Annotated in this window: 67 protein-coding genes and 1 pseudogene (1 of these 68 cut by a window edge); 19 read left to right on the top strand and 49 right to left on the bottom strand. The window is 45.6% G+C overall.

What is annotated here, in order from left to right; all coding sequences use genetic code 11:
* Positions 1–156 precede the first annotated feature (156 nt).
* Positions 157–315, bottom strand: a complete 159-nt coding sequence (locus IX91_RS26565; RefSeq protein WP_154662705.1) for a hypothetical protein — start codon at positions 313–315, stop codon at positions 157–159.
* Positions 312–572 (bottom strand): annotated as a pseudogene (locus tag IX91_RS26785) (hypothetical protein); the annotation flags it as partial. The pseudogene IX91_RS26785 and the gene IX91_RS26565, both read right to left, overlap by 4 nt.
* A 268-nt stretch (positions 573–840) precedes the next feature.
* Here IX91_RS26785 and IX91_RS26980 point away from each other — a divergent pair.
* Positions 841–993: a S24 family peptidase gene (locus IX91_RS26980; protein WP_330216909.1), complete on the top strand. Its 153-nt coding sequence runs from the start codon at positions 841–843 to the stop codon at positions 991–993.
* A gap of 221 nt (positions 994–1214) precedes the next feature.
* Positions 1215–1724, top strand: a complete 510-nt coding sequence (locus IX91_RS01370) for a hypothetical protein (protein WP_236642835.1) — start codon at positions 1215–1217, stop codon at positions 1722–1724.
* 274 nt (positions 1725–1998) lie between these two features.
* Here the strand turns inward: IX91_RS01370 and IX91_RS01365 are convergent, their stop codons facing one another.
* Together IX91_RS01365 and IX91_RS01360 are read right to left on the bottom strand one after the other, a co-directional pair.
* Positions 1999–2457: a hypothetical protein gene (locus tag IX91_RS01365; protein WP_236642834.1), complete on the bottom strand. Its 459-nt coding sequence runs from the start codon at positions 2455–2457 to the stop codon at positions 1999–2001.
* The gene (locus tag IX91_RS01360; RefSeq protein ID WP_236642832.1) at positions 2435–2845 is read right to left on the bottom strand and encodes a hypothetical protein; all 411 of its coding nucleotides are present in this window, start codon (positions 2843–2845) and stop codon (positions 2435–2437) included. The genes IX91_RS01365 and IX91_RS01360 overlap by 23 nt, the downstream gene beginning before the upstream one ends.
* A gap of 500 nt (positions 2846–3345) precedes the next feature.
* On the opposite strand from IX91_RS01360, the gene IX91_RS01355 reads away from it, so the two are divergent.
* The 4 genes from IX91_RS01355 to IX91_RS01340 all read left to right on the top strand — a co-directional run bounded on the left by IX91_RS01355 (position 3346) and on the right by IX91_RS01340 (position 9123).
* Positions 3346–4383 carry a response regulator gene (locus tag IX91_RS01355; protein WP_004748291.1) on the top strand — a complete coding sequence of 346 codons (1038 nt, stop codon included), beginning with the start codon at positions 3346–3348 and terminating at the stop codon, positions 4381–4383.
* An 18-nt stretch (positions 4384–4401) separates the two neighbouring features.
* Entirely contained in the window at positions 4402–8001 is a 3600-nt protein-coding gene (locus IX91_RS01350; RefSeq protein ID WP_004748293.1) for a response regulator, read from the top strand.
* Positions 8002–8179: 178 nt separating this feature from the next.
* The gene (zur, locus tag IX91_RS01345; RefSeq protein ID WP_038197529.1) at positions 8180–8644 is read left to right on the top strand and encodes a zinc uptake transcriptional repressor Zur; all 465 of its coding nucleotides are present in this window, start codon (positions 8180–8182) and stop codon (positions 8642–8644) included.
* A gap of 17 nt (positions 8645–8661) precedes the next feature.
* A complete protein-coding gene (locus tag IX91_RS01340; RefSeq protein WP_004748296.1) occupies positions 8662–9123 on the top strand; it encodes a chemotaxis protein CheX in 462 nt (153 codons plus the stop codon).
* A gap of 55 nt (positions 9124–9178) precedes the next feature.
* Here the strand turns inward: IX91_RS01340 and cysC are convergent, their stop codons facing one another.
* Genes cysC through cobA form a run of 5 tightly spaced genes read right to left on the bottom strand, consistent with a single transcriptional unit; the run spans position 9179 to position 14841 of the window.
* Positions 9179–9796 carry an adenylyl-sulfate kinase gene (gene cysC / locus IX91_RS01335; protein WP_004748298.1) on the bottom strand — a complete coding sequence of 206 codons (618 nt, stop codon included), beginning with the start codon at positions 9794–9796 and terminating at the stop codon, positions 9179–9181.
* 12 nt (positions 9797–9808) lie between these two features.
* Positions 9809–11533: an SLC13 family permease gene (locus tag IX91_RS01330; protein WP_004748300.1), complete on the bottom strand. Its 1725-nt coding sequence runs from the start codon at positions 11531–11533 to the stop codon at positions 9809–9811.
* Between the two features lie 25 nt (positions 11534–11558).
* The gene (gene cysN / locus IX91_RS01325; protein WP_004748301.1) at positions 11559–12986 is read right to left on the bottom strand and encodes a sulfate adenylyltransferase subunit CysN; all 1428 of its coding nucleotides are present in this window, start codon (positions 12984–12986) and stop codon (positions 11559–11561) included.
* Between the two features lie 20 nt (positions 12987–13006).
* Positions 13007–13915, bottom strand: a complete 909-nt coding sequence (gene cysD, locus IX91_RS01320; RefSeq protein WP_004748302.1) for a sulfate adenylyltransferase subunit CysD — start codon at positions 13913–13915, stop codon at positions 13007–13009.
* A 56-nt stretch (positions 13916–13971) separates the two neighbouring features.
* Positions 13972–14841, bottom strand: coding sequence for a uroporphyrinogen-III C-methyltransferase (gene cobA, locus IX91_RS01315; protein ID WP_004748304.1), 870 nt, complete (start codon positions 14839–14841; stop codon positions 13972–13974).
* A 263-nt stretch (positions 14842–15104) separates the two neighbouring features.
* Here cobA and cpdB point away from each other — a divergent pair, with 263 nt between their 5' ends.
* From cpdB to IX91_RS01295, 4 genes are all read left to right on the top strand, one after another.
* On the top strand, positions 15105–17066 hold the full coding sequence (cpdB, locus tag IX91_RS01310; RefSeq protein WP_004748305.1) for a 2',3'-cyclic-nucleotide 2'-phosphodiesterase: 1962 nt from the start codon (positions 15105–15107) through the stop codon (positions 17064–17066).
* Between the two features lie 106 nt (positions 17067–17172).
* Complete coding sequence (locus IX91_RS01305) at positions 17173–17736, top strand: Crp/Fnr family transcriptional regulator (protein WP_004748307.1); 564 nt, start codon at positions 17173–17175, stop codon at positions 17734–17736.
* Positions 17737–17806: 70 nt separating this feature from the next.
* Complete coding sequence (locus tag IX91_RS01300; protein ID WP_004748309.1) at positions 17807–18259, top strand: GNAT family N-acetyltransferase; 453 nt, start codon at positions 17807–17809, stop codon at positions 18257–18259.
* Positions 18260–18261: 2 nt separating this feature from the next.
* On the top strand, positions 18262–19170 hold the full coding sequence (locus IX91_RS01295) for a DMT family transporter (protein ID WP_071881242.1): 909 nt from the start codon (positions 18262–18264) through the stop codon (positions 19168–19170).
* Here the strand turns inward: IX91_RS01295 and IX91_RS01290 are convergent.
* A complete protein-coding gene (locus IX91_RS01290) occupies positions 19116–19688 on the bottom strand; it encodes a LysM-like peptidoglycan-binding domain-containing protein (protein ID WP_004748313.1) in 573 nt (190 codons plus the stop codon). The two genes, IX91_RS01295 and IX91_RS01290, sit on opposite strands and share 55 nt — an antisense overlap.
* Before the next feature lie 228 nt (positions 19689–19916).
* Here IX91_RS01290 and IX91_RS01285 point away from each other — a divergent pair, with 228 nt between their 5' ends.
* Positions 19917–20537 carry an FKBP-type peptidyl-prolyl cis-trans isomerase gene (locus IX91_RS01285; RefSeq protein WP_004748314.1) on the top strand — a complete coding sequence of 207 codons (621 nt, stop codon included), beginning with the start codon at positions 19917–19919 and terminating at the stop codon, positions 20535–20537.
* Positions 20538–20646: 109 nt separating this feature from the next.
* A complete protein-coding gene (locus tag IX91_RS01280) occupies positions 20647–21144 on the top strand; it encodes a DUF2780 domain-containing protein (RefSeq protein ID WP_004749438.1) in 498 nt (165 codons plus the stop codon).
* 412 nt (positions 21145–21556) lie between these two features.
* Here IX91_RS01280 and rplQ read toward each other — a convergent pair whose 3' ends face one another.
* From rplQ to rnr, 30 genes are all read right to left on the bottom strand, one after another.
* A complete protein-coding gene (gene rplQ, locus IX91_RS01275; RefSeq protein WP_004410405.1) occupies positions 21557–21937 on the bottom strand; it encodes a 50S ribosomal protein L17 in 381 nt (126 codons plus the stop codon).
* A 25-nt stretch (positions 21938–21962) separates the two neighbouring features.
* Positions 21963–22955 (bottom strand): DNA-directed RNA polymerase subunit alpha, encoded by a 993-nt coding sequence (locus tag IX91_RS01270; protein WP_004410407.1) that lies wholly within the window; start codon positions 22953–22955, stop codon positions 21963–21965.
* A 24-nt stretch (positions 22956–22979) separates the two neighbouring features.
* The gene (rpsD, locus tag IX91_RS01265) at positions 22980–23600 is read right to left on the bottom strand and encodes a 30S ribosomal protein S4 (RefSeq protein WP_004745900.1); all 621 of its coding nucleotides are present in this window, start codon (positions 23598–23600) and stop codon (positions 22980–22982) included.
* A gap of 27 nt (positions 23601–23627) precedes the next feature.
* Complete coding sequence (rpsK, locus tag IX91_RS01260) at positions 23628–24017, bottom strand: 30S ribosomal protein S11 (protein WP_001118870.1); 390 nt, start codon at positions 24015–24017, stop codon at positions 23628–23630.
* An 18-nt stretch (positions 24018–24035) separates the two neighbouring features.
* Positions 24036–24392 carry a 30S ribosomal protein S13 gene (gene rpsM, locus IX91_RS01255; RefSeq protein ID WP_004410414.1) on the bottom strand — a complete coding sequence of 119 codons (357 nt, stop codon included), beginning with the start codon at positions 24390–24392 and terminating at the stop codon, positions 24036–24038.
* A 147-nt stretch (positions 24393–24539) separates the two neighbouring features.
* A complete protein-coding gene (rpmJ, locus tag IX91_RS01250; protein WP_000868186.1) occupies positions 24540–24653 on the bottom strand; it encodes a 50S ribosomal protein L36 in 114 nt (37 codons plus the stop codon).
* Between the two features lie 39 nt (positions 24654–24692).
* On the bottom strand, positions 24693–26027 hold the full coding sequence (gene secY / locus IX91_RS01245; RefSeq protein WP_004745898.1) for a preprotein translocase subunit SecY: 1335 nt from the start codon (positions 26025–26027) through the stop codon (positions 24693–24695).
* A 20-nt stretch (positions 26028–26047) separates the two neighbouring features.
* Entirely contained in the window at positions 26048–26482 is a 435-nt protein-coding gene (gene rplO, locus IX91_RS01240) for a 50S ribosomal protein L15 (protein WP_004745896.1), read from the bottom strand.
* A gap of 5 nt (positions 26483–26487) precedes the next feature.
* Complete coding sequence (rpmD, locus tag IX91_RS01235; RefSeq protein WP_004410429.1) at positions 26488–26664, bottom strand: 50S ribosomal protein L30; 177 nt, start codon at positions 26662–26664, stop codon at positions 26488–26490.
* A gap of 7 nt (positions 26665–26671) precedes the next feature.
* Positions 26672–27175 carry a 30S ribosomal protein S5 gene (gene rpsE / locus IX91_RS01230; RefSeq protein WP_004745894.1) on the bottom strand — a complete coding sequence of 168 codons (504 nt, stop codon included), beginning with the start codon at positions 27173–27175 and terminating at the stop codon, positions 26672–26674.
* A 14-nt stretch (positions 27176–27189) separates the two neighbouring features.
* On the bottom strand, positions 27190–27543 hold the full coding sequence (gene rplR, locus IX91_RS01225; RefSeq protein ID WP_004745893.1) for a 50S ribosomal protein L18: 354 nt from the start codon (positions 27541–27543) through the stop codon (positions 27190–27192).
* Between the two features lie 9 nt (positions 27544–27552).
* Positions 27553–28086, bottom strand: coding sequence for a 50S ribosomal protein L6 (gene rplF, locus IX91_RS01220; RefSeq protein ID WP_004745892.1), 534 nt, complete (start codon positions 28084–28086; stop codon positions 27553–27555).
* Positions 28087–28098: 12 nt separating this feature from the next.
* Positions 28099–28491, bottom strand: a complete 393-nt coding sequence (gene rpsH / locus IX91_RS01215) for a 30S ribosomal protein S8 (protein ID WP_004745890.1) — start codon at positions 28489–28491, stop codon at positions 28099–28101.
* 29 nt (positions 28492–28520) lie between these two features.
* Entirely contained in the window at positions 28521–28826 is a 306-nt protein-coding gene (rpsN, locus tag IX91_RS01210; protein ID WP_004745888.1) for a 30S ribosomal protein S14, read from the bottom strand.
* A 17-nt stretch (positions 28827–28843) separates the two neighbouring features.
* Positions 28844–29383, bottom strand: a complete 540-nt coding sequence (rplE, locus tag IX91_RS01205) for a 50S ribosomal protein L5 (protein WP_004745887.1) — start codon at positions 29381–29383, stop codon at positions 28844–28846.
* 23 nt (positions 29384–29406) lie between these two features.
* Positions 29407–29724: a 50S ribosomal protein L24 gene (gene rplX, locus IX91_RS01200; RefSeq protein WP_004745885.1), complete on the bottom strand. Its 318-nt coding sequence runs from the start codon at positions 29722–29724 to the stop codon at positions 29407–29409.
* 13 nt (positions 29725–29737) lie between these two features.
* Positions 29738–30109 carry a 50S ribosomal protein L14 gene (gene rplN / locus IX91_RS01195; RefSeq protein ID WP_004745883.1) on the bottom strand — a complete coding sequence of 124 codons (372 nt, stop codon included), beginning with the start codon at positions 30107–30109 and terminating at the stop codon, positions 29738–29740.
* 165 nt (positions 30110–30274) lie between these two features.
* Positions 30275–30529, bottom strand: a complete 255-nt coding sequence (gene rpsQ / locus IX91_RS01190) for a 30S ribosomal protein S17 (RefSeq protein ID WP_004745881.1) — start codon at positions 30527–30529, stop codon at positions 30275–30277.
* Positions 30529–30720, bottom strand: coding sequence for a 50S ribosomal protein L29 (gene rpmC / locus IX91_RS01185; RefSeq protein ID WP_004410456.1), 192 nt, complete (start codon positions 30718–30720; stop codon positions 30529–30531). The genes rpsQ and rpmC overlap by 1 nt, the downstream gene beginning before the upstream one ends.
* Complete coding sequence (gene rplP, locus IX91_RS01180; protein ID WP_004410459.1) at positions 30720–31130, bottom strand: 50S ribosomal protein L16; 411 nt, start codon at positions 31128–31130, stop codon at positions 30720–30722. The genes rpmC and rplP overlap by 1 nt, the downstream gene beginning before the upstream one ends.
* Positions 31131–31141: 11 nt before the next feature.
* Entirely contained in the window at positions 31142–31840 is a 699-nt protein-coding gene (gene rpsC, locus IX91_RS01175; RefSeq protein ID WP_004745879.1) for a 30S ribosomal protein S3, read from the bottom strand.
* 19 nt (positions 31841–31859) lie between these two features.
* The gene (gene rplV, locus IX91_RS01170; protein WP_004745877.1) at positions 31860–32192 is read right to left on the bottom strand and encodes a 50S ribosomal protein L22; all 333 of its coding nucleotides are present in this window, start codon (positions 32190–32192) and stop codon (positions 31860–31862) included.
* Positions 32193–32202: 10 nt separating this feature from the next.
* Positions 32203–32481 (bottom strand): 30S ribosomal protein S19, encoded by a 279-nt coding sequence (rpsS, locus tag IX91_RS01165; RefSeq protein WP_004745876.1) that lies wholly within the window; start codon positions 32479–32481, stop codon positions 32203–32205.
* Positions 32482–32502: 21 nt separating this feature from the next.
* Positions 32503–33327, bottom strand: a complete 825-nt coding sequence (gene rplB / locus IX91_RS01160; protein WP_004410474.1) for a 50S ribosomal protein L2 — start codon at positions 33325–33327, stop codon at positions 32503–32505.
* 15 nt (positions 33328–33342) lie between these two features.
* A complete protein-coding gene (gene rplW, locus IX91_RS01155; RefSeq protein WP_004398471.1) occupies positions 33343–33645 on the bottom strand; it encodes a 50S ribosomal protein L23 in 303 nt (100 codons plus the stop codon).
* The gene (gene rplD / locus IX91_RS01150) at positions 33642–34244 is read right to left on the bottom strand and encodes a 50S ribosomal protein L4 (protein ID WP_004745875.1); all 603 of its coding nucleotides are present in this window, start codon (positions 34242–34244) and stop codon (positions 33642–33644) included. Before rplD ends, rplW begins: the two co-directional genes overlap by 4 nt.
* Before the next feature lie 17 nt (positions 34245–34261).
* Positions 34262–34891 (bottom strand): 50S ribosomal protein L3, encoded by a 630-nt coding sequence (gene rplC, locus IX91_RS01145; RefSeq protein WP_004745874.1) that lies wholly within the window; start codon positions 34889–34891, stop codon positions 34262–34264.
* Between the two features lie 14 nt (positions 34892–34905).
* Positions 34906–35217 carry a 30S ribosomal protein S10 gene (rpsJ, locus tag IX91_RS01140; protein ID WP_004410492.1) on the bottom strand — a complete coding sequence of 104 codons (312 nt, stop codon included), beginning with the start codon at positions 35215–35217 and terminating at the stop codon, positions 34906–34908.
* A 528-nt stretch (positions 35218–35745) separates the two neighbouring features.
* Positions 35746–36483 carry a 23S rRNA (guanosine(2251)-2'-O)-methyltransferase RlmB gene (gene rlmB, locus IX91_RS01135; RefSeq protein WP_004745872.1) on the bottom strand — a complete coding sequence of 246 codons (738 nt, stop codon included), beginning with the start codon at positions 36481–36483 and terminating at the stop codon, positions 35746–35748.
* A gap of 24 nt (positions 36484–36507) precedes the next feature.
* Entirely contained in the window at positions 36508–38970 is a 2463-nt protein-coding gene (gene rnr / locus IX91_RS01130; RefSeq protein ID WP_004745871.1) for a ribonuclease R, read from the bottom strand.
* A 254-nt stretch (positions 38971–39224) separates the two neighbouring features.
* Between rnr and IX91_RS01125 the strand changes: the two genes are divergently transcribed.
* Positions 39225–40634, top strand: a complete 1410-nt coding sequence (locus IX91_RS01125) for an amidohydrolase (protein ID WP_038197115.1) — start codon at positions 39225–39227, stop codon at positions 40632–40634.
* Positions 40635–40735: 101 nt separating this feature from the next.
* Here IX91_RS01125 and motX read toward each other — a convergent pair whose 3' ends face one another.
* The 7 genes from motX to kefG all read right to left on the bottom strand — a co-directional run bounded on the left by motX (position 40736) and on the right by kefG (position 47394).
* The gene (gene motX, locus IX91_RS01120; protein WP_004745868.1) at positions 40736–41374 is read right to left on the bottom strand and encodes a flagellar protein MotX; all 639 of its coding nucleotides are present in this window, start codon (positions 41372–41374) and stop codon (positions 40736–40738) included.
* Positions 41375–41598: 224 nt separating this feature from the next.
* A complete protein-coding gene (locus IX91_RS01115) occupies positions 41599–42915 on the bottom strand; it encodes an adenylosuccinate synthase (RefSeq protein WP_004745865.1) in 1317 nt (438 codons plus the stop codon).
* A 173-nt stretch (positions 42916–43088) separates the two neighbouring features.
* Positions 43089–44030 (bottom strand): isoaspartyl peptidase/L-asparaginase family protein, encoded by a 942-nt coding sequence (locus tag IX91_RS01110; RefSeq protein WP_004745862.1) that lies wholly within the window; start codon positions 44028–44030, stop codon positions 43089–43091.
* A gap of 103 nt (positions 44031–44133) precedes the next feature.
* The gene (gene slyD / locus IX91_RS01105) at positions 44134–44715 is read right to left on the bottom strand and encodes a peptidylprolyl isomerase (RefSeq protein ID WP_004745860.1); all 582 of its coding nucleotides are present in this window, start codon (positions 44713–44715) and stop codon (positions 44134–44136) included.
* A gap of 92 nt (positions 44716–44807) precedes the next feature.
* Entirely contained in the window at positions 44808–45002 is a 195-nt protein-coding gene (locus IX91_RS01100) for a YheV family putative zinc ribbon protein (RefSeq protein ID WP_004745859.1), read from the bottom strand.
* Between the two features lie 18 nt (positions 45003–45020).
* The gene (gene kefB / locus IX91_RS01095) at positions 45021–46817 is read right to left on the bottom strand and encodes a glutathione-regulated potassium-efflux system protein KefB (RefSeq protein ID WP_004745858.1); all 1797 of its coding nucleotides are present in this window, start codon (positions 46815–46817) and stop codon (positions 45021–45023) included.
* Positions 46807–47394, bottom strand: coding sequence for a glutathione-regulated potassium-efflux system ancillary protein KefG (kefG, locus tag IX91_RS01090; protein ID WP_004745857.1), 588 nt, complete (start codon positions 47392–47394; stop codon positions 46807–46809). Before kefG ends, kefB begins: the two co-directional genes overlap by 11 nt.
* Before the next feature lie 171 nt (positions 47395–47565).
* Between kefG and IX91_RS01085 the strand changes: the two genes are divergently transcribed.
* The 6 genes from IX91_RS01085 (at position 47566) to crp (ending at position 53049) form a co-directional block, all read left to right on the top strand.
* Entirely contained in the window at positions 47566–49488 is a 1923-nt protein-coding gene (locus IX91_RS01085) for an ABC transporter ATP-binding protein (protein ID WP_004745856.1), read from the top strand.
* Positions 49485–49964: a TIGR02444 family protein gene (locus IX91_RS01080; RefSeq protein ID WP_004745855.1), complete on the top strand. Its 480-nt coding sequence runs from the start codon at positions 49485–49487 to the stop codon at positions 49962–49964. The genes IX91_RS01085 and IX91_RS01080 overlap by 4 nt, the downstream gene beginning before the upstream one ends.
* 21 nt (positions 49965–49985) lie before the next feature.
* Positions 49986–50963 carry a hydrolase gene (locus tag IX91_RS01075; RefSeq protein WP_004745854.1) on the top strand — a complete coding sequence of 326 codons (978 nt, stop codon included), beginning with the start codon at positions 49986–49988 and terminating at the stop codon, positions 50961–50963.
* A gap of 40 nt (positions 50964–51003) precedes the next feature.
* Positions 51004–51216: a YheU family protein gene (locus IX91_RS01070; RefSeq protein ID WP_004745853.1), complete on the top strand. Its 213-nt coding sequence runs from the start codon at positions 51004–51006 to the stop codon at positions 51214–51216.
* Positions 51217–51304: 88 nt separating this feature from the next.
* Positions 51305–52174, top strand: coding sequence for a phosphoribulokinase (locus IX91_RS01065; protein ID WP_004745852.1), 870 nt, complete (start codon positions 51305–51307; stop codon positions 52172–52174).
* Between the two features lie 242 nt (positions 52175–52416).
* Entirely contained in the window at positions 52417–53049 is a 633-nt protein-coding gene (gene crp, locus IX91_RS01060; protein WP_004410522.1) for a cAMP-activated global transcriptional regulator CRP, read from the top strand.
* A gap of 207 nt (positions 53050–53256) precedes the next feature.
* Here the strand turns inward: crp and IX91_RS01055 are convergent, their stop codons facing one another.
* Complete coding sequence (locus IX91_RS01055; RefSeq protein ID WP_004745851.1) at positions 53257–54048, bottom strand: DUF1338 domain-containing protein; 792 nt, start codon at positions 54046–54048, stop codon at positions 53257–53259.
* Between the two features lie 183 nt (positions 54049–54231).
* Positions 54232–55261, bottom strand: the 3' portion of a protein-coding gene (gene astD / locus IX91_RS01050; protein WP_004745850.1) for a succinylglutamate-semialdehyde dehydrogenase. The gene runs 428 nt beyond the window's last position; the window shows 1030 of its 1458 coding nt (coding positions 429–1458); its start codon lies off the right edge, out of view — the gene reads right to left on this strand; its stop codon occupies positions 54232–54234.

Here is a 55261-nt window from a genome sequence, read left to right as displayed (position 1 = left end):
TGCTATGCTGCTTTACTACCTGTGAGCTCCACCAATTTCTACAAGCGCCACTAAGAAGCGTAGATGACCTATCTACGCTTCTTAGATCTTACAACTCGCCCTCCTTTCACAAAGCGATAACCCTTTTTTAAACGTCCATTCCTTTTCAAGCCTTTCTTAGCCATGACTATCCTCCAGTTTTCGGATCCGTTGTTCCTGGTCTTGTTGGACTTTCTTAATCCAATTGATGTCTGTTTTGAGCGCGGCAATAGTGCCAGCACTTGAGACCAGACCTGTGACTAGAGAAATGACCAGAGCTTCTACTAAACCCATCATTTCCCCCTATATCTGAATGAAAAGAACTCCAGTAAATAACGCACCATAGAGCGAAACCCAAAGGTATCAATGACTACTGCCCCAACGATGTACCAGTAGTATTCCGGTACGAACTCGAGCGCTTTGAATCCATCCTGGACGTAACCGGCATAGTCAGGAATGAAAGACAAAATGAGTGGGATGAACACCACCAGCATAATGAACTCATCTTTCAAACCACGCTCTCGAATCGAGACTTCATCCAGGGACGTCGATTTGGCTAAAGTGTTAAGAGTTTCGACTTCAACAATCCAAACGTGGCGTTATAGAGAAAAAATTCCTGATGATATTTTCCTAAAAGCACAACAAGTTGCTCAGCACGGGAGCGTTACACCTCGTGGTTATGTTTTCATCAAACTTTAAGATGTGGAAGTAAGCGCAGGCTCAGGCTCTCTAGTCTAGAATGAAGACCTTTCCAATTCTTTACTTTTTAGTGAGAAATACATCCGTAAAGATCTCGGTTACAACCCAGAGAATGTTTTCCTGTTGTCAGTCCGTGGCGACAGTATAGAGCCCACGCTCAAGAACCAAAGCATAGTAATGGTCAACAAAATCGATGATTTTGCCTCGGATGGAATCTATGTATTTCGGTTTGAAGGCGCGCTGTTGGTTAAGCGGTTGCAATTCCTTGCAGAATAATACAAGTCACAAGTGACAGCCCAACGTACCAACCTTGGCGCATAAAAAATAAAGGTATAGAATACAAGGACTTCCAGATAATAAGGGAAGTCGTTTGGTCAGGAAAAAGGATTTGAAGTAGTTGTTGAATTTAAAAATACTTATATAAGTGGTCGTTGTATGTCAGACGAGTATCTAGGGAGTTCAATTACTCTCCAAGAGTAGAATCTTTTGTTAGAGGTATGGTCACAACATTCTATTCAATGCTATTGGTTGGGGGGATGTTTTATATTTTACACCTCGATCAGCAATCAGATACAAAATGGAATGCAATGCTCTCTTGGAACTCAGACTGCCACTATACGAGTATGGAGAACATAGCCGCCCCCACAACGAAAGAGCTAAGAGAGATAAGGTGTTTGTTAAAAGAAGTTACAGACAAAGAGGAAAAACGTTCTTCTTCTATTTTCTCGTCAATTCCTCATCTATTTCCATTTGTCATGTTGCTCATCGCAAGTATTGCCTTAACCTACAACGTCGGAATGAAACTAAGTGAGCTAAGGCGATACGTGACGTATCAGATCAAAATAAAGAAGCTCAATGGACAGGAAAAATGGGAACTGGAGCTCTGCAATGAAGGTATGCAGAATGAACAATTTTACGAAATTTGGTTCCTTGACCTTACATTCAAAACAACATTACAGAACGTCATTTTTTTGGCAAAAAGGGAAAACTTCCACATAAAACGCTAGTGACTGGAAAACGAGGAGTTTTGAACTGCTTTGAACCAGTTAGCTATGAGTTGACTTCGAAACAAATAAAAGCGTTCAAATCGAACAATAAACATACATATATAATTATAACAAACCCTAGAGGTAAGATTTTCGCCATCAGTAGAAAAGCAAAACGAAAAGGCCTTCTCTTATAACTCTGCTTTAAAGAACATAGCTCAAATGCTTCCTTTATTTACGAAAAAACCACCATCTGGTGGTTTTTCTATATAGTAGGTTTATGTCACTCTAGCTATTATTGGGGATACCAGCCTTGCTCTTCAATAACATATCGAAGACTAAATGGTTCACTAAAGCGCTTCTGCAAGTCCATCAGTTTGACCATATCAATATTTTTCATTCTTTCAGCGGCCTGCTCTTCAAGTGGTATTAGATCGACAGCGTGTCTTTCATACACCTCTTTTGCATTTTCCTCATCGATAGCTTCCAGTAAAGCGTCAGTTTCGGCTTTAGAACACTGCCTATCGTTGTAGTTCGCTAGATAGCCTGCCACATTCTTTTGATCTTCAAGCGATAACGATTCAAACCATGCAGAGTCAGGAAAAGGTACTTCATTACTGCGGGCTAAATCCACGCAGAAATCGATACGATCTAACCATTGTTTTTCCAGTTGCTCGATACTGGCTTGGCTAGAAGCGCAACCAGACAATAACGTGATAGCGATTAAGACTTTACTTCGATAGTTCAACGACACACCCCCAAAATTTTTGCTCTTCCCCATTAGTAAAGATTTGGCGCTCCATAGCGATTTTTAAAATTGCACTTCGAGTAAATGAAGACGACCCTAGCATGGCCTTACCAAAGGTATCCCAGTCATTTTCCCGGATAGTAATCATCGTTTCAAATGGACTTTTGGTCACACTTGGCGTCCCAAAAATAAAGTAAAACGGCGTCGCTGCTAAGACTCCTGACAAAAGATTACCGGACTCCATGATGGATTTTATATCCGCTACATCTCTTTTACTTCTTTTACTGAGCTGCATGTTTCTTATTTCACAAACGCCAATACTCGCCATCACTGATACCATTCTAGTTGCATAAAATCTTGTGCTGGTTATACCGTTAGAGATCAACTCTGTCATCCATCAAACCGTGACGATCAGCCAATAAATGTGACAACTTGCAATTTGACTATCAGAAACCTCACAGTCACTAACGAAAATCAGAGCGAGTATTAATATGGTATTAAGCGTGGGAGTATTAAAAAGTACGTATATAGTACGTATGGAGGGCTTGCGAGTTTAGGTATAGCTTAAAAGTGAGTCCAATCGAGCATGGGCGCATTGGAAATTGTTGTTTCGTTTCAGTGTTCGACACGAAGCTACCTCTAAACAGTCAGTACCGCTTTCAAATAACGTCCCTATTTCCAACGCGGCATCAAAAATAATCGCGCGATTATACACCGCTGTGGGAAAAGATTCAGGTTAAATACCGTCGGTAACAAATAACGATTATTCAAACGTAGGTCACGTTATCTAGGATGAGTTATACGACCACTGAATTATTGAGTGCCAATATTTATAATAAATAACTATTCTATGGATTAATAAGTCAATGATTCTGCAGTAAAGGATTTACCGCAATGCCAATTGAACAGCATGAAAAACCTGTAATTCTGGTTGTCGATGATATCCCCGACAACATCCATACTTTGTCAGGCATTCTTTCTGATGACTACCGTATAAAAGCGGCAACGAGCGGCGCAAAGGCCTTACAAATTGCGAGTACCAAACCTTACCCACACCTCATCCTGCTCGATATTATGATGCCGGAAATGGACGGTTACGAGGTATGTGAGAAACTTAAATCCAATCCAGTCACCGCTGAAATTCCAGTTATTTTCGTTACCGCTAAAGCGGAAGTGGTTGATGAGCAAAAAGGCTTCGAGATGGGAGCTGTCGACTATATTACCAAACCCGTTAGCCCGCCTATCGTTCAAGCTAGGGTCAAAACGCATATTTCTCTGTATGACCAAAACCTCTCATTAGCCAACAAAGTGAAAGAACGGACTGCTCTACTGGAAAAAACTCGTCTTGAGGTCATTCAGCGCCTTGGTCGAGCGGCGGAATATAAAGATAACGAAACAGGCATGCACGTTATTCGCATGAGTCACTACTCGAGAATCCTTGCTCAGCAGTTAGATGTGAGTGAGCGATGGGTTGAGTTGGTGTTCCAAGCCTCCCCTATGCATGACATTGGTAAGATAGGTATCCCTGACGCAGTGCTGCGCAAACCGGGCAAACTGGATGCTGAAGAGTGGGCAGTGATGCAAACCCACGTAAAAATCGGTGCAGATATCATTGCAGACAGCGACACACGATTAATGCAGATGGCACAAGAGATCGCGCTTTATCACCACGAAAAGTGGGATGGCAGTGGCTATCCTCATGGATTAAAGGGGGAGGATATTCCGCTTAGCGCGAGAATTGTTGCCATTGCGGATGTCTTCGATGCCTTAACCAGTGAACGTCCTTACAAACAGGCATGGCCGATTGAAAAAGCAACGGCTTTACTCGAAGAAGAAGCGGGCTCACATTTTGATCCAACGCTGGTCCCAATCTTTCTCCAACAACTCGATGAGATTTTGAAAGTTAAAGAATCTTTTAAAGATGAATTCTAATCAACCACTGAGGCTTGAATGGACTCTGTAAAAAACTACGCTCTCGATTCCAAACGTATTCTTATTGGCTTTATTATCGCGTCGGTGATGTTACTCATTGCAGGCATTATCGGATGGTTAAGCCTAACTCAACGCTTTAACACCGTTGATCAATATGCCAATAACGCTCAGCTGCTCTCAACCCTTGATGGTATTAAAGTTATCGAGCAAAGCTATATTCGCCAGCCAGATGCCCAACTGCAAAACCAACTGTCGCAGGCGGTCAGTAAAGCACAATTAATTGCCAGTGATGCTGTAAGCAATGGGGCTGACTCGCAGATTCAAAGCTCACTCGCTCAATATCATCAGCAGTTTGAAACCTATGTGGAGCTGAGTGAAAAGTCCGCTCAAACACGGACGGAATTGTCTGAGACCGGAGACTACGTCGAGAGCTTAGTGCAAGAAATTCAGCTTGAACACGAACAGTTCATCGAGTCGAGTATCGTGTCGATTGATGAACTTAGAGATAAAGTCGACCGAGAATCTGACCTCGCGATTCAAGCTCATTGGTTGGTCAGTCTGATAGCTAACTCTCAAGCAGAGCAGAAAACCTACATCGTTTCCAATCAACAAGAATCTCTAAACCTTGCTCAGCTAGAACTAAAAAAAGCGGAGCAACTGATCAATAAACTTGAGCGCGACGTCACCGATAGCGAAAGCCAACAGACAATTGCTCTAATCAAGAATGCAAAAAACCGTTACAGCTCAGCCTTAGTTCAACTTCGCAGTTGGCCGAAGTTGTCTAAACCTCTGCAGGCGAATATATCTTCCCAGATAGAAAGATCGGTCACTGAACTGACTCGGGTCTCAATCGAGCTACGTTCACATCTCCAGCAACGACTCAAATTCGCCCAGCAAGCCGTAACCAATGTTCAGCTCTCTATTAGTGACAAGCTTTCTATCAGCACCAACTTATTGGTATTACACACTGAGATTAGTAATGCACAGCAAAGTGACAAAGACTACGCTATTACTCAACAAATTGAGCGTCAGTTACAGCTTAAAACAGAAGTTGAGAACAACCTTATTGCTGCCATCGAACTGTTAGAAAACCTCTATGAGCAAGTTGTCACTGAGGATGAACAAATTCAAATCAGTACGCTACAAGACGCGACACAAGATTACCTAACTCTGTTCAATCAGCTCACAGACTTACGTGGTGAGAAAAACCGTCAAATCCAAGCACTCAAACAGCAGCATCAAGCCATCATTGAGCTAATCTTACCTGGCTATGAAGCACAGCTAGCCACAGTGGAAGACTCTGGCAGTATCGCACGTAATCTAGCCATTGGTGGTGCAATCTTCCTAGTTACACTTTTACTCCTAGGCTTTCTAGCCAATAAATCTCACTCTGCCTTAGAGCGATTTGCCGAAAAGCTTGCGATTGCGCGTGATGACGCAGATTCAGCGAACAGCGCTAAGTCGGATTTCTTAGCGAATATGAGCCACGAAATCCGCACCCCGATGAATGCGATTATAGGTATGAGCTACTTGGCGCTCAAAACCGATTTAACTAAAGCTCAGCGTAACTACATTCATAAAGTTAAGCTGTCTGCAGACTCCCTACTTGGGCTGATCAATGACATACTCGACTTTTCTAAGATTGAAGCGGGTAAGCTAGATATTGAAAACGTCGATTTCCATTTAGAAAATGTACTCGACAATATTTCGAACCTTGTTGGTTTACGTGCTTCTGAACGCGGACTTGAGCTGCTGATCCACATTGATCGTGACGTGCCCACTACCTTAGTCGGCGATCCTCTGCGCCTTGGGCAGATCTTAATTAACCTCGCCAATAACGCGGTCAAGTTTACAGAGAAAGGGGAAATCAAAATATCCATTCGAGTTGCCGAACGTAATGGTGATGACCTAGTACTAGAATTTAGTGTTGAAGACAGTGGTATAGGCATGACAGCCGAACAAACCGCTAAGTTGTTTAGCAAGTTCACTCAAGCTGATAGCTCAACCACACGAAAATATGGTGGTACAGGATTAGGGTTAGCCATCAGTAAAGAACTTAGCCAGTTAATGGGCGGGGATATCCGTGTAGAAAGTGAAGCAGGTAAAGGCTCATGCTTTACCTTTACTGTAGCCTCCAAAGTCAGTCACGCCCTGAAACAAGAAGAGATCGCGGTTCCTGTCGAGCTAGGAAAACTGAGAGTACTTGTCGTCGATGACAATGCCAGCGCTAGAATTATTGTTGAAGATATCCTTGAATCACTACGATTTGACGCTCACAGCGTAAGCAGTGCAGATGACGCACTCGCTGAGCTCAATCAAGCACTCAGCAATGAACAACCTTATGATCTACTGATCACTGACTGGCAAATGCCTGGCAAAGATGGCATTGATTTACTTGAGATGGTTAAAGCTCAGATTTCTCAATCTCAACAGCCAAAACCACTTATGTTGACCGCCTTCGGTCGAGAGGAACTCACCGAAATCATTGAACAAAGAGGCATTACGGTTCCTAGTATTCTCGATAAGCCGATAACAGCGTCTCATCTTTTTGATGCCATTGTTTCTCTGTACGGCGTTGACCATGCTCGTCTAAGTCGCAGTGAGGCAGAAGAGCAGAACCAACTAGCCAATGTTCAGCAACTGGCTGGCGCCCAACTTCTGTTAGTTGAGGATAATGAAATCAACCAAGAGTTGGCTATTGAGCTTCTTGAAGGCCAACAAATGCATGTCACCGTGGCGGAGAATGGTCAGGTTGCTCTCGATCTGTATAAGACCAATGAGTTCGATGGCATTCTGATGGATTGCCAAATGCCAATTATGGATGGCTATGAAGCTACCCAATATATTCGCACCAAGCTAAGTGACCATTCGATACCCATTATCGCCATGACAGCTAACGTGATGGAACGAGATAAGGTCAAAGCCGCAGAAGCAGGAATGAACGACATTATTGCTAAACCTATTGATGTCGGAAGTATGTTTAGCACTCTGGCCAAATGGATTACGCCAAAACATCCTCAACAGTTTGTCGCACAGTCTGCGCAGCACAATTCAGACATTCCTGAAATTGAAGGCGTCGATACACAAGCGGGACTGATTCGCTCTAGCGGTAATAGCAACTTGTACAAAAAGCTTCTTGAGCGTTTTGCCACGACATATCGAGACACTGATGCTGTCTTGCTGGCACTTTCAGATCAAGACAAAGAGGTGAGAAAGCGCAATATTCACTCTCTCAAAGGGGTATCTGGAAATATTGGTGCTAGTGAACTCCACCAGCTAAGTGCTTCACTAGAGCAAGATCTAGATAACAGCACTTTACGTAAAGAGTTAATCCAGCAACTTAAGCAATTAATTGACAGGATAGAGCAAGCTCTTGCCGCCTCACAACCAGAAACGAAAACGGTACAAGCTACAACTAAAAATTATGACCAAGAGACATATGAAAAGCTCTACTCGGCCATTGAACAAAGCGATACCGAGGCGGTAGCCATCATCAATGACATTGACTCAGGCAAGCAGATTGGCTTGAGCAGTGCTCAGTTATCAGAGCTTTCCCGCGTGGTCGAAGAATTCGATTTTGAGCGTGGATTGCAGATCTTGGACACAGCTCAACGATAAGAAATAGCTAAAATGCTGTTATTGGTATCGTTTTTTATGTAGATAAGGTAAGTTATAGCGTTCCAGACAAGTTAGACATTATTCACATTATGAATAAGTAACTTACTGACAAAGCTATAAGATATTACCTAGTAAGCGACGATAAACCGCGAGAAATGGTATATTATTAAAATGTCCAATGGTAATGGTGATAAGTTTGGACCTGCATTTAGTGAAGCAAGTTGAAGAGATATGCTCTGCCCGAGGTGTACGCCTTACAACTCAGCGTAAGCGCGTATTTGAATTGATATGTGAGAGCCCAAAGGCCTCTAGTGCCTACGAGCTACTTGAAGATTTGAAGCAAAGTGAGCCTCAAGCAAAACCACCGACCGTATATCGGGCGTTAGATTTTTTGTTGGAGCAAGGCTTTATTCATAGGGTAGAGTCAACCAATAGCTACATTCAATGTGTTTCATGCAATGCACATAAGCATTTCTCGCACCTATTGATTTGCGATAAATGCGGGAGCGTTATTGAACTTCAAGATGATAGTTTGGTAGCCTTACTTGCGAACAATGCGGAAGCACATGGTTTTACCATCAATAATCACGTAATTGAGTCACACGGTACTTGTCAGGCATGTTCTGCTGACAATGCGAAATAAAGATATAGAAGAAGATTATGCGCGCTGAATTTGTAAACCCGTTTTTAGCTTCATTGATGAACGTATTAAAAACGATGGCTTCGCTGGAATTGAAGCCACAGAAGCCTCGTGTGAAGAAAGATGAAATCGCACGTGGAGATGTATCAGGTTTAATAGGGATGGTTGGCACTCAAAGCCGCGGCTCTATGTCTATTACTTTTGATGAAAGCCTCGCATTAGAGATTATGCAGAATATGCTAGGTGAGCGCCCGAATGGCCTTAACGATGAAGTAACGGATATGGTGGGTGAAATCACCAATATGGTTACTGGTGGTGCAAAGCGTATTCTTGCAGAAAGTGGCTTCGATTTTGATATGGCTACACCGGTTGTTGTCTCTGGTAAAGGCCACACTATCCGTCACAAGTGTGAAGGTTCTATCATCATCATGCCTTTCACCTCTCAATGGGGTAATGCTTTTATTGAGATCTGTTTCGAGTAGTAAACCACTCAAGTGAATCAATAAAAAACGCTTCTCTAGGGAAGCGTTTTTTAGTTTATGCGATAACTTGTCTTTCCTTGAGAGCCGCCAAGCAATCTTCTACCAGAGCTTCAATCGATTTCTCACCAGCGCGTAAATCTATTTCTGGGTTAATCGGCGCTTGATATTCAGAATCAATACCTGTGAAGTTTGCAATTTCCCCTGCTCGCGCTTTCTTGTACAAACCTTTAGGGTCACGCTGCTCGCAAACTTCGAGTGAGGTGTTGACGAAGACTTCAAGGAACTCTCCCTCAGGTAGCATCTCTCTGACCAACTGCCTTTCCGCGCGATGTGGTGAAATAAACGCTGATAAAACAATTAAGCCAGCATCAGCCATCAACTTAGCTAGTTCACCAATGCGTCGAACGTTCTCACGACGATCTTGCTCTGAAAAGCCCAAATCACTACATAGGCCGTGACGTACATTGTCTCCATCTAGCAGGTAAGTATGAAAACCCGCTTGTGCAAGACGCGTCTCTAACGCTCCCGCTACGGTAGATTTACCTGCACCAGAAAGACCGGTAAACCATAGTACCACCGGCTTTTGCTTCTTTAACTGAGAGCGAAAAGCCTTATCAATAGAGTGTTGATGCCATACGACATTTTCATCTTTAGTTGGCGTTTCCGTAGTCATAATTCAGTCCTTTTAAAACGGAAAGAAGAGTGGAATCAGCGTTAACACCAATACGGAGTAAACAATAGAAAGAGGAATTCCCACTCGAACGTAATCTGTTAATTTGTAATTGCCTACACTGTAAACCAAGAGATTGGTCTGATAACCGTAGGGAGAAATAAAGCTCGCGCTAGCGCCAAAAAGCACTGCCATAATGAATGGCATTGGGTCGACACCGTAGCCAATCGCCATGCTGTAGCCGATAGGAAACGACAACGCCGCCGCTGCATTATTGGTTACAAGCTCAGTTAAAATCAGGGTTAGTAAGTAAGTGGCAACCAAGGCACCAAATACACCCCAACCATTGAAGCCTTCAATAAACATCTGGCCTAAGCTAACGGACAAACCTGTCGACAGCATCAGTTGAGCGATGGAGAGCGCTGAACCAACAATCACTACGATATCAACGGGAAAACGTCTGCGAAGCTCACCAAGCTGAACGACACCAAAAAACAGCGCAGCCAAGAGGAAAACAGACAACCCTTTTATCAGCGGCACGATCTCAAGCAGCGCAAGGGCAATAACGCTCGCAAAACCGACTAACACCATTGCCGACTTATTGGCATCCAAACGCGCGCTCGAATCTAAGTCATTCACTAAGACAAACTCTTTACGATGCGCACGGCGCTCTTGCTCAAAGCGTTTACCCGGAACAAGGACCAAGGTATCACCCGCATTGAGCGTAATATTCCCTAACCCGCCCTGTAAGCGTTCATGCCCGCGACGTATGGCAACAACAACTGCATCAAAACGATCACGGAAGTGACTCGATTTAAGCGTTTTATTGCAAAAGCTTGCCGAAGAGCTCACCACCACTTCGACAAAGCCTTGGCCGTTGAGGTGATGCTGGCCAAATAAGGTCAGCCCCTGAATTTCTTGCAGCGTAGCAACACTTTCAATATCACCACAAAACAGCAATCGGTCACGAGCTTGAAGCACAAAGTCCGGTTCAACAGAAGGCATGGTTTCACCGTCTCGTACCACTTCGGCTAAGAACAATTTACGTAGGGCGCGTAAGTTGTTCTCACTAATGCTACGACCGACCAATGGCGAACCTGGTTCGACTCTCGCCTCAAGAAAATAGGGCAACTCATCTTGGCTATGATCTTCATAATTGGGCAACAGATAACTGAGCGGGATTAAGATCAACATGCCACCAAGTAAGACAGACAAACCGATCATTGTTGGAGCAAAGAAGCCAAGACTGGGTAGTCCGGCATCTTCAACAAAGCTGTTAATGATCAAGTTGGTCGACGTACCGATCAAAGTCAGTGTGCCACCTAAGATCGCGGCATAAGAAAGCGGGATCAATAGCTTTGAAGGTGCATGCTGCTGGTTACGTTTAATGGCGCCAATCAAAGAGACCACGACCGCAGTATTATTGGTAAAAGATGAAAGTAGCGCTGTTGAGACGCCCAGTTTGGCTACAACAGTACCCAACCTTCCGGTTGAAAGTGAGCGGCTTACCCAGCTAATCAGGCGAGTCTTTTCTAGTGCTGCTGATGCTAAGATCAGCAGCACTAAAGTGAGTAGCGAAGAGTTGGTGAAATTAGTCGCCACTTCACCTAGCTCTATCATACCACCAAGGAAAGCAATAAATGCTGCTCCGGCGAAGATATAACTTGGTTTAATTCGTGTTGTTACCAAGCATGCTACGATGCCGAGTAAAATTGCCAACACAAATCCTTGCTGCCACATAACGCTTCCCTACTCTAGCAATCAGCTATTTAAGTAGCTGACTAATATCTTTTGCTTCCCAGTGTGGGAAGTGCTTGCGAACTAAGGCATTCAGCTCTAGTTCAAATGCAGAGATATCAGAGTTTTTCACTTCAACACTTGATAGACTTTCGCGCACAAGACCTGCACCGACCGTTACATTGGTTAGGCGATCGATGATGATGAAACCACCAGTGTCTTGGCTAGCAAGATAGTCATCAAGCGCAACAGACTCAGTTAAAGTCCACTCACACAAGCCGATACCATTAAGAGGTAACTCAACTGCGCTGTGCGTTGATAGATTGTTGATGTCATATTGGTGGCGAATCGCCTCGACATGACCGACCGTTTTCTTACCAGCAATCTTCACGTCATAATCACGGCCTGGCTGAAGTGGTTGCTCTGTCATCCACACGACATCAGCAAGCAAGTGGTTACTCGACTCAACTTGCGCATTCTCTAGCACAATCAAATCACCACGGCTGATATCAATCTCATCTTCAAGCGTTAACGTGACGGCTAGTCCTGCCTGAGCTTGTTCAAGGTCACCGTCAAAAGTGACGATACGTGCAACTTTCGACGTTTTACCTGAAGGCAACGCCTTAACTTCATCACCCACTTTGACGCTACCGGAAGCAATCGTGCCAGCAAAGCCACGGAAATCTAGATTCGGACGGTTAACGTATTGGACAGGGAAACGGAACTCACCAATTTCTTTATCTTGGTCAACATCCACGTTTTCTAGAATCTCAAGTAACGGCGAGCCTTCGAACCAAGCCATTTTCGGGCTAGGCTCAACAACGTTATCCCCTTCAAGTGCAGAAAGCGGGATGATTTGAATATCGGTTTCGCCTTGCAGGTTTTTGGAGAACTCAAGATACTCATCGCGAATCTCTTCAAAACGCTGCTGCGAATAGTCAACAAGATCCATTTTGTTTACCGCAACCACAAAGTGCTTAAGACCAAGTAGGTTTGAGATAAATGAGTGACGGCGAGTTTGATCCAGTACGCCTTTACGTGCATCAATCAAGATCACTGCGAGATCACAGGTCGATGCCCCTGTTGCCATATTACGCGTGTACTGCTCGTGCCCTGGAGTATCTGCAATGATGAACTTACGTTTCTGTGTTGAGAAGTAACGGTAAGCTACATCGATTGTGATCCCTTGCTCTCGCTCAGCCTGAAGTCCATCGACAAGCAAAGCAAGATCTGGACGCTCTCCGGTAGTACCAACGCGTTGGCTGTCGTTGTGAACGGCTGCTAATTGATCTTCATAAATTTGCTTAGAGTCATGCAGTAAGCGACCGATCAAGGTACTTTTACCATCATCTACTGAACCACAAGTGAGGAATCTAAGTAGTGATTTGTATTGGTGTTGTTTTAGGTATCCTTCAATACCAAGCTCTTCAAGCTGAGCTTCAACTGCGCTATTCATGTTCTTTCCTTAGATCCTAATTAGAAGTAACCTTGGCGTTTCTTAAGTTCCATCGATCCAGACTGATCGTGGTCGATCGCTCTACCTTGTCGTTCACTGGACGTCGCAACTAACATCTCTTCAATAATGCCTGTGAGCGTATTGGCTTCAGATTCAATCGCACCAGTCAGTGGGTAACAACCAAGTGTTCTGAAGCGAACGCTTTTCTCTTCGATTTTTTCACCTGGTTGAAGCTCCATACGCTCATCGTCCACCATGATCAGCATGCCATCACGTTCAACAACTGGGCGCTTATCGGCTAGGTAAAGTGGCACGATCTCGATGTTCTCTAGGTAGATGTATTGCCAGATATCTAACTCAGTCCAGTTTGAAAGTGGGAAGACACGAATGCTCTCACCTTTATTGATTTGGCCGTTGTAAGTACGCCATAACTCAGGACGCTGATTCTTTGGATCCCACGTATGGTTCTTGTCACGGAAAGAGTAAACACGCTCTTTCGCACGAGATTTCTCTTCATCACGGCGTGCGCCACCAAAAGCCGCATCAAAACCATACTTGTTCAAAGCTTGTTTAAGACCTTGAGTTTTCATGATGTCAGTATGCTTAGATGAGCCATGTGTGAATGGGCTACATCCCATCGCAAGACCTTCTGGGTTCTTATGAACCAAAAGCTCAAAGCCGTATTTCTCAGCAGTACGGTCACGGAACTTAATCATTTCCTTAAACTTCCAGTCGGTATCGACATGAAGTAGCGGGAAAGGAATTTTACCTGGGTAAAAAGCTTTACGTGCCAAATGCAGCATGACAGATGAGTCTTTACCAATTGAATACATCATCACTGGGTTATCGAACTCAGCGGCAACTTCACGAATGATGTGAATACTCTCCGCTTCAAGCTGCTTAAGATGGGTTAAACGTTCTTGATCCATGTTAATTGCTTCCTTTATGGCTCATTGAGCCTATGGCTAATCTAGTTAAAATGGCGTTAGGCTGACTGACGCTGAGCGGTGACTTGTTCTGCTTGGGGTTCAAACCATGCAAGCTTTTCGGACAATGCCACCACTTCACCAACGACGATAAGTGAAGGTGACTGAGCGTCTTTTGCGAGATCAGCAAGCTCATTGAGCTGACCTTTGAATACTTTCTGTTTGCTGTGCGTACCGCGCTCAATGATCGCGATGGGTGTTTCTGGCTGACGACCATGTTCAATCAGTTGGCTTTGGATGTATTCCGACTTCATCAAACCCATGTAGATCACTAGAGTCTGATTACCGCGCGCTAACGTCGACCAATCCATCTGATCGCTTTCGGCTTTTAAATGACCCGTGATAAACATTGCTGACTGAGCATAGTCGCGATGAGTGAGGGGAATACCCGCATAAGCAGTTGCGCCAGCTGCGGCTGTGATACCAGGTACGACATGGAAAGAGACGCCTGCATCCGCAAGGACTTCTAGCTCTTCTCCACCACGACCAAAGATAAACGGATCACCACCTTTTATGCGTACCACGCGGTGACCTTGCAGCGCGAAGTCGAGTAGTAGCTGATTGGTTTTTTCTTGAGGAACACTGTGGTGACCGGCACGTTTACCGACACACACTAAGATGGTATCGCTTGGCACCAAAGAGATGATGTCATCCGATACTAGGTAGTCATAAAGCACAACATCAGCTTGCTGAAGGAAACGCAGCGCTTTCAAGGTCAGAAGTTCTACATCACCCGGACCTGCGCCAACAAGTGCAACTTCACCTTTACCGAGCAGACTCTGACCCACTGTATTGAGATCTGCTTGCTTACTACGCTGTGCGTGCTGATTGCTCAGAGGAAATTGAGAAATCTTATCCTTGCTCGCCATAATGTCACCCTTACCTAATCTATGAAGGCATTATGGCGCTCTAGTTATATTACCTGAAATTCTAAAATTTCATTTTTTATATCAATTCCTGATAAGCGAATATTTTAAGATTGTTCAAGCTTTGTTCGGTTTTGAGATATTCTCAGCAGAACGCTATAAAGTAATTGCTCAACATCACACTTTGTCTTTCAATGAAATCATTGTTTCATTTCATTTTGTTACATTATGCAGCGTCTTACTAAACGCTATCGGAGCATCAAAAAATGAAAGTAGCAGTGAAACCCCTATCTCTTGCTGTACTGGGTGGCATGTTAACCATGGCAGGCCCAGCAATGGCAGATACGATCAAACTTCGTATTGTCGAAACAACTGATATTCACACTAATGTCATGGATTATGACTACTACAAAGATAAGCCATCGCAAAAGATTGGTCTGACTCGTGCTGCTACTTTAGTAAAACAGGCTCGCGCTGAAGTTGAGAACAGTGTTCTGGTTGATAACGGTGACTTAATCCAAGGTAGCCCAATGGGTGACTACATGGCAGCTAAAGGCATCAAAGTTGGTGAAGTACACCCAGTGTACAAAGCGATGAACCAACTAGACTACGATGTGGGCAACATTGGTAACCATGAATTCAACTACGGCCTTGAGTTCCTAGCTGAAACCATCAACGATGCAGACTTCCCTTACATCAGCGCTAACGTATTTGATCAAAAAACCGGTGAGCACTACTTTAAGCCATACATAATTAAGTCTCACAAATTCAAAGACGTTGACGGCGTTGAGCATGAAATCAAAGTAGGTTACATCGGATTTGTTCCACCACAGATCATGGTTTGGGATAAGAAGAACCTAGAAGGTAAGGTGTTCGCTAAAGACATCAAGGAAACAGCGGAAGAGCTTGTTCCACAGATGAAAAAAGAGGGTGCCGACGTTATCGTTGCGATTCCTCACTCAGGTGTAGCAGCAGACCCATACAAACATGGCGCTGAAAACTCTACATACTACTTAGCTGAAGTTGAAGGTATTGACGCAATTGCATTTGGTCACTCGCATGCGGTATTCCCAGGTAAAGGCTTCGACAATATTCAAGGCGTTGATAACCAAAAAGGCACAATCAATGGCGTAGCCTCAGTAATGCCAGGCCGCTGGGGTAGCCATGTTGGTGTTATCGATCTAGAACTTAAAGAGAAAGATGGCAAATGGGTTGTGGTTAATGGCCAATCAGAAGCACGCCCAATCTTCGACAAAGTAAACAAGAAGTCACTGGCTGAAGCAGATAAAGAGATGGTCGAAGCACTTGAAGCTGACCACAAAGGTACTCGCGATTTCGTTAACCAACCGATTGGTAAAGCGAATGACGTCATGTACAGCTTCTTAGCTCTCGTTCAGGATGATCCTACGGTTCAAATCGTCAACCTAGCGCAAAAAGATTATGTTGAGCGCTTCATTCAGGGTGACCCAGATCTCTCTGATATTCCAGTACTTTCTGCGGCAGCGCCATTCAAAGCGGGTGGTCGTAAGAATGATCCTGCAAACTTCACTGAAGTTGAATCTGGTCAGCTAACCTTCCGTAACGCAGCAGACCTATACCTGTACCCGAACACGCTAGTAGCGATGAAGGTCACCGGTAAAGAAGTCAAAGAGTGGTTAGAGTGTACCGCTGGACAGTTTAAGCAAATCGACGTCAACAGCACTGCACCACAGCAACTTATCGACTGGGATGGCTTCCGCACTTACAACTTCGATGTTATCGACGGTGTAAACTACCAAATCGACGTCACTCAACCAGCGAAATACGATGGTAACTGTAAAGTCGTTAACCAAGATGCCGAGCGTATTGTTGGCCTGACTTACCAAGGTAAGCCAATCGATATGAAGCAAGATTTCATCATCGCAACCAACAACTACCGCGCATACAGCAACAAGTTCCCAGGAACAGGCGCTGAGTTTGTCGCATTTGATTCTCCAGATGAAAACCGTTCAGTTATCGCAGCGTACATCACTCGTGTAAGCCAAGAGAAAGGTGAAGTAACGCCAAGCGCTGACAACAACTGGTCATTCGCTCCAATCAAGTCAGACAACAAACTTGATATCCGCTTTGAAACATCACCAAGTGAAAAAGCAGCGAAATTCATTGAAGCGAAAGGTCAGTACCCAATGAAACGTGTCGCGACGGATGATGTTGGCTTTGGTGTTTACCAAATCGACCTACAGAAGTAACACTTCATTAAACTAACTGAAAGCCGCAATGAAAATTGCGGCTTTTTTATTGGTTAACGTTTATCTTAAAATGACCGCTCTTCATCTACGTAAGATTTTTGCCATTATGTTTGACGCTTTCCATCAGCAACTGTCACAAAACGGATTCACGCAACCTGAAATAGAACAACTCACTCAATCAGCGCAATTGATTGAACTGCCTACTCGCCATATTCTGTTACATCAAGGGGAAGTCGCTGAAGAGATTTTCTTTTTGTTAGATGGAATGTGCCACTCGGCGTATCTAACCGATAAAGGCAAAGAGTTCAGTAAAGAGTTCTATTGGGAGAATGACTGGATCATCGGTTTTGAAAGCTTGGTCAACCAACAACCCTCCCCTTACTTGCTTGAGTCTCTAACCCAGTGCACCTTGCTCTCTCTACCTATTGAGACCTTACGGGTATGGCGCGAGCAAAAACACAGTATTTACCTCAAGCTGCTTGAAACTCAGCTGATGTATAAAGAAAACAAAGAACGCTTTATGTTGCTCTACAGCCCAGAAGAGCGTTATGAACTTTTCTGCCAGCATTACCCTAACTTACTTGAACGCCTCAACGATTATCAGATCGCAGCGTATCTTGGGATTACTCCAATTAGCCTAAGCCGAATCAAAAAGCGCAGCCAAAGTTAACAATTGTTAATGCCCATCGAAAACTGTCTTGCTACATTGGCGATATCAACAACAGCAAGACAGATAAACAATGATTACTTGGCAACTCAAACCTTTTTCCGACCTCACCACAGAGCAACTGTATACGCTGCTAAAACTTCGAGTCGACGTCTTCGTCGTCGAACAAACTTGTCCTTACCCAGAGCTGGATGATAAAGACCACCAATTGGGCGTTTTCCACCTACTCGGTTATCAAGATGATGAGCTAATAGCTTGCGCACGTTTGTTACCTAAAGGAATCAGTTATCCGTCAGTGAGTATTGGTCGTGTTGCCACTAAGGAAAGTCATAGAGGTGGTGGTTTAGGTCATAAACTACTGCAACAAGCCTTGGCAGATTGTGAATCATTATGGCCCAGTGAGTCGATTGAAATTGGCGCACAAGAACACTTAGCCTCTTTTTATCAACGACACGGCTTTGTTCAAACATCCGCTATGTACTTAGAAGATGATATCCCACACATTGATATGAAATTGGAAAAGTAGCCTTGGCTCTCTCTGCAACCTACGTCGCTATCCTACTGCTAGTGATTGGCAACTTCGCAGCTTCTCTTTCCGATGTCGCTGTGAAGCTGCTTGATGGTGAGGTATCAACCTTTCAGTACATCTTCATTCGCCAATTACTCTCTGCTGCGGTTATTTTTCCTTTATGGTGGAAACAATCGCAGCCACAAAGAAAGATGTACAGTCCCAAGTTAAATTTGCTCAGAGCGCATCTGATCTTAATTGGCAGTGGATGCATGGTTGTCGCTATCACCCACTTAACCTTGGCGACGGCCAATGCAGTATTCTATGCAGCCCCCTTACTCATGCTGCCGTTAGCGATTGTGTTACTTGGAGAGAAACCAACACTTCAACGCAGTGCGGCAACCATTTTTGGATTTGCTGGAGTGATGGTGGTGCTGAGGCCATCGGAGTTTCACTGGGCAGCCCTGTTTGCACTCGGAACAACCTTCACTCTTGCCCTGTTTAACATAAGCGCACGAAAGCTACCTAGCCAGCAAACGGTCGTCAGTACTCTGTTTTGGACATCAGTCCTATCACTGCCAGTATCAGGTATACTGGCGCTGCTTTACTGGCAGCCGATATCGAATAACCACTTACTGCTAATCTTAGCCAGTGCTGCCTTGATTCTGACCTACAATGGTTTTGCGGTGATGGCCTACCAACGCTCGCCAGCCAGCTCAATCGCAGTGGCCGAAAATTCTGGGTTAGTGTTTGTCGCGCTGTTTGGTGTGATGTGGTTTGATGAAGTGCCAGATTGGCTAACAGCATTAGGGATAGTGATGATTATCCTTCCCCTAATGCCATGGAAAGCGGTGTTGAAACTATTTAGAGTCAATTACTTACTGCGACCAAATCCGCCATCTGAAAGTCGGAAGAACATAACGGACTGATTGCTTTTTTCAAGCTGTAAGATATCAAGCTGGCCGTTTTCGGCTAGTTTAAATCGCACGAGCTGACCTTTTTTAATTCTACTCAAAGGCTTATCCGAACCCTCGACCTTTACCAAGGCATTAAGGTCAGCCATAGCTAAGCCGTTACTACGAAAAACTTGAGCTAAGGTATCACCACTTTTAACTTCATACTCATTCCAAGCTTTAGAAACGAGTGAATCCTGCTCTGCGCTTTTTTGCTCACTCAGACTACGGGTATTGATATCAACTTCGACACGTTGAGTGTTAGAAGAAACTGCCGGCTCTGTTTCGGTTTGAGCTTCAGGGATTGGGATAACAAGTAACACCAATAGCAAAGGAGTAATCACCATAAGTGCACGTTGATGCAGCCTAGGTAACAAGTTCCATTTATCTAGAATAGTCTGCTTAATCTGCTGCCAATCAATCTGGTTGAGCTTGGCTTTTGCCAATTCAACGTAATCCACCTGCTGCTGTTTCTTTTTCTTTCTGCGATTCATCGCACCTTGTCTCCAAACGGCCTTCGCTACAAGTATAAAAACCAAGCGCTTATGAGTATAGGATTTTTAAGCATTGAAGGTAATAGCCCAGTTAAATTTCGATAAAATGTCGTTAAAAGTCGATCTTAATCGCACAATGTGGCGAGAGACTATCTAGGCTCGACCGTTTCATAACAAAGCTATAACTGGTATCCTTTACCCTTTATACACCATATAAAGAGAGACAACATGTCTGAAGTTAAATTTGAGACTGTAGAGCAGAAAGCTAGCTACGGTATCGGTCTACAAATGGGTCAGCAACTTGCTGGTTCTGGTCTTGAAGGTCTAAACGTTGACGCTATCGCTGCTGGTATCGCAACTGCACTAGTTGGTGAGCAACCAGCTATCGAAATCGACGAGATCAACAACGCACTACAAGAGCTACACACTCGCGTTGAAGCAGCACGTCAAGAAGCAGCTAAAGTAGCAGCAGCTGACGGCGAAGCGTTCCTAAAAGACAACGCTCTACGTCCAGAAGTGACTGTTCTTGAGTCTGGCCTACAGTACGAAATCATCACTGAAGGTACTGGCGAAATCCCAACTTCTGACAAGCAAGTTCGTGTTCACTACCACGGTGAGCTAACTGACGGTACTGTTTTCGACAGCTCTGTATCTCGCGGTCAACCTGCTGAGTTCCCAGTAACTGGCGTAATCAAAGGTTGGGTTGAAGCACTTCAACTAATGCCTGTAGGTTCTAAGTGGAAACTATACATCCCACAAGACCTAGCATACGGTGAGCGTGGCGCAGGTGCTGCTATCCCTCCATTTGCTGCTCTAGTATTTGAAGTAGAACTTCTAGACATCCTTTAATTTCTTAAGAAATTTAAGCATGTATAACGGCGACCATTGTGTCGCCGTTTTTTATGTATGATACTTATCAGAACAACGCGTATAGGTACTATTGAAACAAGGAGAGACAATGTACAAGAAATTAGCAGTAGCGACTTTAGCCAGTCTTGCTTTAATAGGATGCCAAAGTACTTCAAGCGATGGTCAGGCAAGTACGACTGAAAGCAATTATGGGACAATTGCCAACGCAGCATTAATGGGAGCGGTTCAAGCATGGTCTGCGCAAGGTGCAGCAGAGACAGATTTAGTTTCAGCCCTACAAAGCAATGCCAATGTTTCTTCTGAACAAGCGATAGGCGGACTCGGTTCGATGTTAGCCTTAGCGCAAAACTCGTTAAGTGGCAGCGAAACCAGTGAGATGGCGAGCCTTATTCCTGGTTTTGACTCTCTTCAATCGAGTGGTTTAAGCACCATGATTGCTAATAACGAATCCGTTAAGAGCGCGTTTTCAGCATTAGGAATGGACCCTTCTCTGATCTCAACCTTCACCCCTATCATCTTAAGTGCATTGCAAAGCCAAGGTGCAAGCAGCGGGTTGTTGGGCAGCTTAGGTACAATCTGGCAGTAAAAGCTGGAGAGCTGGAGAGCTGGAGAGCTGGAGAGCTGGAGAGCTGGAGAGCTGGAGAGCTGGAGAGCTGGAGAGCTGGAGAGCTGGAGAGCTGGAGAGCTGGAGAGCTGGAGAGCTGGAGAGCTGGAGAGCTGGAGAGCTGGAGAGCTGGAGAGCTGGAGAGCTGGAGAGCTGGAGAGCTGGAGAGCTGGAGAGCTGGATTATTATCTCTTCCAGAGAACAAGTCCTGTCAATACTTTCGCTCCAAAGGTTCTTTCACCATTGTGTCGACGCTCACTCTAGAAGGGCGAAGCCCGATCCCGTTTTCCATAAGCGCAGCGTTCCAGTTATCCCGCAGGACGAAGTCCGTTCCTGATCTCCAGACGCAAAAAAGCCGAGCTAATGCTCGGCTTTTTCGTTCTTACGAACCTGATTACTCAGCAGCTTCTTCAGCAGCTGGGCGATCTACAAGCTCAATGTAAGCCATTGGAGCTTTATCACCAGTACGGAAACCAGCTTTTAGGATACGAGTGTAACCGCCCTGACGAGCAGCAAAACGTGGACCTAGTTCGTTAAATAGTTTTGCAACTACTTCGTTGTCACGAGTACGTGCAAATGCTAGACGACGGTTAGCAACGCTGTCAGTCTTAGCTAGTGTAATCAAAGGCTCAACTACGCGACGTAGCTCTTTTGCTTTTGGCAGTGTAGTCTTGATAACTTCATGACGTACTAGAGAGCTAGCCATGTTGCTAAACATCGCTTTACGATGTGAGCTGTTGCGGTTGAGTTGACGACCACTCTTACGATGGCGCATGACCTAATCCTTCTAACTTTATCGATTAATCTTCAGCGATAGACGCTGGTGGCCAGTTTTCTAGGCGCATGCCAAGAGAAAGACCACGTGATGCAAGTACGTCTTTGATCTCTGTAAGAGATTTTTTACCCAGGTTAGGCGTTTTAAGTAGCTCAACCTCAGTACGCTGTACAAGATCACCGATGTAGTGAATCGCTTCTGCTTTCAGACAGTTAGCAGAGCGAACTGTTAGTTCAAGATCGTCTACAGGACGCAGTAGGATCGGATCGAATTCTGGCTTCTCTTCCTTCTCCTCAGGTACACGTACATCACGTAGATCTACGAACGCATCCAATTGCTCAGCTAGGATAGTAGCTGCACGACGGATTGCTTCCTCAGGGTCTAGAGTACCGTTCGTTTCCATATCGATAACAAGCTTGTCTAAGTCTGTGCGCTGCTCTACACGAGCCGCTTCAACAGAGTAAGCAATCTTGTCTACTGGGCTGTACGTAGCGTCAACCAGTAGGCGACCAATTGGACGCTCATCTTCTTCAGTATGGATACGAGCCGAAGCCGGAACATAACCACGACCACGTTCAACTTTGATGCGCATTGCGATCTCAGCGTTGTCATCTGTTAGGTGACAAATAACGTGTTCAGGGTTAGCGATCTCTACATCACCATCATGGGTGATGTCACCTGCAACCACAGGGCCCGAGCCTGATTTGTTCAAAGTAATGAACACTTCATCTTTGCCTTCGGCAACACGTACAGCTAAACCCTTAAGGTTAAGTAGGATTTCAAGAATATCTTCTTGAACGCCTTCTTTAGTGCTGTACTCATGAAGTACGCCTTCGATTTCTACTTCTGTTACAGCACAACCTGGCATAGAAGATAGAAGAATACGGCGAAGTGCATTACCAAGAGTATGGCCAAAACCACGCTCTAATGGCTCAAGAGTTACTTTTGCGTGAGTCGTGCTAACCTGTTCGATGTCAACAAGACGTGGCTTAAGAAATTCTGTTACAGAACCCTGCATTGTGTCCTCTCTTTAATTTAAACCTTACTTAGAGTAAAGCTCGACGATCAATTGTTCGTTGATATCAGCAGATAGATCTGAACGTTCAGGCATACGCTTGAATGTACCTTCCATCTTACCGCCATCTACTTCAATCCAAGTTGGTTTTTCACGTTGATCAGCAACTTCTAGAGCAGCCTTGATACGAGATTGCTGTTTAGCTTTCTCGCGGATAGATACAACGTCATTAGCCGCAACTTTGAAAGAAGGAATGTTTACAACTTTACCGTTAACTAGGATAGCTTTGTGGCTAACTAGCTGACGTGCTTCTGCGCGAGTTGCGCCAAAGCCCATGCGGTAAACTACGTTATCAAGACGACCTTCAAGAAGCTGAAGCAGGTTTTCACCTGTATTGCCTTTAAGACGTGCAGCTTCTTTGTAGTAGTTACGGAATTGTTTTTCTAGAACGCCGTACATACGACGAACTTTTTGCTTCTCACGAAGCTGAACGCCATACTCAGATAGACGACCGCGACGAGCGCCGTGTACACCTGGTGCGTTATCAATTTTACACTTGGTATCGATCGCGCGTACACCAGACTTAAGGAATAAGTCAGTACCTTCGCGACGGCTAAGCTTCAGCTTAGGACCCAAATATCTTGCCATGATCTTTCTCCAGTAATCTAAAAAACGTTATACGCGACGTTTCTTAGGTGGACGACAACCGTTATGAGGGATTGGTGTAGCATCAACGATGTTTGTGATGCGGAAACCAGCAGCGTTCAGTGCGCGAACAGTAGATTCACGACCTGGACCTGGACCCTTAACCATAACTTCCAAGTTCTTTAGACCGTATTCTTTAGCCATTTCAGCACAACGCTCAGCAGCAACCTGTGCAGCGAACGGAGTAGACTTACGAGAACCACGGAAACCTGAACCACCTGCAGTTGCCCATGCAAGAGCATTACCTTGACGGTCAGTGATGGTTACGATTGTGTTGTTGAAAGAAGCATGGATGTGCGCAACACCGTCTGCAACTTGTTTGCGAACGCGTTTACGCGCGCGAGTTGGTTGTTTAGCCATTGTACTCTACCTTCCCGATTATTTCTTGATCGGCTTACGCGGACCCTTACGGGTGCGAGCATTGGTTTTAGTACGCTGTCCACGTAGTGGTAGACTGCGACGATGACGAAGACCACGGTAACAGCCAAGGTCCATAAGACGCTTGATGTTCATTGATACTTCACGACGTAGATCACCCTCTACAGTGTATTTAGCTACACCATCACGCAGTTGATCGATCTGCTCTTCAGATAGTTCACTGATCTTAACATCTTCAGCAATACCCACTTCAGCTAGGATAGCTTGAGAGCGAGTCTTACCGATGCCGTAGATTGACGTTAGTGCAATCACAGCATGTTTTTGATCAGGAATGTTAATGCCTGCTATACGGGCCATTATTCACTCCTAGTGTTTCATAAAAGAATTAGCCGCAGCAAAGCCCGTTATGGATACGCTGCGGAATACTACTTCTTTTGCACGCAAAAGGTAGGCCGAGGAATATACTCGACACTACCTTATATTACAAGTAAAAATTTCTGCTAATTAGCCTTGGCGTTGCTTGTGCTTTGGCTCACTGCAAATCACGCGAACGACACCGTTACGCTTGATAACTTTACAGTTACGGCAGATTTTTTTAACGGAAGCACGAACTTTCATTGCTAAACTCCGTAAATGAAATCTGAGTCTACCGCCGAATTAACGGCCATAGCCTTTCAGATTTGCTTTCTTCAACACAGAATCATACTGTTGAGACATCAGATGAGTCTGTACCTGTGCCATAAAGTCCATGATAACAACCACTACGATTAGTAGAGATGTACCGCCGAAGTAGAAACGTACGTTCCACGCGACCATCATGAACTCTGGAATCAGACAGATAAAGGTAATGTATAACGCACCTGCTAAGGTTAAACGCGTCATTACTTTATCAATATACTTAGCTGTCTGCTCACCTGGGCGGATGCCGGGTACGAATGCACCGGACTTCTTCAAGTTATCTGCTGTTTCACGCGGGTTGAAAACCAACGCCGTGTAGAAGAAACAGAAGAAAATAATCGCTGCTGCATATAGCATTACATACAGAGGTTGACCTGGGCTAAGAGCCAAAGACACGTCAGTTAACCAACCGAACGCGCTGCTCTCACCGTTCTGACCAAACCACTGAGCCAATGTCCCTGGGAACAGGATAATGCTCGATGCGAAGATTGCTGGAATAACACCTGCCATATTAATTTTAAGTGGCAAGTGAGTGCTTTGCGCAGCAAATACTTTACGACCTTGTTGACGCTTCGCGTAGTTAACAACGATTCGACGCTGACCACGCTCCATGAAAACAACGAAGTAAATAACTGCAAAAGCAAGTACACCAATCAACAGCAGAAGAAGTACATGCAATTCACCTTGACGCGCTTGCTCGATTGTTTGACCGATTGCAGAAGGCAATCCAGCAACAATACCTGCAAAGATTAGTAACGAAATACCGTTACCGATTCCGCGCTCTGTAATTTGTTCACCTAACCACATTAGGAACATGGTGCCGGTTACTAAACTTACGGTAGCAATTAGCGTAAACATGGTTTGGTTGATAACAACCAGATTATCGACCATGTTTGGTAAGCCAGTTGCAATACCAATAGCTTGGAATGTTGCAAGTACAAGCGTGCCGTAGCGTGTATATTGGCTGATCTTACGACGGCCTGCTTCACCCTCTTTTTTGAGTTCAGCTAACGCTGGATGAACTACAGTTAGCAGTTGGACAACAATAGATGCCGAAATATACGGCATGATGCCCAACGCTAATATAGATGCACGCTCAAGAGCACCACCGGAGAACATGTTAAACATTTCTACGATGGTACCTTTTTGCTGGTCGAACAATTCGGCAAGTACAGCAGCGTCAATACCAGGAATCGGCACGAAAGAGCCGGCTCGGAATACTAAAAGTGCACCAATTACGAATAACAAGCGCGACTTTAGTTCACTTAAGCCGCTCTGAGCACTACGAAAATCTTGTCCTGGTTTCTTAGCCATCTGTACCTCGTTCCTCGAGATTATTCCTCGATTTTACCGCCTGCAGCTTCGATTGCAGCTTTAGCGCCTTTAGTCACACGTAGACCTTTTACAGTCACTGCTTTGTTAAGCTCACCAGATAGAACAACTTTTACAAATTCGATGTTCTTAGTGATAACGTTAGCAGCTTTAAGGCTGTTTAGATCTACTACGTCACCAGTTACTTTCGCTAGCTCAGCTAGACGAACTTCAGCAGACACTAGGCTCTTACGAGAAGTGAAACCGAATTTTGGTAGACGTTGTTTTAGAGGCATCTGACCGCCTTCAAAACCTGGACGAACTGAACCGCCAGAACGTGACTTTTGACCTTTGTGGCCACGGCCACCAGTCTTACCTAGGCCAGAACCGATACCACGACCAACGCGCTTTGCAGCAGTCTTAGCACCAGCAGCTGGTGATAGAGTATTCAAACGCATTCTGATTACTCCTCAACTTTAACCATGTAGTAAACCTTGTTGATCATACCGCGTACGCACGGAGTATCTTCAAGTTCTACTGTGTGGTTGATTTTACGAAGGCCTAGACCTTTAAGACACGCTTTGTGCTTAGGTAGACGACCAATTGAGCTTTTAGTTTGAGTTACTTTAATAGTTGCCATGGTGTTCTTACTCCGAAATAGATTCAACAGTTAGACCACGTTTAGCAGCAACCATTTCTGGCGACTTCATGCTACCTAGTGCATCGATCGTTGCACGAACGATGTTGATAGGGTTCGTAGAACCGTATGCTTTAGATAGTACGTTGTGTACACCAGCAACTTCTAGTACTGCACGCATCGCACCACCTGCGATAACACCAGTACCTTCAGCAGCAGGCTGCATGTAAACTTTAGAGCCCGAATGACGACCTTTCACCGGGTGGTGAAGAGTGCCTTCGTTTAGAGCGATCGTAGTCATGTTACGACGCGCTTTTTCCATTGCTTTTTGGATCGCTGCAGGTACTTCACGGGCTTTGCCGTAACCGAAACCTACACGACCGTTACCGTCACCAACTACTGTTAGTGCAGTAAAGCTCATGATTCGACCACCTTTAACCGTCTTAGATACACGGTTAACTGCGATTAGCTTTTCTTGCAAATCATTCGCTTGAACTTGTTGTTCTTTAGCCATCTTCCAACCCTACCTTAGAATTTCAGACCAGCTTCGCGAGCAGATTCTGCTAGCGCCGCCACTCGACCGTGGTATTGGAAACCAGAACGATCAAATGCAACTGACTCAACGCCTTTTTCAAGAGCGCGCTCAGCAACAGCTTTACCTACTGCTTTAGCTGCATCGATGTTACCAGTGTTCTTAACTTGCTCACGGATCGCTTTTTCTACAGTAGAAGCTGCTGCGATAACCTCAGAGCCGTTTGATGCGATAACCTGAGCGTACACGTGACGAGGAGTACGGTGTACTACTAGGCGAGTTGCACCCAGTTCTGCAATCTTACGACGTGCGCGTGTAGCACGACGGATGCGAGATGCTTTCTTATCCATAGTGTTACCTTACTTCTTCTTAGCTTCTTTAGTACGCACATTTTCATCTGCGTAACGAACACCTTTACCTTTATAAGGCTCAGGCTCACGGTAAGAACGAATGTCAGCCGCAACCTGACCAACAAGTTGTTTGTCACAACCAGTGATCACGATTTCAGTTTGGCTTGGACACTCAGCTTTAATACCCGCTGGCAATTCATGCTCAACTGGGTGAGAGAAGCCAAGAGTTAGGCCTACAGCGTTGCCTTTGATAGCAGCACGGTAACCAACACCCTTAAGGGTTAGCTTCTTAGTAAAGCCTTCAGTAACGCCAACAACCATGTTGTTAACTAGAGCGCGAGCAGTACCTGCTTGTGCCCATGCGTTAGCAACACCTTCGCGTGGACCGAAAGTAAGATTGTTTTCTTCCTGAGCAACAACTACCGCAGCGTTAAGAACGCGAGATAGTTCGCCTTTAGCACCTTTTACAGTGATTTCTTGGCCGTTTAGTTTCACCTCTACGCCAGCTGGAATAGCGACAGGTGCTTTAGCAACACGAGACATAGTCTACTCCTATTAAGCTACGTAGCAGATGATTTCACCACCAAGACCTGCTTTACGTGCAGCGCGGTCTGACATAAGACCCTTGGAAGTTGAAACGATAGCAACACCAAGACCACCCATTACAGAAGGAAGTTGATCTTTCTTCTTGTAAACACGTAGACCTGGACGAGAAACACGTTTAAGTTGCTCGATTACTGGTTTAGCTTGGAAGTACTTAAGAGTTACTTCTAGCTCAGGTTTTGCTTCGCCTTCTACAGCGAAATCAGTGATGTAACCTTCAGCTTTTAGTAGTGCAGCAATTGCAACTTTAAGCTTTGAAGAAGGCATTTTAACAGCAACTTTGTTTGCTGCCTGACCGTTACGAACGCGGGTCAGCATATCCGAAATCGGATCTTGCATGCTCATATGATTTACTCCAAATGATTAAGTGGCAATTACCAGCTAGCCTTACGAAGTCCAGGAATCTCGCCTTTCATGCAAGCTTCACGAACTTTGATACGGCTTAGACCGAACTTACGTAGGTAACCGTGTGGACGACCAGTTTGGTTACAACGGTTGCGCTGACGTGATGCACTTGAATCACGTGGAAGAGATTGCAATTTAAGAACTGCGTTCCAACGATCTTCTTCAGATGCGTTTACATCGCTGATGATAGCTTTAAGCGCAGAACGCTTTTCAGCGAACTTAGCTACTAGCTTCGCACGTTTTGCTTCACGTGCTTTCATTGAATTTTTAGCCATAACAGTAACCCTTCACCTTACTTACGGAATGGGAAGTTAAAGGCAGCCAGCAGAGCACGGCCTTCCTCATCAGTACCAGCAGACGTCGTAATAGTGATGTCTAGACCGCGTACTCGATCAACTTTATCAAAGTCGATTTCCGGGAAGATGATTTGCTCGCGAACGCCCATGCTGTAGTTACCGCGTCCGTCAAAAGACTTAGCGCTAACGCCACGGAAGTCACGTACACGTGGAAGAGCGATGTTAATTAAACGCTCAAGAAAATCCCACATACGTTCGCCACGCAAGGTTACTTTACAACCGATAGGGTAGCCTTCGCGGATTTTGAAACCTGCAACAGATTTACGCGCTTTAGTGATAAGTGGCTTTTGACCAGAGATCGTTGCCATATCAGCAGCTGCGTTTTCTAGCAGTTTCTTATCGTTGATTGCTTCACCAACACCCATGTTTAGGGTGATTTTCTCGATTCTAGGGACTTGCATGACGCTTGTGTAGCTAAACTGTTTGGTCAGTTCAGCGACTACAGACGACTTGTAGTAATCATGCAGTTTCGCCATAGTAGAACTCCAAATTACTTCTATTAGTTAGAAACGATTTCGTTGTTAGATTTAAAGAAACGAACTTTCTTACCATCTTCAAAACGGAAACCGATACGGTCAGCTTTACCAGTAGCTGCGTTAAAGATTGCAACGTTAGAAGCATCAATAGCTGCTTCTTGTTCAACGATGCCACCTTGTTGACCTAGAGCCGGAACCGGCTTTTGGTGCTTCTTAACAAGGTTGATACCTTCAACGATAACTTTACCAGTTGCTAGAACCTTAGTTACTTTACCTTTCTTGCCTTTGTCTTTACCAGCAAGAACGATTACTTCGTCATTACGACGGATTTTAGCTGCCATTTCTACGTGCTCCTTACAGAACTTCTGGAGCCAGTGAAACGATCTTCATGAACTTATCGCCACGAAGTTCACGCGTCACAGGGCCAAAGATACGTGTACCGATTGGTTGCTCAGTATTGTCGTTCAACAACACACAAGCATTACGGTCGAAGCGAATGACAGAACCGTCTGGACGACGAACGCCTTTGCGAGTGCGCACAACAACCGCCTTCAGAACGTCACCTTTTTTAACTTTACCGCGAGGAATTGCTTCCTTCACAGTAACTTTGATAACGTCACCGATATGTGCATAACGGCGGTGTGAGCCACCCAGGACCTTAATACACATTACCTTGCGCGCGCCAGAGTTATCAGCTGCGTCAAGTGTACTTTGCATTTGGATCATTGTTAGTGCTCCGCTAAATATTAATAACTAGACCCATCACGGGTCGGGCTGCCTCTTTAAAAGGGACGCGAATTGTACCACCCTTTTTTGTGATTGGGTAGTCAAAAAATAAACGGCCCCAAAATAATTTTGGAGCCGTTTAATATCATAGAACTAGCTAAGGGATTAGCCTTTCGCTTTTTCTACAACTTTTACCAAAGTCCAAGACTTAGTCTTAGACAGTGGACGACACTCACGAATTTCAACAGTATCGCCTAGGCCACACTCGTTGTTCTCGTCATGTGCGTGAACTTTAGTCGTGCGCTTTACGAACTTGCCGTAAATTGGGTGTTTAACCATGCGCTCGATAGCAACAGTGATAGACTTATCGCCTTTGTTGCTAACTACACGACCAAATGAAGTACGAATTTTGTCGCTCATTATGCGCCTGCCTTCTCAGTCAATACGGTTTTCACACGTGCGATATCACGACGTACAGCTTTCAGAGTATGAGTTTGCTGTAGTTGACCAGTAGCAGCTTGCATGCGCAAGTTGAACTGTTCACGTAGCAAATTCAAAAGCTCAGCGTTAAGCTCTTCAACGCTTTTTTCGCGTAGATCTTGTGCTTTCATCACATCACCTGCTTAGTTACAAACGTAGTTTTGAATGGCAGTTTACGAGCCGCTAGGCGGAACGCTTCACGAGCCAATTCTTCAGGTACACCACCCATTTCGTACATAACCTTACCAGGTTGGATTTGGGCTACCCAGTACTCAACGTTACCTTTACCCTTACCTTGACGAACTTCAAGTGGTTTTTCTGTGATAGGTTTGTCTGGGAACACACGGATCCAGATTTTACCTTGACGCTTAACGTGACGTGTCATTGCACGACGTGCCGCTTCGATTTGACGAGCAGTTAGACGACCACGGCCAGTAGCTTTAAGACCGAATTCGCCGAAGCTTACATCAGTACCTTTAGCTAGACCACGGTTACGACCAGTCTGAACCTTACGGAACTTAGTACGTTTAGGTTGTAGCATCTGTCGACTCCTTACTTACGGCCTTTACGCTGCTTCTTAGGCTTGTCGCCTTTAGGCTCTACAGCGTTAGCTGCTGGCATACCGCCTAGAATCTCACCTTTGAAGATCCAAACTTTAATGCCGATCACACCGTATTGAGTGTGAGCCGAAGAAGTTGCGTAATCAATGTCAGCACGTAGAGTGTGTAGAGGCACACGGCCTTCACGATACCACTCAGAACGTGCAATTTCAGCGCCGCCTAGACGACCGCTTACTTCTACTTTGATACCTTTAGCGCCTAGACGCATAGCGTTTTGTACCGCGCGCTTCATAGCACGACGGAACATAACACGACGCTCTAGCTGAGACGCGATGCTATCACCTACAAGCTGTGCATCAAGTTCAGGCTTACGTACTTCAGCGATGTTGATTTGCGCTGGTACACCTGCAATTTTAGCTACAGCTGTGCGTAGTTTTTCTACGTCTTCACCTTTCTTACCGATTACAACGCCAGGACGAGCAGTGTGAATAGTCACACGGATGCTCTTAGCTGGACGCTCGATAACGATGCGTGAAAGAGATGCTTTTTTCAGTTCACTTGTAAGGAACTGACGTACCTTGAAGTCGCCGTCTAGGTTGTCAGCGAAATCTTTGGTGTTAGCAAACCATGTAGCATTCCAAGGCTTAACGATGCCTAGACGAATACCATTAGGATGTACTTTTTGACCCATTGCTTACTCTCCTAGTCTCTTAGCGATCTGCTACAACAACAGTGATGTGGCTTGAACGCTTCAAGATACGATCCGCACGACCTTTAGCACGAGGCATAATACGCTTCATGATAGGGCCTTCATCTACGAAGATTTTTGCGACATTTAGATCGTCAATATCTGCGCCTTCATTGTGCTCCGCGTTAGCGATAGCTGACTCAAGAACTTTCTTGATTAGATCAGCAGCTTTTTTGTTGCTGAACGTTAGAATTTCTAGAGCCTGGTCTACAGATTTTCCACGAATTTGATCCGCAACTAAGCGAGCTTTCTGAGGCGAAATGCGAGCAAAGTTATGTTTAGCTAATGCTTCCATCATCTACTCCTTAACGCTTCTTAGCTTTCTTATCCACGACATGGCCGCGGTAAGTACGTGTTGGTGCGAATTCGCCCAGTTTGTGACCGATCATTTCTTCGGTTACGAATACTGGTACGTGCTGACGACCATTATGGACAGCGATGGTCAAACCGATCATCGTAGGGATGATCATTGAACGACGGGACCAAGTCTTAATAGGCTTTTTGTCTCCGCTTTCCACCGCTTTCTCTACCTTCTTCAGCAAGTGTAGGTCAATAAATGGACCTTTCTTGAGAGAACGTGGCATGGCGATTCCTCTTTATATAGATTACTTGTTACGACGACGTACGATGTACTTGTCAGTGCGTTTGTTCTTACGAGTCTTGAAGCCTTTAGTTGGCTGACCCCATGGTGAAACTGGGTGACGGCCACCAGAAGTACGACCTTCACCACCACCGTGTGGGTGGTCTACCGGGTTCATTACCACACCGCGAACGGTAGGACGAACACCGCGCCAGCGGTTAGCACCAGCTTTACCAAGTTCACGTAGCATGTGCTCAGAGTTACCAACTTCACCGATTGTTGCACGGCCTTCAGAAAGTACTTTGCGCATTTCGCCAGAACGTAGACGGATAGTTACGTATGCACCGTCGCGAGCAACGATTTGAGCATATGCACCAGCCGAACGAGCTAGCTGACCACCTTTACCAGGCTTAAGTTCAACGTTGTGTACAGTTGAACCTACTGGGATGTTACGCATTGGTAGAGTGTTACCAGCTTTGATTGGTGCATCAACACCAGACTGGATAGCATCACCTGCGTTAACACCTTTAGGTGCTAGGATGTAACGACGCTCACCGTCTGCGTACAGAACTAGAGCGATGTTAGCGCTACGGTTTGGATCATATTCAAGACGCTCAACTTTCGCTGGGATACCGTCTTTAGTACGTTTGAAGTCAATTACACGGTAGTGGTGCTTGTGACCACCGCCGATGTGACGTACTGTGATACGACCGTTGTTGTTACGACCACCGTTCTTAGAGTTTTTCTCTAGAAGAGGTGCGTATGGCTTGCCCTTGTGTAGGTCAGCGTTAACAACTTTAACAACGTGACGACGACCAGGGGAAGTCGGCTTACATTTAACAATAGCCATTCTTAACTACTCCTGTTATTCCGCGCCGCCAACGAAGTCAAGATCTTGACCTTCTTTCAAAGTAACGTACGCTTTCTTAACGTCGCTGCGGCGACCTTGGCGTAGACCTTGACGTTTGGTCTTACCCTTAGTGATAAGAGTATTTACAGACTTAACTTCAACTTCAAATAGCTTTTCTACAGCTGCTTTGATCTCTTTTTTAGTTGCATCTTTAGCTACTTTGAAAACGATAGTGTTCGCTTTCTCAGCTGCCATAGTTGCTTTTTCAGAGATGTGCGGTGCACGTAGAACTTTTAGGATACGCTCTTCAGTGATCATGCTAGCATCTCCTCTACTTGTTTAACTGCGTCAGCAGTAATTACAACTTTGTCGAACGCGATTAGAGAAACTGGGTCAATACCAGCAACGTCACGAGCGTCAACTTTGTATAGGTTACGAGCAGCTAAGAATAGGTTCTCATCTACTTCGCTAGTCACGATTAAAGCGTCAGTTAGCTCAAGCTCTTTAAGCTTAGCAACTAGTTCTTTAGTCTTTGGTGCTTCTACTGAGAAGTTATCAACAACGATTAGACGCTCTTGACGAACAAGCTCAGAAAGAATGCTCTTCATAGCACCACGGTACATTTTCTTGTTTACTTTTTGGCTGTGATCTTGTGGTTTCGCAGCAAAAGTAACACCACCTGTACGCCAGATTGGGCTACGGATTGTACCAGCACGTGCACGGCCAGTACCTTTTTGACGCCATGGCTTAGCGCCACCGCCAGAAACTTCTGAACGTGTTTTCTGAGCACGAGTACCTTGACGAGCACCTGCTGCGTACGCAACAACTACTTGGTGTACAAGAGCTTCGTTAAACTCACGTCCGAAAGTAGTTTCGGAAACAGTTAGTGCATCAGCACCTTTAACCATTAGTTCCATTACTTACTCCTGAGACGTTATGCTTTAACAGCTGGTTTAACGATCACGTTACCGCCAGTTGCGCCTGGGACTGCACCTTTAATAAGAAGCAGATTGCGCTCAGCGTCAACACGTACGATCTCTAGGTTTTGAGTCGTTACACGCTCAGCACCCATGTGACCTGCCATTTTCTTGCCTTTAAATACGCGACCTGGAGTTTGACATTGGCCAATAGAACCAGGAGCACGGTGAGACAATGAGTTACCGTGAGTCATATCTTGAGTACGGAAGTTCCAACGCTTAACAGCGCCTTGGAAACCTTTACCCTTAGATGTACCAGTAACGTCTACTTTCTTTGTTTCGTTGAATAGTTCAACTGTTAGCTCAGCGCCAACTGCAAACTCTTCACCGTTTTCCAAACGGAATTCCCAAAGACCACGACCAGCTTCAACACCTGCTTTAGCAAAGTGACCTGCTTCTGGCTTAGTTACGCGGTTAGCTTTCTTAGCACCAGTAGTAACCTGGATTGCAGCGTAGCCATCTGTCTCAAGAGTTTTAACTTGAGAAACACGGTTAGCTTCAACCTCAACAACAGTTACTGGGATAGAAACGCCTTCTTCAGTAAATACGCGGGTCATGCCCACTTTACGACCGATTAGACCAATCATTCTTCTAATCTCCCTTAACCTAGGCTAATTTGAACGTCAACGCCCGCAGCAAGGTCTAGACGCATTAGAGCATCAACAGTTTTGTCTGTTGGCTCAACGATGTCGATTAGACGCTTGTGAGTACGGATTTCGTACTGGTCACGTGCTTTCTTGTTAACGTGTGGAGAGATAAGAACTGTGAAACGCTCTTTACGAGTAGGTAGTGGGATTGGACCACGAACCTGTGCGCCAGTGCGCTTAGCTGTTTCAACGATTTCCGCTGTAGAAGCATCGATTAGTTTGTAATCGAAAGCTTTTAGGCGGATACGGATACGTTGGTTCTGCATGAGACAGAGCTCCAATATTAAAAATTACACAAACAATATCGCCACTCAAACTCGTAAAGACGAGAGAATGCCGATTGATTTATGTGAAACCGTAACTTCCAAGATTAGGAAGTATTGTCAGTTAATTTTCGATTAACTACCCCTACATACCAGAATCACGTCTGGGGATAGTTATTCCGAAGAATAAGTAGCTAATTGTATTAACCGCGAACATAAGCTGAGTCTACATTACCTGAAATATCAAAGAGATAAATCAGCTCCTCTTCGCTCATTGGTTCACAACTGGCTTAACCAGTGCGACGCATTATACAGATCACAGTTTTACTTGCAAGTGCTGTTTGAAAAATAAACGGACAAGAGGGAATGGGGATTAGGGATGGGGGAACGGACTTCGTCCTACGGAGAGCTAGAGAGCTAGAGAGCTAGAGAGCTAGAGAGCTAAAGTTGACCACTCTGGTTTAGGTGGTCAACTCCAGTTTTCCATTAGCGTAGCGCTCCCGTTATCTAGGAGCGCAGCGTTCCTACACGTTAAGCTAAGCGCTGGCGCACCGCTTCAAATAGGCATACGCCTGATGCAACAGAGACGTTTAGGCTTGAGACACTGCCTGCCATTGGGATCTTGATTAAGTCATCACAAGTTTCGCGAGTCAGGCGGCGCATACCGTCACCTTCTGCGCCCATGACGATAGCTAGCGAACCTGTTAGCTTTGCTTGGTATATGTCGTGTGTCGCTTCACCGGCTGTACCAACAAACCACACGCCCTGCTCTTGCAACGCACGCATAGTGCGAGCTAGGTTAGTCACGCGAACCAAAGGTACAGTCTCTGCTGCGCCACAAGCTACTTTACTGACTGTCGCAGTAATGTTTGCTGATTTGTCTTTCGGTACAATAACCGCGGCAACACCCGCTGCATCAGCGTTACGTAGACAAGCACCTAGGTTGTGCGGGTCTGTGACACCATCAAGAACTAACAGTAGTGGTGACTCATGCTTAGCAAGAATGTCATCTAAGTCATTTTCATTAAGCTGTTTAGCGGGCTTAACACGCGCCATAATACCTTGATGGTTAGCCCCACGAGCTTTGTCATCTAACGTTTTACGAGTCATCTGCTGAATTGAAACACCACACACTTGTAGCTCATTCAGAATCGGCATTAGACGGTCATCTTGACGACCTTTTAATACGAACGCTTCAATGAAACGCTCTGGTTCACGCTCTAGTACTGCTTTTACAGCGTGGATACCATAGATAAATTCGTTACTCATTTAAAAACCTGTTGGGTTAAATTCTTACTGCGCAGCTTTCTTAGTACGCTTGGCTTTCTTAGGTTTTGCGCCCGGCTTTTTTTTACGCGCCTTAGTCACTTTCGGCTTCTTGCCTGTTCCTGACTCTGACGGCTCCGGACGTTTGGTTGGTTCAACGTCAGGGCTGGCTTTACGGCCTGCTTTGCCACCTTTGGTTGCGGCGCGTTTTTTCTCTTTGGCTTTTCTTTTCGCCTCTGCCGCGCGCTTCTTAGCCGTCTTCCCTTCGCCGCGTAGCTTACGACTTGTTTCGACTAATTCAAAGTCAATTTGACGATCATCGAGATTAACGGAAAGCACTTTGACTTTCACTGCATCACCTAATCGATAGATAGCACCAAAGCTTTCACCGATAAGTCTCTGACCAATAGGGTCAAATTGATAGTAGTCATTCGCCAGCGCTGAAATATGCACCAAACCGTCAATATGCAGATCGCTAAGACGAACGAAGAAACCAAAACCAGTAACATTGGCGATAACGCCTTCGAGTTCCTCACCAACATGGTCTTGCATGTATTCACATTTGAGCCAATCAGAAACTTCGCGAGTCGCATCATCGGCGCGACGCTCAGTCATCGAACATTGTTCACCGTAGAAGTCCATGTCATCAAATGAATAGTGGCAACCACCGGTTGGTGTCCAGCGATCTTTCAATGTGCCATTTTCTTTGGCAATTAGATATTTAATCGCGCGATGCAATAGCAAGTCTGGGTAGCGACGAATAGGCGAGGTAAAGTGCGCGTAGCGTTTTAGTGCCAAGCCAAAGTGGCCGCAGTTATCTGCGTTGTAGACCGCTTGCTTCATCGAACGCAACAGCATGGTTTGAATCAGCTCTTTGTCTTGACGCTCGCCAATTTGCTTAACTAAGTCAGCGTAATCGGTTGGCGATGGCTCTAAACCACCATTTAAGTGCAGACCTAACTCACCCAAGAAGTCACGGAAACCTTGCAGACGGAGTTCACCCGGAGATTCGTGAATTCGGTAGAGTGCCGGTTCTTTTGCTTTTTCGACCAAAGAAGCAGAAGCGATATTGGCTAAGATCATACACTCTTCAATAATCTTATGCGCATCGTTGCGAATCACAGGTTCAATACTGTCAATCTTACGCTCCGCGTTGAAGATGAACTTGGTTTCCACCGTTTCAAATTCAATCGCACCACGATTGTCACGAGCATGCTTAAGCACTTTATACATCTTATGCAGCTCTTCTAGGTGAGGAACGAGTGGTTCGTATCTTTGGCGCAGCTCTTCATCCCCTTCAAGGATATGGTGTACCTTGTTATAGGTCAGGCGAGCATGAGAGTTCATCACCGCTTCGTAGTGCTTATAGCCAGATAACTTACCCGTCTCGGAGATGGTCATCTCACACACCATACACAGACGATCGACTTGTGGGTTAAGAGAACATAAGCCGTTAGATAATACTTCCGGGAGCATTGGAACCACTTGCGATGGGAAGTATACCGAATTACCACGGTTAATCGCTTCTTTATCCAGTGCACTGTCTGGGCGAACGTAATAGCTGACATCAGCAATAGCGACCCAAAGTCTCCAACCACCGCTTTTCTTTTTCTCACAGAAAACAGCGTCGTCAAAGTCACGAGCATCTTCGCCATCGATAGTCACGAGTGGCAGTTCGCGTAGGTCTACCCTACCAACTTTTGCCTCTTCCGGTACTTCTTCACCAAGTCCTTCGATTTGCTTATCGACTGCTTCAGGCCACTCGTGAGGAATTTGGTGAGTACGGATCGCAATTTGTGTCTCCATCCCTGGTGCCATGTTTTCACCTAAGACTTCAACCACTTTACCCATCATACCGCGAGAACGAGAGCCACGATCCGTAATTTCAATCACCACGACATTCCCCATACGCGCCCCTGCACGTAGGTCATTCGGGATCAAGATGTCTTGGCTAATGCGCGAGTCATCTGGCACCACATATGAGTAACCATATTCCATAAAGAAGCGACCAACGATTTGCGTGACGCGCTCTTCAAGTACACGAACTAAGCGCCCTTCCTTTCGGCCTCGCTTTGAGTTCTCAGTTGGTTGAACTAATACATAGTCACCATGGATGATGTTTTTCATTTGGTGATGAGGAAGTACGATATCGTTATCTTTGCCGACGCTTCCTTCGGGACGCACCCAACCATGACCATCTTTATGACCAATCACATAGCCTTTCACCATTTCCAGTTTCTCTGGTAAGGCGTAGCATTGGCGGCGAGTGAAGACCAGTTGCCCGTCACGCTCCATGGCGCGCAGTCGACGACGTAAGCCTTCGTAATGATCTTCTCCTTTCAGCTTTAAAGCGTCAAAGAGATCATTGCGGTTCATCGGAACGCCAGCTTGGCTGAGGAACTCAAGAATAAACTCACGGCTTGGGATCGGGTTTTCATAATTTTCCGATTCACGAGCTGCAAATGGGTCATTATGGATATTGTCTGACATAGGCGCGCCTAATTAACAAAGGAGGGGAATTAAAACTAGTATATCTGACTAGCGGGGTAAGCTACAGGTAAGTCGCTTTAATTTCGCAGTTTTTCCACCTATTTTTCATAACTTATCTCGACTCTTCACAACTCATAACATCGTACGATAAAGATCACACTTCATTGCAACTGACTGGGCAAACGATTGCACCTAGTAAAGAAGGGGGTATGATTCAGGAAAAATTTACTATTCCTTTTACTACAGGTGTTGCTATGAGTATCAAACGTACCTTAATCGCTTCGGCTATCGCTAGCCTTGGTCTGTTCTCGCTTCAGGCGTCCGCTGCTGAGAAAGCGGACTTAATGATCACAGATGCCATGGTTCTTACTATGAACCAAGATAAGACCGTGTATGAAAAAGGAACGGTAGTGGTAAAGGGTAATCAAATCATTGCAGTTGGTGACCAATCCCTAGAGAAACAATACCAAGCGAAGAAAGTACTGGATGTGGATGGCGATATTGTTATGCCTGGCCTTATCAATACCCATACTCACGTCTCTATGACGGTATTTCGTTCTCTAGCTGATGATGTCCCTGACCGACTTCACCGCTATATTTTCCCACTAGAAGCTAAGCTTGTTTCACGAGATATGGTCCGTATCGGGGCAAACCTTGGCAACGTCGAAATGGTTAAAGGTGGCGTAACCACCTACGCGGACATGTACTATTTTGAAGATGAAGTGGCAAAGACCGTCGATAAGATCGGCATGCGAGCCATATTGGGCGAAACAGTGATTAAGTTCCCGGTTGCTGACGCTGCTAACGCAGATGAAGGCATTCAGTACGCACTTAACTTTATCAAAGAGTACAAAGACCACCCGAGAATCACACCAGCTTTCGCGCCACACGCCCCATATACGAACACCACTGAAACACTGCAAAAAGTGGCTAAGCTGTCACTTGAACACGATGTGCCCGTGATGATTCACTTAGCGGAATCACACCGTGAAGAAGAGAAAATCGCAGAACGCTCTGATGGCCTATCGCCTGTTCAATACATGCATAGCATTGGCGCACTGAACAAAAACCTAGTTGGCGCTCACATGATCTTAGTTGATGATGAAGACATCAAACTGGTGAAAGAAGCAGATATGGGTGTCGCACATAACATGAGCGCCAACATTAAATCTGCAAAAGGCGTTTCTCCTGCTCTTAAGATGTACGATGAAGAAGTTCGTATTGGCTTAGGTACTGATGGGCCAATGTCAGGCAACACTTTGAGTACTATTGATGAATTCAACCAAGTGGCTAAAGTACATAAACTGGTTAACAAAGATCGCGCGGCAATGCCACCAATCAAAGTAATTGATATGGCGACCATGGGTGCGGCCAAAGCACTGCATATGGAAGACAAAATCGGTTCCCTTGAAGCTGGTAAACTGGCAGATATCATTGTCATCGACACTAAAGCACCAAACATGGTGCCAGTCTATAACCCGTACTCGGCTTTGGTTTACTCAGCAAACTCAGGCAATGTACGTCACTCTATTGTTGATGGAAACGTACTGATGCAAGATCGCGAAATGCTCACTGTCGATGAAGAAGCGATTCGCAAAGAAGCACTTGAGTTCACTAAAGTGGTTCGCGAGACAGTGATTAAATCTGGTGAAGTGGTCCAATAACCGCAGGCTCATAATAGCAATGCCCAGCAAGTGCTGGGCATTTTTGTATTTTCGCAACCGACCGAGTGCAGTAAGTCAGGTGCTGTTAAACTTTTTAGCTGTTACCAGAAGGTATCGCGCTTTTTCGCTCTGGCGATAATGTTCTGAGGCATACGCCTCTCTAAGCCTTGCCTTAGCACACTAATGCGTTTGTGTACCCGCTGATCAGCCGTGACCGAGTTATATAGCCAGCGATAGGCATCTTCATAGTCAAGCGGACTACCATAATCACGTAGCAGCAGCTCTGCTAAGTGAATACGCGCATTGAGATTGCCCATAGCCGCCGCTTCACGCAAGTAAGGAATCGCGCGCTCTTTATCTTGCTGAACTAAGGTACCACGTGAGTAATAACGACCAATCTGCTCTAGAGCAGCCGGCAAACCTTGGTGGGCAGCATTTTCCATGTAGTAGAGACCTAGCTCTACATCTTGATTGACACACACTCCCCACGCCAACATATCTCCGTATAAAAATTCATACGCAGGTAAGCTGATTCGAGTCGCACGAGCCACAATATCTTCAACAAGCTGACAGTTATCGGCTTTTACACGCTCTAAATGTTGGTTGTTGTTGATGAGTTTAATTAGTTCGGCTTCGGTATATATAGGTATTGGCTCACCGATATCAGGCAACTCATTTGCCTGTACCCATGAGGCACTTAACGCCAACACCATCGAAGCAGCTAATTTTCTTAGCTTCATTTTCTGCACTCTTAACTTCGACCATTGATGCTTTTTCGTCAACATCAGATTTGCCGCAAACACGGCAAGCTTGATACTAGTATCGGCAATCAATGCTAACTCTTTAATCAAAATTGCCGTTCTATGGCAAATTGTTGCCGTAAGTTAAGGGAATCGCAAGAAAAATTGGTTATAAAAAAACCGGCGATAGACGCCGGTTTATAAAATTGCTGAACAATCAAAGATTAAGCCTGGTAAGGGTGAACCTTAATGATTGTTTCGTTACGGTCTGGACCAGTAGAAATGATGTCTACAGGTACACCCGTTAGCTCTTCGATACGCTTGATGTAATCTAGAGCTGCTTGTGGAAGCGCGTCTAGAGACTTAGCACCAAATGTTGTCTCAGACCAACCTGGCATAGTTTCGTAGATTGGCGTCGCTTCTTCGAATGATTCTGCAGCCATTGGAGAAACTTCTAGGATAGAGCCATCTTTCATCTTGTAACCAGTACAAATCTTGATCTCTTTAAGACCATCAAGAACGTCTAGTTTAGTCAGACACATACCAGTTAGAGAGTTGATTTGGATTGCACGGCGCATTGCCACTGCATCGAACCAACCTGTACGACGTAGACGACCTGTTGTTGCACCAAACTCGTGGCCAACATCACCTAGGTGCTTACCTACTGGGTCTTGCTTGTCTAGACCATCGTAAAGCTCAGTTGGGAATGGACCTGAACCAACGCGAGTACAGTAAGCCTTAGTAATACCAAGGATGTAACCGATGTGACGAGGACCAAAACCAGAACCTGCAGCAACACCACCAGCAGTCGTGTTAGATGAAGTTACGTATGGGTAAGTACCGTGGTCGATGTCTAGTAGAGTACCTTGAGCACCTTCGAACATAACCTTGTCGCCGCGCTTACGTGCTGCGTCTAGTTCGTCAGTTACGTCCATAACCATAGAGGTTAGTAGGTCAGCGTAACCCATGCACTGCTCAAGAACTTCATCGTAGCTTACTGTTTCAGCTTTGTAGAAGTGCTCTAGTTGGAAGTTATGGAATTCCATCACTTCTTTTAGTTTCTCAGCGAACATTTCTTTATCGAAAAGGTCACCAACGCGAAGACCGCGACGAGCAACTTTATCTTCGTAAGCTGGACCGATACCACGACCAGTTGTACCAATCGCTTTAGCACCACGAGCGATTTCACGCGCGTTGTCGATAGCGATGTGGTAAGGAAGAATTAGAGGACAAGCTTCAGAAACGAAAAGACGCTCACGAACCGGGATACCACGCGCTTCAAGAGGCTTCATTTCTTTAAGAAGTGCTTCAGGCGATAGTACAACGCCGTTACCGATAACACATTTTACGTTATCGCGTAGGATGCCTGATGGAATTAAGTGAAGAACGGTTTTTTCACCGTCAATTACAAGAGTGTGACCTGCGTTGTGACCGCCTTGGTAGCGAACCACATACTTTGCATCTTCAGTTAAAAGGTCAACAATTTTACCTTTACCTTCGTCACCCCATTGGGTGCCCAGAACGACTACGTTATTTCCCATCTTTCCAGTATCTGTTGCTAGTTAAAAATGGATTCTAGCACTGAATCACATTTCTTGCAGTCATTTTTTAATCATCTAAGCGTAATACCGCTTAAATAAAGGGGTGACTCAGCTAACGTCGAATTATATCAGCGACTTAATAGCACACTTGCTGGATTCAAGTCGCTTACTAGCTACTCATCTGCGTAGATTTTCACGCTAAAGCGACCATTTGCGTCGATTCCTGCTCGGTACATGCCACTGCTGTTCATCGCAAAATGGAGCTGTCCTTGGGCATCAACGGCAATCAGACCACCTTCTCCGCCCATCTCTTTGAGCTCTCCTTGAATAATCGTCTCACATGCAGTGGCTAAATCTTCTTTCAAGTAACGCATTCTTGCGGCAACATCGCCCGCGACAGTTTGACGAATGAAGAACTCTCCCATTCCTGTGGTGGATACAGCAACATTGCCATTTTCAGCAAATGTCCCAGCGCCGATGATCGAAGAGTCACCTACCCTGCCATATTTCTTGTTAGTCACGCCCCCAGTGCTGGTTGCCGCCGCAAGATTGCCTTGCTGATCCAGTGCTACCGCCCCTACAGTGCCGTATTTCTTATCATCAGGGTATTTAGACTCCGACAAAGCAAACAAGCCTTTCTCTTTCATCGATAGCAGCTGCTCATAGCGACGATCGGTGAAAAAATAGTCCTGCTCGGTGAACTCGTAACCATGCTCGAATGCAAACTCCTCGGCCCCTTCACCAATCAGTAATACATGGTTGCTCTTGTTCATCACATCGCGTGCAAGCTCGATAGGATTTTTAATATGACGAACACCTGCAACGGCACCGGCATTTTTATCTTTGCCATGCATGACAGACGCGTCCATTTCAACCATCTCTTTATGAGTTAAGACAGAACCCTTGCCTGCATTAAAATTAGGTGAGTCTTCGAGCACTTTAACCGCGGCAACGACCGCATCAAGTGCATCACCCGACTGAGCTAGAATGCTATGCCCAGCGCAAACCGAAGCTTCAAGGTCAGCTAGGATAGAAGCCTTTAACTCTTCGCTCATTTGATCACGTAATATAGTTCCGGCTCCGCCATGAATGGCGATTGAGAATGGTTGAGTCATCGACGGCTCTCCTAACAACGAGTTGACTGATAAGTTAATAACAAAAAAGGCGTTTCCCGTACAGCGGGAAACGCCTTTTACAATCTAGTTCTAAGCTAACGGATTAGTGAGAACCGCAGCTACCGCCACCGCAGCAGCCATCTTTCTTCTCTTCACCATGATCATGGCCTTCGCCACCACAACAACCACCTTCGTGATCGTGGTCGTGACCACAGCCACCAGCTTGGTGAACATGACCGTGCTCTACTTCTTCCGCTGTCGCTTCACGTACCGCTACAACTTCAACGTCGAAAGTCAGAGTTTGACCCGCAAGCATGTGGTTACCATCAACAACTACTTCGTCGCCATCCACTTCTGTCACTTCTACAGGGATTGGGCCTTGGTCAGTATCCGCTAGAAAACGCATACCTACTTCGATTTGCTCAACACCTTGGAATACATTTGCAGGAACACGTTGTACAAGTGCGTCGTTGTGCTCACCGTATGCTTCTTCTGGAGAAACGGTTACAGAGAACTTAGCGCCTGCTTCCTTACCTTCTAGTGCTGTTTCAAGACCAGTGATTAGGTTGTTGTTGCCGTGTAGGTAATCTAGTGGCGCATCAGCCGTAGACTGATCAACAACAACACCGTCTTCCAATTTCACTTGGTAAGCAAGGCTTACAACTACGTTCTTTTCAATTTTCATATTTACTCCAAGGAGAATAAAGGACCTTAGCCCAAACTAAGGTCTATAAACTTTCTACGGGGGTATTATGGGGATGATTTATAGAAACACAATCAATCGGGCTTAAAAATGCCGATCATTTCTTGACCGCCATGTTCTGTTTTCTCAACGGACTGAGGCTGACGTTGGTCTTGGTGACCACATTCAACACATTCTACTAACTCAATATTATTCTCTATCCACCAGCGCAAAGTGTCTTGTGCTGAACACTTTGGGCAGCTGGCGCCTGCGATAAATCTTTTTTTCATCTGTTTTGTTTCACTAGTTTAATCCCAGAAGTTTTTGGCTTGTTGATCGCTCTCTAGCTCTCGACCAAATATCTCTTCCAGTTCTTTGCGGGCTTCTTTGGCTCTTTGGGCCAATTGTTTATCATCATTGTGCTGAGGCAGCAATTCTTTGAGCATAGCATTATCGAGCTTTCTAAAATGCGCTTCCGCTCGCTTTGCTTGATACGGATGCATGCCTAAATTGATCAAGGTTTGACGACCAAGATCTAAGGCACCTAAGAAGGTTTCTCGTGAGTAGTTGTCTACCCCATGACTCAGAAGTTGATAAGCTTCGACGCGACTTCGAGCACGTGCCAGCAATTTCAAATCAGGGAAATGGGTTTGGCACAACTCAACTATTTGCATGATCTCGTCTGGCGAATCAGTACAGATCACCATGGCCTCTGCTTTATCTGCCCCCGCCGCACGCAATAAATCAAGCTGAGTTGCATCACCATAAAAGACTTTGTAGCCATATTTACGCAGCAACTGGATCTGGCTGGCATCACTTTCTAGGACAGTCACTTTAATCTTGTTGGCATACATCAAACGGCCAATGATCTGACCAAAGCGACCGAAGCCTGCGATGATGACTCTTGGCTGCTTATTAATCACATCACTGCGCAGAGCCTCAACGGATTCTGCGTTTAAGCCACGGGCATACCATTTGTTTTGTGCCATCAGTAGCAACGGCGTCGTGACCATAGACAAGCTCACTACCACCAACAAAAAGGCGGTTTGCTCTTGGTTGATTAGGCCTTCGCTGCTTGCGGCAGTAAAGATAACGAAAGCAAACTCACCACCTTGGCTAAGTATTGCTGCCATCTTACTGCGAGCTTTAGCGCTGCTGCCCGCAAGTCGTGCCAGAAGATAAAGAATCAATCCCTTAACGATAACTAAACCGACAACGGCAGCTAATACAGTGAAAGGCTCTAAAGCCAATAGTCCCAAGTTGACCGCCATACCGACGGCAATGAAGAACAGACCAAGCAGTAAGCCTTTGAATGGTTCGATGGCAATTTCAAGCTCATGACGATATTCGCTTTCTGCGAGTAACACGCCCGCCAAGAAGGTACCAAGTGCCATGGATAGACCAAGGTGTTTCATTAACAGGGCAATGCCAATGACCAACAACAGTGCCGCGACTGTAAACAGCTCTCTAACGCCACTGAGCACTACATAACGAAATAGAGGTCTTAGTAGGAAATGACCACCAACCAGCAACCCGCCGACACCACCTAGCATCCACAACGCATCAAGCCAGTTACCTGCAGTATTACCAGCTAGAACAGGAAGAATCGCGAGCATAGGAATGACCGCAATATCTTGGAATAGCAGAACCGCAAAACCAGACTGTCCGGTCTCGCCACCAGCTAGCCCTTGCTCTTCGATAACTCGCAGGGCAATGGCCGTAGAAGAAAGCGCTAAGCCCATGCCAATCACAAGACTGGTTTGCCAAGATGTTCCTGCCAGATAAGCAACACATGACAAAACTAAAGTAGTGACAACAACTTGCGCCCCGCCAAGCCCTAATATGGGGCCTTTCATTTGTAAGAGCTTTTTCGGATTCAGTTCCAAACCGATCAGAAACAGCAGCAGGACGACACCAAACTCAGCAAAATGGAGAATGGCTTCAACATCGCGGATTAACCCTAGCCCCCAAGGACCAATAGCAACGCCCGCAAGCAAATAGCCCAGCACTGAGCCAAGACCCAATCGCTGAGCAATCGGCACGGCAATTACCGCAGCCGTTAGAAAGATCACACTACTCTGGAGAAAATCACTTTCAAGCGCCATTCCCACCCCCTACTACTTGTTCAGTATAGGTTAGCAATGGATTATTCAGCCATTGACGATAGGTCTCTGCATGTTGATAGCGTTCCATTTCACTGACATTACGCGCCCAATAGAGCACCAACGGCTCAATCCACTCCATCTGACACAACGCTGCAGTAAGCTCAAACGGCTGCAGAATTTCATCGAGCGGATAGCGGTTGTAACCGGAGCGCCCAAAAGCTTCTTCTTTGCCTCCGGTGGTAATCACGCTGCGCCAGTATTTTCCTTTCAGCGCTTCTCCCTTGCCGTAGGCGAACCCCTTACCGAGAACGCGATCGAACCACTCTTTAAGCAAAGCGGGGCAAGAGTACATATAAAGAGGATGGTGGAACACAATCACATCGTGTTCTTCAAGCAATTGCTGCTCAGCCGGAACATCAATAAAAAAATCTGGGTAGTGTGCATAAAGATCGTGCACGTGGACGTGATCAAGCGATTCAATCTTCTTGATCATCATTTGATTAGCCACAGAAGTTTGTGACTCTGGATGGGCGTAAAGCACCAACACTTTAGGCTTGTCGGATGATAAACTCTGCATTCCTTCGACAGCAATCCTTAATGTTATGAATAGCCAGTTATGACTGTTTTTATTGCCATTTATCGTTATCAGTTTGTTATACGTTGTTAGTGGCAATAACGCAACGATCGACATAACTCGTTAACTACCCTACTATTCGTCGCAATACGAGCAAAGACAAAGCAAAAGATTATGATTACCTTCTCTGGCATCCAGCTTCTTCGAGGTGGCAAACCACTTCTAGATCAAGCTTCGGCAACCATTCATCCAGGCGATAAAGTCGGTCTAGTCGGCAAAAACGGTTGTGGTAAATCAACCCTATTCGCCCTGATCAAAGACGAACTCTCTATTGACGCGGGTAACTTCAGTAAGCCGGCGCACTGGGAAATGGCTTGGGTGGCACAGGAAACCCCTGCACTGGAGCGTAGTGCGATTGAGTATGTCATTGATGGTGACCGTGAATACCGCCGCTTAGAATCAGAGCTGGAGACGGCAGAGCAACAGGACAAAGGCACTTTAGTCGCCGAAATCCATGGCAAGATTGAAACCATTGGTGGCTACAGTATTCGCGCACGCGCCGCAGAGCTACTCGATGGTTTAGGCTTTAGCCAAGATCAGATGAGCTGGAACCTCACTCAGTTTTCTGGTGGTTGGCGTATGCGCCTTAACCTTGCACAAGCACTACTTTGTCGCTCCGATCTTTTGCTACTCGATGAGCCAACCAACCACTTAGATCTTGATGCTGTTATGTGGCTCGAACGCTGGCTACAGAACTACCCTGGCACGCTTGTCCTTATCTCTCACGACCGTGATTTCCTAGATCCTATCGTCGGTCGCGTTATTCATGTCGAAAACCAGCAACTCAATGAGTACACGGGTAACTACTCTTCGTTTGAAGATCAGCGCGCGCAAAAGCTTATCTTGCAGCAAGCTCAATTTGAAAAGCAGCAAAAGCAAATGTCGCATATGCAAAGCTATATCGACCGCTTCCGCTATAAAGCCTCAAAAGCTCGCCAAGCACAAAGCCGCATCAAAGCTCTTGAGCGTATGGAAAAAGTGCTACCTGCTCAGCTTGATAACCCATTCAGTTTCCAGTTCCGCGATCCCGAGGCCTTGCCAAACCCAATCATCATGATGGATGAAGTGTCGGCGGGCTATGGTGACAATCTGATTTTAGAAAAGATTCGCCTTAACCTAGTCCCTGGTAGTCGCATTGGTCTGCTAGGTCGCAATGGTGCAGGTAAATCAACGCTCATCAAATTGCTCTCGCGTGAACTTATTCCTCAGGGCGGCGACTTAACCTACTCACAAGGCGTCAAGATTGGCTACTTTGCTCAGCACCAGTTGGAAACGCTGCACCCTGAAGAAACACCACTGCAACATATGATGCAAATCGCCCCAGATAAGAACGAGCTTGAACTGCGTAACTATCTAGGCAGTTTTGGCTTCCAAGGCGAAAAGGCGCTAGAAAAAGTCGCACCGTTTTCTGGTGGTGAGAAAGCGCGACTAGTACTGGCTTTAATCGTGTGGCAAAAGCCTAATCTGCTGCTCCTCGATGAACCAACTAACCACCTTGACTTGGATATGCGCCAAGCGCTCACGATGGCCCTACAAACCTTTGAAGGTGCCATGGTGATTGTTTCGCACGACCGCTACTTGTTACGTGCAACCACAGATGATCTGTATCTTGTGCATGACCGCCAAGTTGCACCATTTGATGGCGACCTAGCTGACTACTACAAGTGGCTGACGGAACAACAAAAAGCCGAGCGCCGAGAGGCTCAAGCTCTGCAACCTGAAAAGAGCTCTGTGAATAGCGCGGCGGCAAAGAAAGATCAAAAACGTCGTGAAGCCGAGTTCCGTAAGCAAACGGCACCAATTCGCAAAAACCTGACAAAACTTGAAGAAAAAATGGATAAGTTGGGCGTTAAACTTGCGGAAGCAGAAACGCAATTATCAGATAACTCACTTTATGATGCCGAAAATAAAGCTAAACTTAACGAAGTGTTAGCTATTCAGGCCAATAGCAAAAGTGAGCTAGAAGATGTCGAAATGGAATGGATGGCTCTGCAAGAAGAGCTAGAGAATATGGAGCAGGAGTTCAATAGCCAATGAGTTCAAAGCACGTCGCTATTTCTTTAACACTGGAACGGTTGTGGCAATTTAGCTTGCAGTATTACAGTGTGCGAGAAGTAAAAGAGGCGTGCCTCCATCTGCAAAATCATTTCAAAGGTAACGTTAACCTACTCCTGCTGCTTAAATGGCTTGATGAGCAGCAGGTTTGCTTTCAAGAACAGGACTGGCACAAGGTTGAAGAATGCCTTGGACGCTCAGAAGCCTTACTGCACAGTTACCGCGAGCTAAGACGAAAACTCAAGCTCCACCTCCCAGATACCTTGTATCGTGAATCACTGCAATTTGAGCTGCAATTAGAAAAGCAGCAGCAATCTGATCTGGTCGATTGCATCAACAGTATTGAACTTACAGTGAATCACGCAGAGCCCCTTACTTTACGTTACTGCCGCCAATTAGGCGGTGAACAGCTGTATGAGGCTTTTGCTGAACCTATCGATGATATCGCCAATCTATAAGCCCTAAGCTTTGGAACCGTTATGACTCATTTTGTTGCCGCTAAAGGATTAGCCAACCCACACCTACAAACGCTTGCTCCGCGCTTTATTCGCAAAAAAGCCCTGTTTGAACCAATCTGGCAAACTTTAGATACTCCGGATGGAGACTTCCTCGATATCGCTTGGAGTGAAGATATCAATGGCAAGTCAGCCAAAAGCAAGCCGATTTTTGTTTTGTTCCACGGTTTGGAAGGATGTTTCTACAGCCCGTATGCTAATGGTTTAATGGACGCTTTTGCAAAGCAAGGCTGGCTGTCGGTGATGATGCATTTTCGTGGCTGTAGCGGTAAACCCAACAAACTTGCTCGCGCCTATCACTCAGGTGAAGTGGAAGACGCCCGTTTCTTCCTTGAACATCTAGATTCGCTGTTCCCACACCAAACTAAAGTCGCGGTAGGAATTTCTCTTGGCGGCAATATGCTGGCCAACTACCTTGCCAAGTACAATCAAGAGCCTCTGATTGATGCCGCCACCATAGTGTCTGCGCCACTAGACCTGTCTGCCTGCTCTGAGCGCATCGAACAAGGCTTTTCCAAGCTGTATAAAAATTATCTCCTGTCATCGCTGAAGAAAAGCGCACTGCAAAAGCATCAACTGCTGAAAGGAGAGCTTGGCTTGAGCTATCAAAACATCAAACGCGTAACTAAACTGTACGAGTTTGACGACCTAATCACCGCCCCGCTGCATGGTTTCAAGGACGCAGAAGACTATTATCAGCGCTGCTCGGGCATCCATCGCCTAAAAGAAATCACTCTACCCACACAGATCATACATGCGAAAGACGATCCGTTCATGACCGATGCTGTGATTCCCAAATATGTCTTGCCTGATAACATTGACTACCGACTGTTTGAACAAGGTGGGCATGTTGGTTTTGTTACCGGCAGTGCGTTAAAACCGAGGTTTTGGCTCGAAGAGGCACTACCTGCATACTATGAAAGTTTGGCTCTCTCCGCGTAGCCAATCACCTTGGCCTAAATCATAAAATAAAGAGGTATTTATGATCGTTCCATGGCAACAAATCGAGCCAGCAACACTAGAAAATCTCATTCGGGAATTTGTCCTGCGTGAAGGGACTGACTACGGGGATGTCGAGATCTCGCTGCAAAACAAAATCGACCAGATACGTACCCAGTTGGAATCAGGGGAAGCGGTTGTTGTCTTCTCAGAACTGCACGAAACCGTCGATATTCAACTCAAACGAAAGTTTTAGTACTTTAGCGCATCGCATACAGTGACTGACCACTAAAGCGTGCTATAGTGGTTTTCGTTTAAAGGATTAGATTACGACAAGGTTTGTCATGTCAGCAAAACACCCGATTATTGCGGTCACTGGTTCCTCTGGAGCTGGTACCACAACGACTTCTGAAGCTTTCCGCAAGATGTTCAATATGATGGACGTCAAACCCGCTTGGGTTGAAGGCGATAGCTTCCACCGCTTTACGCGCCCTGAAATGGATGTCGAAATCCGAAAGGCACGTGAGCAGGGTCGCCATATCAGTTACTTTGGCCCTCAGGCGAACGACTTCAATGGACTTGAAGAGTTCTTCCGCAAGTACGGTCAAGAAGGCGTCGGTCAAATCCGCCGTTACCTGCATACTTTCGATGAAGCGGTTCCATACAACCAAATGCCAGGCACCTTTACGCCTTGGCAAGATCTGCCAGAAAACTCCGACGTCCTGTTTTATGAAGGTCTGCATGGCGGTGTTGTCGATGGCGAGGTTAACGTATCACAGCATGTTGATTTTCTGATTGGCATGGTGCCTATCGTGAACCTTGAATGGATTCAGAAATTCGTTCGTGATACCCGCGATCGTGGTCACTCGCGTGAAGCGGTGATGGACTCTATCGTCCGCTCCATGGATGACTACCTGAACTACATTACCCCCCAATTTTCTCGTACTCATATTAACTTTCAGCGTGTCCCTACCGTCGACACATCTAACCCGCTTAACGCCAAAGGCATTCCGAGTTTAGATGAGAGTTTTGTTGTTATTCGATTACGAGGCATTAAAAACGTAGATTACCCATATCTACTGGCAATGATTGATGGGGCATTTATGTCGCGTCATAACACGATTGTTGTCCCTGGCGGTAAGATGAGTTTTGCCATGGAGCTAATCGTTAAACCGATACTTCAACAGCTCATCGAAACGGGCAAAATTGGTTAATACCCTCAGCTAGAACACGATTACTTTTCATACCGTGATCATGTGCACAGTTTTGCGTACTAAAACCCCAGTTGTACCCGATTAAAATCAAGAAATCGTTTTCGAAAAAGGATACTATTTCTTACCGAAACACAAGTTGGCTTGCAGCATTTGTAAAGTGCTCTTATCCTAGTAGGTCTTGATTAAGGCTTAGCTAAAATATGGAAAGCGGCAAGCGTACCCTGCAGAGGAAGTGAGATATTATGGTTCTAGGTAAACCTCAAACCGACCCAACATTAGAGTGGTTTCTTTCACATTGTCATATTCATAAGTACCCTTCAAAAAGCACGCTAATTCACGCGGGCGAGAAAGCTGAAACTTTGTACTACATCGTAAAAGGTTCAGTAGCGGTTCTTATTAAAGACGAAGAAGGTAAGGAAATGATCCTTTCTTACCTAAACCAAGGTGACTTTATCGGTGAACTTGGTCTATTCGAAGAAGACCAAGAGCGTACAGCATGGGTTCGTGCTAAATCTCCTTGTGAAGTTGCGGAAATCTCATTTAAGAAATTCCGTCAGCTTATCCAAGTAAACCCAGACATCCTAATGCGCTTATCTGCGCAAATGGCAAGCCGCCTACAAGTGACTAGCCAAAAAGTAGGTGACCTAGCATTCCTAGACGTAACTGGCCGTATTGCTCAAACGCTACTAAACCTAGCGAAGCAACCAGATGCGATGACTCACCCAGATGGCATGCAGATTAAGATCACTCGTCAAGAAATCGGTCAAATCGTTGGCTGTTCTCGTGAGACAGTAGGTCGTATCTTAAAGATGCTAGAAGAGCAGAACCTAATTTCTGCACACGGTAAAACTATCGTGGTTTACGGTACTCGTTAATTTCGATTAACCGCTAAAATTTTAAAAGCCACCAATGGAGACATTGGTGGCTTTTTGTTTATATCGGATTATCGGATGCGAGAATCGGGAACGCAGTGCTACGGAACGGACTTCGTCCTTCTAGAACACCTTTCCACATCCGAGATCAAACTCTCTCGAAGCGCAGCGTTCCCGCATCTCTAGGGCGCAGCCCGTTCTCAGCTCTTCCTAGCCGTTAGTACTCTCGAAGATCTTGTCAGCAGAAGCTGCGACAAATCCTGGATAAAGTTCACCGTTGCTCATTGGGTAGCGCTTAGCAAACTCGTAGAAACCGCCAGGGATAATCTCTGTACCTTCGGTGAAGGTTACCACAACTTTATCCGCCATCGTTGAAGATTGCTCTAGCAGCACATCAGGAGACCCCTTCACTTCGCCACCAAACTCATTGATGGTAAAGCCGGAATCGCGTAGGTGGTCATTGACGCCTTTCACTTCTTCAAATGCATTGAGCTGATTGACGCTAACAGTAAAGTGGTTGGCGCCGTAACCATGCGCTGCCAGCCAAGAAGCGTACTCACTTTCTTTAGCTAACGTCTGGAAGTCAGCAAAGCTAATGTCCCACAAACGACCGCCATACAAGAACTCATGACCTTTTAGCTTGCTGGTGTCCAATTGCTCGACAAGCTTAGCGACAATAGCTTGTAGCTCGGCTGAACACTCTTCAACCTTCAATTCACTGATGAACACTTTTGGCTGTTTTGTGTCCGGGTGCTCATAATGTTTGGCAACAAGCTTTTTGCTTTCAAACACATAGTCACCGCATGGCTTGTAGCCTACGTCTAAGAATGGTTGTGCAAGGGTCGCAATGCCCAGAGGTTCTACATTGAAAGTGCGCAGAGCAATGTGGTCATTGATCAGCGCTTCGTCTTCTTGCAGAAGTTGGTGGACTTGTTCAGCAGAGGGACATAAGCGTTGAATATAGTCATTCCATAACTGTTGGAATAAAACATCTGGCGTCATAACGCCTCCTTGTAGGGGTGGTTTACGTAAATGGAGTATGAGTTGTTATCTGTTTAATTATAAAAAAGGCCATCTAACCAAATGTGTCCAGAAAGTTTGATCAGATAGCCTTCAGCCTGTGACGTTTCAAAAGCCTCCCGGCTCGGGGAGGCGAGAAGGGAATTCCCTAAAATTTATCGTTTTTTATAGTTCAACACCTGGGCTTAGCGTTGCAGGAAGAAGTGTTTCTCCTCCTTCCATCGAAGCCATAGGGTAAGCACAGTAATCTGCTGCGTAGTAAGCACTTGGGCGTAAGTTACCTGACGCGCCCGGGCCACCAAATGGCGCATCACCACTTGCACCAGTTAACTGGCGATTGCGGTTTACGATGCCAGCACGAATATGGTCGACAAAGTATTCCCACTCACCATCGTCAGTAGAAACTAAGCCTGCTGATAGACCAAAGCGAGTATCGTTGGCTAACTCAACCGCTTTCTCTAGACCTTGATAACGCACCACTTGTAGTAGTGGGCCGAAGTACTCTTCATCTGGTAGCTCAGCAATCGCGGTAACATCAATAATGCCAGGTGTTACAAATGCAGCTTCTCCGGCTTTAGCTTCAATTAAGCTCTCGCCACCTAACTTTTGTAGATTTGCTTGAGCAGCAAGAATAAAATCAGCAGCCGCTTTAGAGATCTGAGGGCCCATAAATGGTGCTGGCTCAGCAAATGGCTGATCGACACGAATCTTATTGGTTGCTGCCACTAGCTTGCTGACCAGTAAGTCACCTTTGTCACCAACTGGAACATACAAACGGCGAGCACAAGTACAACGTTGACCCGCGCTGATAAACGCTGATTGAATGATGGTGTAGACGGTCGCGTCCAACTCTCCGTAATTTTCAGAGATCACCATTGGGTTGTTACCACCCATTTCTAGCGCGAGCATCTTACCCGGTTGGCCGGCAAACTGCTTATGCAGGATATGACCTGTATTCGCGCTACCTGTGAATAGCACGCCATCTAAGCCTTTAGAATCAGCCAGTGCGATACCGGTTTCTTTAGCACCTTGCACTAGGTTGATCACCCCTTTCGGCAGACCAACTTGATCCCACAGTTTCATGGCAAACTCACCGGTTAGCGGTGTTTGCTCTGACGGCTTAAATACCACGGTATTACCTGCCAGTAGCGCAGGAACGATATGACCGTTTGGTAGGTGCCCAGGGAAGTTATAT

It is taken from the genome of Vibrio tubiashii ATCC 19109 (assembly GCF_000772105.1).
Lineage (GTDB): Bacteria > Pseudomonadota > Gammaproteobacteria > Enterobacterales > Vibrionaceae > Vibrio > Vibrio tubiashii.
This window is presented reverse-complemented; position numbering and strand designations above follow the sequence as displayed.

Excerpts from the sequence above, each read along its gene's own strand:
- IX91_RS26565 (WP_154662705.1), bottom strand. The coding sequence starts at position 315 with ATGATGGGTTTAGTAGAAGCTCTGGTCATTTCTCTAGTCACAGGTCTG.
- IX91_RS01370 (WP_236642835.1), top strand. The coding sequence starts at position 1,215 with ATGGTCACAACATTCTATTCAATGCTATTGGTTGGGGGGATGTTTTAT.
- IX91_RS01360 (WP_236642832.1), bottom strand. The coding sequence starts at position 2,845 with ATGACAGAGTTGATCTCTAACGGTATAACCAGCACAAGATTTTATGCA.
- IX91_RS01355 (WP_004748291.1), top strand. The coding sequence starts at position 3,346 with ATGCCAATTGAACAGCATGAAAAACCTGTAATTCTGGTTGTCGATGAT.
- IX91_RS01350 (WP_004748293.1), top strand. The coding sequence starts at position 4,402 with ATGGACTCTGTAAAAAACTACGCTCTCGATTCCAAACGTATTCTTATT.
- zur (WP_038197529.1), top strand. The coding sequence starts at position 8,180 with ATGGTAATGGTGATAAGTTTGGACCTGCATTTAGTGAAGCAAGTTGAA.
- IX91_RS01340 (WP_004748296.1), top strand. The coding sequence starts at position 8,662 with ATGCGCGCTGAATTTGTAAACCCGTTTTTAGCTTCATTGATGAACGTA.
- cysC (WP_004748298.1), bottom strand. The coding sequence starts at position 9,796 with ATGACTACGGAAACGCCAACTAAAGATGAAAATGTCGTATGGCATCAA.
- IX91_RS01330 (WP_004748300.1), bottom strand. The coding sequence starts at position 11,533 with ATGTGGCAGCAAGGATTTGTGTTGGCAATTTTACTCGGCATCGTAGCA.
- cysN (WP_004748301.1), bottom strand. The coding sequence starts at position 12,986 with ATGAATAGCGCAGTTGAAGCTCAGCTTGAAGAGCTTGGTATTGAAGGA.
- cysD (WP_004748302.1), bottom strand. The coding sequence starts at position 13,915 with ATGGATCAAGAACGTTTAACCCATCTTAAGCAGCTTGAAGCGGAGAGT.
- cobA (WP_004748304.1), bottom strand. The coding sequence starts at position 14,841 with ATGGCGAGCAAGGATAAGATTTCTCAATTTCCTCTGAGCAATCAGCAC.
- cpdB (WP_004748305.1), top strand. The coding sequence starts at position 15,105 with ATGAAAGTAGCAGTGAAACCCCTATCTCTTGCTGTACTGGGTGGCATG.
- IX91_RS01305 (WP_004748307.1), top strand. The coding sequence starts at position 17,173 with ATGTTTGACGCTTTCCATCAGCAACTGTCACAAAACGGATTCACGCAA.
- IX91_RS01300 (WP_004748309.1), top strand. The coding sequence starts at position 17,807 with ATGATTACTTGGCAACTCAAACCTTTTTCCGACCTCACCACAGAGCAA.
- IX91_RS01290 (WP_004748313.1), bottom strand. The coding sequence starts at position 19,688 with ATGAATCGCAGAAAGAAAAAGAAACAGCAGCAGGTGGATTACGTTGAA.
- IX91_RS01285 (WP_004748314.1), top strand. The coding sequence starts at position 19,917 with ATGTCTGAAGTTAAATTTGAGACTGTAGAGCAGAAAGCTAGCTACGGT.
- IX91_RS01280 (WP_004749438.1), top strand. The coding sequence starts at position 20,647 with ATGTACAAGAAATTAGCAGTAGCGACTTTAGCCAGTCTTGCTTTAATA.
- rplQ (WP_004410405.1), bottom strand. The coding sequence starts at position 21,937 with ATGCGCCATCGTAAGAGTGGTCGTCAACTCAACCGCAACAGCTCACAT.
- IX91_RS01270 (WP_004410407.1), bottom strand. The coding sequence starts at position 22,955 with ATGCAGGGTTCTGTAACAGAATTTCTTAAGCCACGTCTTGTTGACATC.
- rpsD (WP_004745900.1), bottom strand. The coding sequence starts at position 23,600 with ATGGCAAGATATTTGGGTCCTAAGCTGAAGCTTAGCCGTCGCGAAGGT.
- rpsK (WP_001118870.1), bottom strand. The coding sequence starts at position 24,017 with ATGGCTAAACAACCAACTCGCGCGCGTAAACGCGTTCGCAAACAAGTT.
- rpsM (WP_004410414.1), bottom strand. The coding sequence starts at position 24,392 with ATGGCCCGTATAGCAGGCATTAACATTCCTGATCAAAAACATGCTGTG.
- rpmJ (WP_000868186.1), bottom strand. The coding sequence starts at position 24,653 with ATGAAAGTTCGTGCTTCCGTTAAAAAAATCTGCCGTAACTGTAAAGTT.
- secY (WP_004745898.1), bottom strand. The coding sequence starts at position 26,027 with ATGGCTAAGAAACCAGGACAAGATTTTCGTAGTGCTCAGAGCGGCTTA.
- rplO (WP_004745896.1), bottom strand. The coding sequence starts at position 26,482 with ATGCGTTTGAATACTCTATCACCAGCTGCTGGTGCTAAGACTGCTGCA.
- rpmD (WP_004410429.1), bottom strand. The coding sequence starts at position 26,664 with ATGGCAACTATTAAAGTAACTCAAACTAAAAGCTCAATTGGTCGTCTA.
- rpsE (WP_004745894.1), bottom strand. The coding sequence starts at position 27,175 with ATGGCTAAAGAACAACAAGTTCAAGCGAATGATTTGCAAGAAAAGCTA.
- rplR (WP_004745893.1), bottom strand. The coding sequence starts at position 27,543 with ATGGATAAGAAAGCATCTCGCATCCGTCGTGCTACACGCGCACGTCGT.
- rplF (WP_004745892.1), bottom strand. The coding sequence starts at position 28,086 with ATGTCTCGTGTTGCTAAAGCACCTGTCGCTATTCCAGCTGGCGTAGAG.
- rpsH (WP_004745890.1), bottom strand. The coding sequence starts at position 28,491 with ATGAGCATGCAAGATCCGATTTCGGATATGCTGACCCGCGTTCGTAAC.
- rpsN (WP_004745888.1), bottom strand. The coding sequence starts at position 28,826 with ATGGCTAAAAATTCAATGAAAGCACGTGAAGCAAAACGTGCGAAGCTA.
- rplE (WP_004745887.1), bottom strand. The coding sequence starts at position 29,383 with ATGGCGAAACTGCATGATTACTACAAGTCGTCTGTAGTCGCTGAACTG.
- rplX (WP_004745885.1), bottom strand. The coding sequence starts at position 29,724 with ATGGCAGCTAAAATCCGTCGTAATGACGAAGTAATCGTTCTTGCTGGT.
- rplN (WP_004745883.1), bottom strand. The coding sequence starts at position 30,109 with ATGATCCAAATGCAAAGTACACTTGACGCAGCTGATAACTCTGGCGCG.
- rpsQ (WP_004745881.1), bottom strand. The coding sequence starts at position 30,529 with ATGAGCGACAAAATTCGTACTTCATTTGGTCGTGTAGTTAGCAACAAA.
- rpmC (WP_004410456.1), bottom strand. The coding sequence starts at position 30,720 with ATGAAAGCACAAGATCTACGCGAAAAAAGCGTTGAAGAGCTTAACGCT.
- rplP (WP_004410459.1), bottom strand. The coding sequence starts at position 31,130 with ATGCTACAACCTAAACGTACTAAGTTCCGTAAGGTTCAGACTGGTCGT.
- rpsC (WP_004745879.1), bottom strand. The coding sequence starts at position 31,840 with ATGGGTCAAAAAGTACATCCTAATGGTATTCGTCTAGGCATCGTTAAG.
- rplV (WP_004745877.1), bottom strand. The coding sequence starts at position 32,192 with ATGGAAGCATTAGCTAAACATAACTTTGCTCGCATTTCGCCTCAGAAA.
- rpsS (WP_004745876.1), bottom strand. The coding sequence starts at position 32,481 with ATGCCACGTTCTCTCAAGAAAGGTCCATTTATTGACCTACACTTGCTG.
- rplB (WP_004410474.1), bottom strand. The coding sequence starts at position 33,327 with ATGGCTATTGTTAAATGTAAGCCGACTTCCCCTGGTCGTCGTCACGTT.
- rplW (WP_004398471.1), bottom strand. The coding sequence starts at position 33,645 with ATGATCACTGAAGAGCGTATCCTAAAAGTTCTACGTGCACCGCACATC.
- rplD (WP_004745875.1), bottom strand. The coding sequence starts at position 34,244 with ATGGAACTAATGGTTAAAGGTGCTGATGCACTAACTGTTTCCGAAACT.
- rplC (WP_004745874.1), bottom strand. The coding sequence starts at position 34,891 with ATGATTGGTCTAATCGGTCGTAAAGTGGGCATGACCCGCGTATTTACT.
- rpsJ (WP_004410492.1), bottom strand. The coding sequence starts at position 35,217 with ATGCAGAACCAACGTATCCGTATCCGCCTAAAAGCTTTCGATTACAAA.
- rlmB (WP_004745872.1), bottom strand. The coding sequence starts at position 36,483 with ATGAGTAACGAATTTATCTATGGTATCCACGCTGTAAAAGCAGTACTA.
- rnr (WP_004745871.1), bottom strand. The coding sequence starts at position 38,970 with ATGTCAGACAATATCCATAATGACCCATTTGCAGCTCGTGAATCGGAA.
- IX91_RS01125 (WP_038197115.1), top strand. The coding sequence starts at position 39,225 with ATGAGTATCAAACGTACCTTAATCGCTTCGGCTATCGCTAGCCTTGGT.
- motX (WP_004745868.1), bottom strand. The coding sequence starts at position 41,374 with ATGAAGCTAAGAAAATTAGCTGCTTCGATGGTGTTGGCGTTAAGTGCC.
- IX91_RS01115 (WP_004745865.1), bottom strand. The coding sequence starts at position 42,915 with ATGGGAAATAACGTAGTCGTTCTGGGCACCCAATGGGGTGACGAAGGT.
- IX91_RS01110 (WP_004745862.1), bottom strand. The coding sequence starts at position 44,030 with ATGACTCAACCATTCTCAATCGCCATTCATGGCGGAGCCGGAACTATA.
- slyD (WP_004745860.1), bottom strand. The coding sequence starts at position 44,715 with ATGAAAATTGAAAAGAACGTAGTTGTAAGCCTTGCTTACCAAGTGAAA.
- IX91_RS01100 (WP_004745859.1), bottom strand. The coding sequence starts at position 45,002 with ATGAAAAAAAGATTTATCGCAGGCGCCAGCTGCCCAAAGTGTTCAGCA.
- kefB (WP_004745858.1), bottom strand. The coding sequence starts at position 46,817 with ATGGCGCTTGAAAGTGATTTTCTCCAGAGTAGTGTGATCTTTCTAACG.
- kefG (WP_004745857.1), bottom strand. The coding sequence starts at position 47,394 with ATGCAGAGTTTATCATCCGACAAGCCTAAAGTGTTGGTGCTTTACGCC.
- IX91_RS01085 (WP_004745856.1), top strand. The coding sequence starts at position 47,566 with ATGATTACCTTCTCTGGCATCCAGCTTCTTCGAGGTGGCAAACCACTT.
- IX91_RS01080 (WP_004745855.1), top strand. The coding sequence starts at position 49,485 with ATGAGTTCAAAGCACGTCGCTATTTCTTTAACACTGGAACGGTTGTGG.
- IX91_RS01075 (WP_004745854.1), top strand. The coding sequence starts at position 49,986 with ATGACTCATTTTGTTGCCGCTAAAGGATTAGCCAACCCACACCTACAA.
- IX91_RS01070 (WP_004745853.1), top strand. The coding sequence starts at position 51,004 with ATGATCGTTCCATGGCAACAAATCGAGCCAGCAACACTAGAAAATCTC.
- IX91_RS01065 (WP_004745852.1), top strand. The coding sequence starts at position 51,305 with ATGTCAGCAAAACACCCGATTATTGCGGTCACTGGTTCCTCTGGAGCT.
- crp (WP_004410522.1), top strand. The coding sequence starts at position 52,417 with ATGGTTCTAGGTAAACCTCAAACCGACCCAACATTAGAGTGGTTTCTT.
- IX91_RS01055 (WP_004745851.1), bottom strand. The coding sequence starts at position 54,048 with ATGACGCCAGATGTTTTATTCCAACAGTTATGGAATGACTATATTCAA.